29 protein-coding genes (2 of these 29 only partly in view) are annotated in these 57,671 nt (G+C 73.4%); 14 read left to right on the top strand and 15 right to left on the bottom strand.

Annotation, left to right across the window (positions count from 1 at the left end):
- From OUQ99_RS18295 to OUQ99_RS18260, 8 genes are all read right to left on the bottom strand, one after another.
- Positions 1-126, bottom strand: partial view of a condensation domain-containing protein gene (locus OUQ99_RS18295; protein ID WP_267944984.1) — the start only. Its footprint begins 2,556 nt before the window's first position; 126 of the gene's 2,682 nt are visible here — the first part of the coding sequence; its start codon is at positions 124-126; its stop codon lies off the left edge, out of view.
- Between the two features lies 1 nt (position 127).
- Positions 128-1,369, bottom strand: a complete 1,242-nt coding sequence (locus OUQ99_RS18290; RefSeq protein WP_267944983.1) for a hypothetical protein — start codon at positions 1,367-1,369, stop codon at positions 128-130.
- A 70-nt stretch (positions 1,370-1,439) separates the two neighbouring features.
- A complete protein-coding gene (locus tag OUQ99_RS18285; protein ID WP_267944982.1) occupies positions 1,440-1,691 on the bottom strand; it encodes an acyl carrier protein in 252 nt (83 codons plus the stop codon).
- A gap of 32 nt (positions 1,692-1,723) precedes the next feature.
- On the bottom strand, positions 1,724-2,575 hold the full coding sequence (locus OUQ99_RS18280) for a 3-hydroxyacyl-CoA dehydrogenase family protein (protein ID WP_267944981.1): 852 nt from the start codon (positions 2,573-2,575) through the stop codon (positions 1,724-1,726).
- A 46-nt stretch (positions 2,576-2,621) separates the two neighbouring features.
- Positions 2,622-8,039, bottom strand: coding sequence for a type I polyketide synthase (locus OUQ99_RS18275; protein WP_267944980.1), 5,418 nt, complete (start codon positions 8,037-8,039; stop codon positions 2,622-2,624).
- On the bottom strand, positions 8,039-12,667 hold the full coding sequence (locus tag OUQ99_RS18270; protein ID WP_267944979.1) for a type I polyketide synthase: 4,629 nt from the start codon (positions 12,665-12,667) through the stop codon (positions 8,039-8,041). Before OUQ99_RS18270 ends, OUQ99_RS18275 begins: the two co-directional genes overlap by 1 nt.
- Entirely contained in the window at positions 12,664-17,232 is a 4,569-nt protein-coding gene (locus OUQ99_RS18265; protein ID WP_267944978.1) for a type I polyketide synthase, read from the bottom strand. Before OUQ99_RS18265 ends, OUQ99_RS18270 begins: the two co-directional genes overlap by 4 nt.
- Positions 17,229-19,823: a non-ribosomal peptide synthetase gene (locus tag OUQ99_RS18260; protein WP_267944977.1), complete on the bottom strand. Its 2,595-nt coding sequence runs from the start codon at positions 19,821-19,823 to the stop codon at positions 17,229-17,231. Before OUQ99_RS18260 ends, OUQ99_RS18265 begins: the two co-directional genes overlap by 4 nt.
- A gap of 960 nt (positions 19,824-20,783) precedes the next feature.
- Between OUQ99_RS18260 and OUQ99_RS18255 the strand changes: the two genes are divergently transcribed.
- Genes OUQ99_RS18255 through OUQ99_RS18240 form a run of 4 tightly spaced genes read left to right on the top strand, consistent with a single transcriptional unit; the run spans position 20,784 to position 36,263 of the window.
- Positions 20,784-34,022 (top strand): non-ribosomal peptide synthetase, encoded by a 13,239-nt coding sequence (locus tag OUQ99_RS18255; protein ID WP_267944976.1) that lies wholly within the window; start codon positions 20,784-20,786, stop codon positions 34,020-34,022.
- Positions 34,019-34,294, top strand: a complete 276-nt coding sequence (locus OUQ99_RS18250) for an MbtH family protein (protein WP_431061428.1) — start codon at positions 34,019-34,021, stop codon at positions 34,292-34,294. Before OUQ99_RS18255 ends, OUQ99_RS18250 begins: the two co-directional genes overlap by 4 nt.
- 47 nt (positions 34,295-34,341) lie before the next feature.
- Positions 34,342-35,343 (top strand): 2,3-diaminopropionate biosynthesis protein SbnA, encoded by a 1,002-nt coding sequence (sbnA, locus tag OUQ99_RS18245; RefSeq protein ID WP_267944975.1) that lies wholly within the window; start codon positions 34,342-34,344, stop codon positions 35,341-35,343.
- A complete protein-coding gene (locus OUQ99_RS18240) occupies positions 35,340-36,263 on the top strand; it encodes a hypothetical protein (RefSeq protein WP_267944974.1) in 924 nt (307 codons plus the stop codon). Before sbnA ends, OUQ99_RS18240 begins: the two co-directional genes overlap by 4 nt.
- Before the next feature lie 37 nt (positions 36,264-36,300).
- Here OUQ99_RS18240 and OUQ99_RS18235 read toward each other — a convergent pair whose 3' ends face one another.
- Genes OUQ99_RS18235 through OUQ99_RS18225 form a run of 3 tightly spaced genes read right to left on the bottom strand, consistent with a single transcriptional unit; the run spans position 36,301 to position 37,990 of the window.
- Entirely contained in the window at positions 36,301-36,909 is a 609-nt protein-coding gene (locus OUQ99_RS18235; protein ID WP_267944973.1) for a class I SAM-dependent methyltransferase, read from the bottom strand.
- Positions 36,902-37,165 carry an acyl carrier protein gene (locus OUQ99_RS18230; protein ID WP_267944972.1) on the bottom strand — a complete coding sequence of 88 codons (264 nt, stop codon included), beginning with the start codon at positions 37,163-37,165 and terminating at the stop codon, positions 36,902-36,904. The genes OUQ99_RS18235 and OUQ99_RS18230 overlap by 8 nt, the downstream gene beginning before the upstream one ends.
- Positions 37,166-37,216: 51 nt before the next feature.
- On the bottom strand, positions 37,217-37,990 hold the full coding sequence (locus OUQ99_RS18225; protein WP_267944971.1) for a thioesterase II family protein: 774 nt from the start codon (positions 37,988-37,990) through the stop codon (positions 37,217-37,219).
- Between the two features lie 842 nt (positions 37,991-38,832).
- Here OUQ99_RS18225 and OUQ99_RS18220 point away from each other — a divergent pair.
- Together OUQ99_RS18220 and OUQ99_RS18215 are read left to right on the top strand one after the other, a co-directional pair.
- Positions 38,833-40,575 carry a carbamoyltransferase family protein gene (locus OUQ99_RS18220; protein WP_267944970.1) on the top strand — a complete coding sequence of 581 codons (1,743 nt, stop codon included), beginning with the start codon at positions 38,833-38,835 and terminating at the stop codon, positions 40,573-40,575.
- 122 nt (positions 40,576-40,697) lie between these two features.
- On the top strand, positions 40,698-41,312 hold the full coding sequence (locus OUQ99_RS18215) for an SMI1/KNR4 family protein (RefSeq protein ID WP_267944969.1): 615 nt from the start codon (positions 40,698-40,700) through the stop codon (positions 41,310-41,312).
- A 156-nt stretch (positions 41,313-41,468) separates the two neighbouring features.
- Here OUQ99_RS18215 and OUQ99_RS18210 read toward each other — a convergent pair whose 3' ends face one another.
- Together OUQ99_RS18210 and OUQ99_RS18205 are read right to left on the bottom strand one after the other, a co-directional pair.
- The gene (locus OUQ99_RS18210) at positions 41,469-43,214 is read right to left on the bottom strand and encodes an ABC transporter ATP-binding protein (protein ID WP_267944968.1); all 1,746 of its coding nucleotides are present in this window, start codon (positions 43,212-43,214) and stop codon (positions 41,469-41,471) included.
- A complete protein-coding gene (locus tag OUQ99_RS18205; RefSeq protein ID WP_267944967.1) occupies positions 43,211-44,926 on the bottom strand; it encodes an ABC transporter ATP-binding protein in 1,716 nt (571 codons plus the stop codon). The genes OUQ99_RS18210 and OUQ99_RS18205 overlap by 4 nt, the downstream gene beginning before the upstream one ends.
- Before the next feature lie 421 nt (positions 44,927-45,347).
- Here OUQ99_RS18205 and sbnB point away from each other — a divergent pair, with 421 nt between their 5' ends.
- The 8 genes from sbnB to OUQ99_RS18165 all read left to right on the top strand — a co-directional run bounded on the left by sbnB (position 45,348) and on the right by OUQ99_RS18165 (position 56,370).
- Complete coding sequence (gene sbnB, locus OUQ99_RS18200) at positions 45,348-46,421, top strand: 2,3-diaminopropionate biosynthesis protein SbnB (protein ID WP_267944966.1); 1,074 nt, start codon at positions 45,348-45,350, stop codon at positions 46,419-46,421.
- Complete coding sequence (locus OUQ99_RS18195) at positions 46,418-48,022, top strand: amino acid adenylation domain-containing protein (protein WP_267944965.1); 1,605 nt, start codon at positions 46,418-46,420, stop codon at positions 48,020-48,022. The genes sbnB and OUQ99_RS18195 overlap by 4 nt, the downstream gene beginning before the upstream one ends.
- Before the next feature lie 791 nt (positions 48,023-48,813).
- Positions 48,814-49,104 carry a hypothetical protein gene (locus OUQ99_RS18190; protein WP_267944964.1) on the top strand — a complete coding sequence of 97 codons (291 nt, stop codon included), beginning with the start codon at positions 48,814-48,816 and terminating at the stop codon, positions 49,102-49,104.
- Positions 49,105-50,345: 1,241 nt separating this feature from the next.
- On the top strand, positions 50,346-51,857 hold the full coding sequence (locus OUQ99_RS18185; protein ID WP_267944963.1) for an ABC transporter substrate-binding protein: 1,512 nt from the start codon (positions 50,346-50,348) through the stop codon (positions 51,855-51,857).
- Positions 51,857-52,855, top strand: a complete 999-nt coding sequence (locus OUQ99_RS18180) for an ABC transporter permease (RefSeq protein WP_267944962.1) — start codon at positions 51,857-51,859, stop codon at positions 52,853-52,855. Before OUQ99_RS18185 ends, OUQ99_RS18180 begins: the two co-directional genes overlap by 1 nt.
- The gene (locus tag OUQ99_RS18175) at positions 52,852-53,703 is read left to right on the top strand and encodes an ABC transporter permease (protein WP_267944961.1); all 852 of its coding nucleotides are present in this window, start codon (positions 52,852-52,854) and stop codon (positions 53,701-53,703) included. The genes OUQ99_RS18180 and OUQ99_RS18175 overlap by 4 nt, the downstream gene beginning before the upstream one ends.
- A complete protein-coding gene (locus OUQ99_RS18170) occupies positions 53,696-55,099 on the top strand; it encodes an ABC transporter ATP-binding protein (RefSeq protein WP_267944960.1) in 1,404 nt (467 codons plus the stop codon). The genes OUQ99_RS18175 and OUQ99_RS18170 overlap by 8 nt, the downstream gene beginning before the upstream one ends.
- 116 nt (positions 55,100-55,215) lie before the next feature.
- On the top strand, positions 55,216-56,370 hold the full coding sequence (locus tag OUQ99_RS18165; RefSeq protein ID WP_267944959.1) for a chorismate-binding protein: 1,155 nt from the start codon (positions 55,216-55,218) through the stop codon (positions 56,368-56,370).
- A gap of 83 nt (positions 56,371-56,453) precedes the next feature.
- On the opposite strand, the gene OUQ99_RS18160 is transcribed toward OUQ99_RS18165, so the two are convergent.
- Positions 56,454-57,311 (bottom strand): SAM-dependent methyltransferase, encoded by an 858-nt coding sequence (locus tag OUQ99_RS18160; protein ID WP_267944958.1) that lies wholly within the window; start codon positions 57,309-57,311, stop codon positions 56,454-56,456.
- A gap of 58 nt (positions 57,312-57,369) precedes the next feature.
- A protein-coding gene (locus OUQ99_RS18155; protein WP_267944957.1) for a salicylate synthase crosses the window boundary here: on the bottom strand, positions 57,370-57,671 show its 3' portion. It continues 1,021 nt past the right edge of the window; only the last 302 of its 1,323 coding nucleotides appear in the window; its start codon lies off the right edge, out of view; the stop codon is at positions 57,370-57,372.

The raw sequence follows: 57,671 nt of genomic DNA, 5'->3' as shown, positions 1-57,671 counted from the left end.
CAGGTCGAGGAAGGAGTCGTTCACGGAGACCGACTCCACCCCGAGGACCTGGGAGAACAGGGAGCAGAGGAGGTCCTGCACCCGGTCGCGGGGCGGTCGGGCACCGCCGGTGCCGGTGGCGCCCATCTCAGATCCCGCCCGCGGCGCGCACGCCCGTACGGACCGGGTCCGGCCAGTCCTGCTCATCGGTCCCGAACTGGCTCAGGAAGGCGAACACGAGCCGTTCCAGGCCGAACCCGACGCACCCGCTGTGGGCGGGCCCCTCCCCGCGGGTGATGTCGAACGCGCGGCCGAACAGGTCGTCGTGGAAGTTGAACGAGCCGACCGCGATGCTGCGGTCGGGGCCGACGGGGAGCCGCAGCTCGTACTTGAGCTCCTGCAGGCGCTGCGACCAGATCCGCGCGGAGGCGTCGGAGCCGCTGAAGAACGGGTCGTTGCCCACCTCGCACCAGCCGCTCAGGCCGAGCTCCTCGAGGAAGGCGAAGACCTTGCGCATGTAGCGCTCCCGCGCCCGGGCGACGTCCTCGCGCGACCCGAGGAAGACGATCTCCCGGATGGTGAAGTCCCAGAGCCGCTCCAGGGTGGTGGAGTAGCCCGCCTCGAACCGGAAGGACTTGCCGCGGGAGGTGACCACGTGCAGGCCCTCGCCCTCCAGCGCCCGCCCGCCGTACTGGGCGAAGGTGTGGTAGCACATGGTCGGCGGCAGGCAGTAGTCCACGTTCCCGCACGACTGCAGCACCGAGGGGCCGATGCCCGTCCGGGGGTAGGACTCCTGGAAGGACCGGTAGACGTCGATGTCGTTGTGCAGCCGCGTGACGAACATCAGGTGCTGGGGGAAGGACGTGAAGTACCCGGCCCTCTCCAGGGTCGAGGTCCTGATCAGCGTCGGGTACCGGAACTCGCGTGCGGAGTGGTCCTGCGCCAGGATCCCCAGGACCGCGCGGTCGAAGTAGGCGAACAGGGACAGCAGGGGTTCGCCGACGGCGACCTGGCCCTCGCCGACCTCGGCGACCGCTCCGGCCGCGGCCAGGCGCTCGAACGTGTCGCCGTCCGCGGCGCGCTCGTGCGGCGAGGTCCACACGGACTTGGGCCGGGTCGGCATCTGCGGGCGCACGTCGTTGTCGACCATCCGGTTGACCTTGGCCTCCAGCCCCTCCTCCTCGCAGGGCGCGCGGGTGGTCAGGTCCACCGCCGTCACCGTGTCGCCGTCCCCGACCAGCGCGAAACCGGAGATCCGCGGGGACACGAAGTACAGCCGCCTCTCGATCTCCGGCCCCAGCGCCCCGGGGACGGGGGTGTGCAGGGCGACGCGTGTGGGGCCGCCGCGGGCCGGGGCCGGCGGCTGGTCGTTGCGGTGCGTGTGGTTCACGGGGGTGCCTTACTCGCCGTTCGGAAGCGGGGAGGACGCGCGGGGGCGGGGGTACCGGTGCGCGTCGGAGTCAGCTCTGCGCGCTCGTCCTGGACGTGGCCAGGCGGACGAGCCCGTTCACCGTGCGGAAGTTGTCGAAGTCCATGTCGTCCGGGCCGAGCGTCAGCGCGAACTCCTTCTCGACGAAGGCGGCGAGCTGCATCGCGAACAGGGAGTTGACGTAGCCCAGGGCGAAGAAGTCGTCGGTGTCGGCCAGCGGCTGCCCGCCGGTGTGCTCGCGCAGGAACGTGTGGATGCGCTCTCGTGCGTTCTCGGTCGTCATGTCCGTGTCTCCTGTCGGGGGTCGGAAGGGGGTCAGTAGGTGTGGAAGCCCTGGCCGCTCTTGCGGCCGAGCAGGCCGGCGTCGACCATCTTCTGCAGGAGCGGGGCCGGGCGGTACTTGCTGTCGCGGAAGCTGTCGTGCAGGACGGTGATCGAGTTGAGGATCGTGTCGAGGCCGATGAGGTCGCCGGTCTCCAGCGGCCCCATCTTGTGGCCGAAGCAGCCGCGGAACATCTTGTCGACGTCCTCGGCCGAGGCGATCCCCTCCTGCACGCAGAAGATCGCCTCGTTGATCGTCAGCATCAGGACGCGGTTGGTGATGAAGCCGGGGGCGTCCTGGACGACGATCCCCTCCTTGCCGAGGTCCTTGAGCAGGCCCAGCGCCGTGTCCAGGGTCTGCTCGGAGGTGAAGTGCCCCTGGACGACCTCGACCGTGTCCATCAGCGGCACGGGGTTCATGAAGTGCAGTCCGAGGATCTCGGGAGCGCGTCCGGTCACCGACCCCACCCGGGTGATGGGCACGGCCGAGGTGTTGACGCCGAAGACCACGCCGGGGCGGCACAGGGAGTCGATCTCCTCGTAGACCCCGCGTTTGACGTCCCAGTCCTCCGTCACGTTCTCCACGACGAAGTCGGCCTCCGCCATCGGCGCGAGCCCGGTGCCGGTCCGGATGCGTGCCAGCACGTCCTCGGGGGGCTCCGACGGGGTCCGGCCGCTCAGCATGCCGTTGACGAGCAGGTCGCGCCCGATCTGGCTGATCGCGCTGTCGATCTGTGCCTGGGAGACGTCGACGAGGACCACGTCGAACGACGCCTCGGCGAAGGCCTGGGCCACGCCGCGCCCGATGGTGCCGGCGCCGATCACGCCCACGGTGCGCACACTCACGCGGTACCGCCTTTCCTGGTTCGGGATGGGGGAGCAGGGATGTGGTTCAGTCCTGGTCGTCCTCGCCGTCGAGGTGGGCGGCCAGGTCCGCGACCGTGGTGAAGCGGAACAGGTCGACCATCGACACCCTGACGTCGAGGGACTTCTGGATGCTCTGGGCGATCCGCAGCGCGGACAGCGAGTCGACGCCCAGGGCGAAGGAGCTGTCGTGGACGTTGACGTCGGTCAGGTCGAGCTCGCGCGCCCAGATGTCGCCGAGGGCCCGTTCGGTGTCGGTGTAGGCGCCGTCCTGCCTGCCGAACAGGGTGGCGCCCGCGGCGGGGGCCTGCGGCGCCCCCTCCCGGCGGGCGGCGCCGCGCGCCGCGGCCAGGGCGGTCCGCACGGGCGGGGAGAGCACGAAGGGCGCGCGCCGCAGCAGCTCGTCCAGGCCCCCCGCGCCGGGCCCGCCCAGGCGCGCGTAGTTGACCTCGCCCACGATGACGTTGCCGCGGGCGTGGGCCATGACCTCCTCGAAGCTGCTCAGCGCGTCGGCGGTGGTCAGGGACCGGAAGAAGCCCCGGTCCTCCTCGACCCCGTGGTCGAAGGCCATCCCGGTCTCGCTCCAGTCGCTCCAGTCGACCGTGACCGTGCGCAGGCCCCGCGCGGCGCGCTCCTCGGCGAAGTGGCCGAGGTAGCTGTTGGCGGCCGTGTAGTCGGACTGCCCGGCGGCTCCGAAGACCGACACCGTCGATCCGAAGAGCACCATGCACGCGGGCGGGTCGTCCCGGGTGACCAGGTCGAGCACCGCGGCGCCGAGCACCTTGGGGGCCAGGGTGCGCCGGAAGGTCCGCTCGTCCTTGCGGAAGAGGAAGCCGTCGCCCGCGATCCCCGCGGCGTGCAGCACGCAGGAGATCGGCCCCTGCTCCTGCCGGACGAGCCGCACGATCTCGGCCATCCGCTCCGGGTCGGCGACGTCGCCGCTGTAGCTGCGGACCCGGGCCCCGTGCTCCTCCAGCTCGCGCACGGCCCGGATCCGGTCCAGGAGCCGGGTGTCGTCGGCCGGGACGCCGTCCCACTCCTCGCGCGGGGGGAGCCCGGTGCGGTTGACCAGGGCCAGGCGCACCCCGGGCACGGTACGGCTCAGGTGGCGCGCGGTGGCCAGGCCCAGGCCGCCCAGGCCGCCGGTGATGACGTGGACCCCGTTCTCGGGGAGGGGGTCCTGCGCAGGGGTGTCGCGCAGGTCGACCGGGACGAGTTCGGCGACGTGGCGCACTCCCGCGCGCAGGGCGACGACGGTGGGGGTGCGCCGGGCGAGCAGGAGGTCGCAGACGGGCCCGGGGCCGGTGTCCCCGTCGGTGTCGACGCACAGGACCTCGGTCCCCTCGCTCTCCATGCCGATGACCTTCGCCAGGCCGAAGAGGGTCGCGTGCACGGGGGCGGTGGCCTCCTCCCGGCCGGTCACCCTGGCCACGCGGGGCGCCACGACGCTGAACCGGCCGGGGACGCCGCCGCGCTCCCACAGGCGGCGCACCAGGTGGAAGATGCTGTGCACGCCGTGGTCGAGGCGGTCCGCGAGCTCCGCGGGGCCGTCGCAGGGGCCGTCCGCCGGGGCGGCCACGTGCACGACCTCCTCCGGCGGCCTCTCCCGGAGGGCGTCCAGCAGCCTGTCGAACCCGTCGGGGGTCGGTTCGACTCCGTGGACGCCGCCGCCCGGGGCGCTCCGGGCGCCGGTGAGCTCCGCCTCGGACACGTGCACGCCCCGGGAGCGCAGTTCCGCGGCCAGGGCGCTGCCCCGGCCCGCGCGCTCGGAGACGACCAGGACCGAACCCGGTGCGTCGCGGGGCTCCAGGGCTTCGGTCGCGCGCCGCCAGCGCAGCGCGTGGTGGCGCGTGTGCGGGCGCAGCCGTGCGACGGTCCGCCGGGGGTCGGCCACGCGCTTGGCGGTGAAGCCGCGGATCTCCACGCAGGTGGTTCCGTCGTCGTCGCAGATCAGGACGTCGGCCCTGCGGACCTCGGCGTTGTCGGCCTCCGGGCGCGTGCGGACCAGGCTCAGGCCGGTGGCGGGGACGGGCGCGTGGACGAGCAGCTCGTCGTAGCCGACGGGGAGGAAGAAGTCCGCGGCCGGGTCCGGGCCGTCCTGCTGCCCGGCCCCGTCCCGCAGGGCGAGCCCGCTGAAACCCGTGGCCAGGTCGAGCAGTGCGGGGTGCAGGGCGTGGTCCCCGCACTCCGGCCGGTACCGCTCGGGCATGTCGAGGCGGCCCAGGGCGGCGCGGACGCCGACCCGCACGGTGCGCAGGCTGCCCGTCCACCGTTCGCCGAACTCCATGACCCGGTGCCCGTCCTGGCGGGCGCCGACGTCCACGGTCTCCAGGGAGCACAGCTCGTGCAGCGCGGCCGTGTCCTGGACGGGCGGTGCGTCGAGCGCGCGGACACCGACGGTCCCGCGGACGTGCTCGGTCCAGTGCCCGCCGTGCGGGGAGAGGCTGGCGACGGTGAACTCGGCCTCGTCCTGTCCGGTCTCCCGGACGGTGGTGTGGACCGTGCGGGGGGCATTCTCCTGGACGAGCAGTGGGACGAGGAACGTCACGTCCCGGATCCGCGTGACGGGGCGTCCCAGGTGGAGGGTGGCCGCCGCGCGGGCCATCTCCAGGTAGGTGGTGCCCGGGACGATCGCCTCGCCGGACATCATGTGCTCGGACAGCACCCAGTGCCGCTCCGTGGCGAACTCGGTGGCGAAGACCGACTGCCCCATCGAGCGCAGCAGCTCCCGGTCGAGCAGCGGGTGCGGGCCGCTGCCCCGCACCTCGGCCGCCTGGGGCTCCGCTTTCTCGAGCCAGTGCTTCCTGCGGTGGAAGGGGTGGGTGGGCAGGGGGATGCGGCGGGGGTTGCGGTCGGCGTGGTAGGCGTCCCAGTCGGGTGTGGTGCCGTGGAGCCAGAGCTGTCCGAGGGTCTGGTGCAGGGTCTGGACGGCGGTGCGGGGGTCGCGCTTGTGGGGCAGGCTGTTCAGGGTCGTCGCCGGGTGCTCGTGCCCGTTCAGGACGCGCCGGGCGAGGCTGCGCAGGGTCTGGCCGGGGCCGACCTCGAGCAGGGTGGTGTGGGGTGAGGCGGCTGCGGTGAGGACCCCGGCGGCGAACTCGACGGTGGCCAGGATGTGCCGTCCCCAGTAGCGGGGGTCCTGGGCCTGTTCGGGGGTGATCCAGTCGCCGGTGAGGTTGGAGACGAAGGGCAGGGCCGGGGGGCGCCGTTCGGCGGCGGCCACGGCCGCGGTGAACTCCTCGACCATCGGGGCCATGAGCTCGGAGTGGAAGGCGTGGGAGGTCGTCAGGGGCTGGGTGGGCCACCCGTGTTCGCGGGCGGTCTGCGCGAAGGCGTCGAGCGCCTCCCTCGGGCCGGAGACCACGCAGTCCCGGGGACCGTTGTGCGCGGCGAGGGAGAGCCCGGGGCCCAGGGCCTTCTCCACCTCGTCCCGGTCGGCCATGGTGTTGAGCATGGCTCCGGGGGCCTGGTCCTGCATGAGGCGTCCGCGCAGGGCGACCAGGCGCAGGGCGTCGGGCAGGGTGAAGACCCCGGCGAGGGTGGCGGCGGTCCATTCGCCGAGGCTGTGGCCGAGCATGCCGGTGGGGGCGGCGCCCCAGTGGAGCCAGAGCCGGGCCAGGGCGTACTCCAGGACGAACAGGGCGGGCTGGGTCCAGCGGGTCCGGTCCAGCTGTGCGGGGTCGGGGGTGGTGAGGAGGAGGTCGCGGATGTCGGCGTCGAGCAGGGGGTGCAGGATCCGGGCGCACTCGTCGACGGTGGCGCGGAAGTGCGGCTCCTCCCGGTAGAGGCCGTGGGCCATGCGCGGGTGCTGGGACCCCTGGCCGCTGAACAGGAAGACCAGCGGGGTGCTCCCGTGTGCGGTGTGGGCCGTGTGGGTGTGGGCCGGGTCGCGTGTCTCCAGGGCGGTGGCGATAGCACCGGTGTCGGGGCCGGTGACGGTGCGCCGGTGGGGGAACTCGCGGCGTCCGACCGCGAGGGTGTACCCGGCGTCGGTGAGGTCGGGATCATGTCGGCGCAGGTGGGCGGCCATGCGGTCGGTGAGGTCCTCCAGAGCCTCGGGGGTGCGCGCCGACAGGGTCAGCAGCGCGGTACCGCGCGGGGCCGCGCCGGCCGGTTCCCCGGGCTCCTCCGGGGGCGCCTCCTCGAGGACGAGGTGGGCGTTGGTGCCGCCGAAGCCGAACGCGCTGACGCCCGCCCGCCGGGGGTGCTCGCCGCGGGGCCAGGGCGTCAGCTCGGTGATGACCCGGAAGGGGGTGGAGGCGAAGTCGATGTCGGGGTTGGGCGTGCGGTGGTTGAGCGTGGGCGGCAGTTCCCCGTGCTCCAGGGCGAGCGTCGTCTTGAGCAGCCCGGCGATGCCGGCGGCGGCGTCCAGGTGGCCGACGTTGCCCTTGACCGTGCCCAGGCCGATGCGGCGGTCGGTGTCCAGCGCCCGCGCCAGCGCCTGCACCTCGATCGAGTCGCCGATCAGGGTCCCGCTGCCGTGCGCCTCCACGTAGCCGATGCTCCCGGGATCGGCGTCGGCCGCGGCCAGGGCCTCGGTGACCACCTCCGCCTGGCCGGACGCCGTCGGCGCCGTGAAGCTCGCCTTGACCGCCCCGTCGTTGTTGACCGCCGATCCGCGGATGACGGCGTGGACCGTGTCGCGGTCGGCGAGCGCGTCCTCCAGCCGTTTGAGCACCACCACGCCCACACCGGAGCCGAACACCGTGCCGCGGGCGTCGGCGTCGAAGGGGCGCACGTGCCCGTCCGGGGACAGGAACGACCCCTCCTGGTGCACGTAGCCGGTGTTCTCGGGGACCTTGTAGGAGACCGCGCCGGACAGGGCCATGTCGCACTCGAAGTTGAGCAGGCTCTGGCACGCGGTGTGCACCGCCACCAGCGCACTGGAGCAGGCGGTCTGGACGGGGAAGCTCGGGCCGCGCAGGCCCAGCTTGTAGGAGACCCGGCTGGTGAGGAAGGCCAGCTCGAAGGCGAGGCCGACGTTCTCCCCCTTGATCCTCTCGCCCTGCTCCAGGTTGCCCATGAGGTTGTCGAGGTAGGCCGTCGTGCTGGCGCCCCCGAAGACCCCGATCCGGCCGTCGTGGCGGGCCGCGTCGTAGCCCGCGTCCTCCAGCGCCTGCCAGGACGTCTCCAGGTACAGCCGGTGCTGCGGGTCCATCATCTTCGCCTCGCGGGCGGTGTAGCCGAAGAACTCCGCGTCGAACTCGCCGATCCCCTCGAAGCGCGGCGCGGCCCGCACGTAGTCGGTGCGCCCGAACACCGCGGGGTCCACCCCGGCGGCCTCCAGCTCCTCCTCGCTCAGTCGCCCGATCGACTCCACGCCCTCGCGCAGGTTCGACCAGAACGCGGACAGGTCCGCTGCCCCCGGGAAGCGCCCGGCCATCCCGACGATGGCGACACCCTCGTGCTCCGGGAGGTCCTCGGACCCCGGCTCGGCCGCGTCGGCCATCACTGCCCCCTTGCCTTGCGGCGCCGCTGCTGGTGCCGGCGCCGCTTCTGCGCGTTCTCTCTGCGTTCCCGTAGCGCGTCGTCCGTGCCGTCCTGCGGGCCGTCGCCGCCCCGGGCAGGCTCCGGCGGCGCGGCGACCCCGGCCAGGTGGGCGACGGTCAGCCCCTCGTAGAGGTCGCCCAGCGTCACCCTGCTGCCCAGCCGGGCGTTGACGGCGCCGACCAGCTGGATGGCGATCAGGGAGTCCCCGCCCAGGTCGAAGAAGCTGTCCTGGGCGCCGACCCGCTCGACGCCCAGCAGGTCCTGCCACACCTCGCGGATCACCGCCTCCGCGCCGGGCCCCGGAGCCGCCGGTCCGGCGGCGGCACCGCCCGGAACGGCCGCCGGGTCCCGGACCGGTGCGGTCGCGGGCCGCGCCGCCAGGGCCTCGGCGAACAGCGCCGACAGGTCGGCGGGCGAGACCACGACCTGCGGCTCGCCCGAGTGCGCGAGGACCGTGTCGAGCGCGCGCAGTCCTTCGAGTGCGCTCATGCCGAGCCGTTCCACGCGCAGGCGCCGGCTGTGTTCCACGGAGGAGGGCAGGGCCGTGGTGACGGACATGCCGACGTCCTTCCAGGCGCCCCAGTCGACGGCGACCACCCGGCTCCGCCGGCCGCGGTCCTGTGCGAAGGCGTCCAGGAAGCAGTTCGCGGCGCAGTAGTCCACCTGCCCGGCGCTGCCGATGTTGGCGCCGTTGGAGCCGAACAGCACCAGGTGGTCCAGGTCCTGGCCGGCCAGGACCTCCTCCAGGACGAGCGTGCCCCGGACCTTGGGCCGCAGGACCTCGGCGGCCTCGCGCAGGTCCTTGAGCTGGATGAGGCCCCCGCCCGCCAGCCCGGCGGCGTGGAAGACGGTGTGGACGCCGCCCCAGCGCCGGACGGCCTCGTCCACGACCGCGCGCATCGCGTCCCGGTCGGTGACGTCGGCGCGGACGACGAGCAGCTGCGCGCCGCGGTCCCGGAGCCGCTTGAGGCGGTGCACGATCTCGGTGGTCCGGCGGTCGCCCGTGCCCGCGTCGAGCCAGGCCCCCCACTCCTCGGCGGGCGGGAGGCCGGTACGCGAGGTCAGGACGATGCGGGCCCCGTCGGACGCCAGGTGCTCGGCCAGCGCCAGGCCCAGGCCGCCGGTGCCGCCCGTGATGAGGTGGACGCGGTCCCTGCGCGCGCCCGGAACCGTGCGGGCCGGGGGCAGGGGGTGGGGGAGGAAGTGCTGCGCCCAGCGGTGGGGGCCGCGGTGGGCGACGGTCTCCGTGCCGGGGGCGGGCTCGCTCGCCAGCTCCGCCGCCAGCCGGTCGACCAGCCGCGGGTCGGGCGCAGGCCCGCAGTCGATGTCGACGCTGCGGCAGGCCGTGTCCGGCAGCTCGCGGGACATGACCCGGCAGGGGCCGAGCAGGGCGGCCTTGGCCGGGTCGAGGACCTCGTCGCCGGTGACGCAGTGCAGCCCGTTGCTGAGCACCCAGAATCGGCGCGGCTCCCCGTCGGCGTGGCGGGACAGGGACGTGGTGAGGCGGACCAGGCTCTCGAAGCCGAGCCGCAGCGCCGTGTCCGGGTCGCTCCGGTCCGCACGCACGGGCGCGGTCACGCTCCAGCAGTGGACGATGCGGGTGGGCACGCCGTCCGGGCCGTCGGCGAGGGCGGCCAGGAGCCGGTCGTGGTCGGCGCCCGAGGCCGGATCGACGGTGAACCGGCCGTCGCCGTCGTCCGTCCAGGCGTCGGAGGCGGCCACCTCGGTGACCCTGGCGCCGCCCTCGCGCAGCCGTCGCGCGAGCGCCCCTCCCACGCCCAGGCCGTCGGTGAGCACCATCCAGTGCCGGCTGTGGTCGGGGGCGGTGCGCAGGGGCAGCGGGGCGCGCTGCCAGGACGGGACGTGGAACCAGTCCGCCGTGTTCTCGTGCCGGCGGGGGACGCCGTCCTCCGCCCCGTGCTCCTGCTGCGCGGCCGGCTCGACCTTGTCCAGCCAGTGCTTCCTGCGGTGGAAGGGGTGGGTGGGCAGGGGGATGCGGCCGGGGTCCCGGTCGTTGTAGTAGGCGTCCCAGTCGGGTGTGGTGCCGTGGAGCCAGAGCTGCCCGAGGGTCTGGTGCAGGGTCTGGAGGGCGGTGCGGGGGTCGCGCCTGTGCGGCAGCGAGTGGAGCGCGGCCGCGGGGGCCCCGGCGTCCGCCGTGATGCGCCGGGCGAGGCTGCGCAGGGTCTGGCCGGGGCCGACCTCCAGCAGGGTGGTGTGCGGGCCGTGTGCGGCGGTGAGGACCCCGGCGGCGAACTCGACGGTGGCCAGGATGTGCTGTCCCCAGTACCCGGGATCCTGGGCCTGCTCCGGGGTGATCCAGTCGCCGGTGACGTTGGAGACGAAGGGGATCACCGGGGGGCGCCGTTGGACGGCGGCCACGGCTGCGGTGAACTCCTCGACCATCGGCGCCATGAGCTCGGAGTGGAACGCGTGTGACGTGGCCACGTCCTGCGTGCTCCACCCGTGTTCGCGGGCGGTCCGCGCGAAGGCGTCGAGCGCCTCCTGCGGGCCGGAGACCACGCAGTCCCGGGGGCCGTTGTGCGCGGCCAGGGACAGTGAGGGCGGGAGGACCGCCTGCACGGCTTCGCGGTCGGCCATGGTGTTGAGCATGGCTCCGGGGGCCTGGTCCTGCATGAGGCGTCCCCGGAGGGCGACCAGGCGCAGGGCGTCGGGCAGGGTGAAGACGCCGGCGAGGGTGGCGGCGGTCCATTCGCCGAGGCTGTGGCCGAGCATCCCCGCGGGGGTGATGCCCCAGTGCTGCCAGAGCCGGGCCAGGGCGTACTCCAGGACGAACAGGGCGGGCTGGGTCCAGCGGGTCTGATCCAGCTGTGCGGGGTCGGGGGTGGTGAGGAGCAGGTCGCGGATGTCGGTGTCGAGCAGCGGTTGCAGGATGCGGGCGCACTCGTCGACGGTGGCGCGGAAGTGCGGTTCCGCCCGGTAGAGGTCGTGGGCCATGCGGGGGTGCTGGGACCCCTGGCCGCTGAACAGGAACACGACAGGGGGGCCGTCGCGGAGGACCCGCGCGCTGTGCGCGGACGCGGGGTCGCGTGTCTCCAGGGCGGCGGCGACGGCGTGTGCGTCGGGGCCGGTGACGGTGCGCCGGTGCGGGAACTCGCGGCGTCCGACGGCCAGGGTGTACCCGGTATCGGTGAGGTCGGGGTCGTGCATGCGCAGGTGGGCGGCCATGCGGTCGGTGAGGTCCTCCAGCGCCTCGGGGGTGCGCGCCGACAGGGTCAGCAGCGCGGTGCCGCGGGCACTCGTGGAGCGCGTGGGCGGCGCAGGGGCCTCCTCCAGGACCAGGTGGGCGTTGGTGCCGCCGAAGCCGAACGCGCTGACGCCCGCGCGCCGGGGGCGGTCCCCGCGCGGCCAGGGCGTCAGCTCGGTGACGACGTCGAACGGAGTGGCCGCGAAGTCGATGTCGGGGTTGGGCGTGCGGTGGTTGAGCGTGGGCGGCAGCTCCCCGTGCTCCAGCGCCAGCGTCGTCTTGAGCAGCCCGGCGATGCCGGCGGCGGCGTCCAGGTGGCCGACGTTGCCCTTGACCGTGCCCAGACGGACGCGCCGGTCGGTGGTGTAGGAGCGTGACAGCGCCTGCACCTCGATGGGGTCCCCCAGCGCCGTCCCGGTCCCGTGGGCCTCCACGTAGTCGACCCCGCCCGGGTCCAGGCCGGCGCGGGCCAGGGCCGCCGCGACCACCGCGGCCTGGCCGCTCACGCTGGGCGCGGTGAAGCCGACCTTGACCGCCCCGTCGTTGTTGACCGCCGATCCGCGGATGACGGCGTGGACCGTGTCGCGGTCGGCGAGCGCGTCCTCCAGCCGTTTGAGCACCACCACGCCCACACCCGTGCCGAAGACGGTGCCTCTGGCGTCGGCGTCGAAGGGGCGCACGTGCCCGTCCGGGGACAGGAACGACCCCTCCTGGTGCACGTAGCCGGTGTTGAGCCCCGGGTCCACGTGCACGCCGCCGGAGAGCGCCATGTCGCACTCGCCGTCGAGCAGGCTCCGGCAGGCGGTGTGCACCGCCACCAGCGCCGTCGAGCACGCGGTCCGCAGGGACAGGCTCGGCCCCTTCAGGTCCAGCTTGTAGGACACCCGTGTGGAGAGGAACCCCAGCTCGTTGCCGACGAGGACCTGCGTCCGGCCCAGGGTGTCCACGAGGCGCCGGTGCGAGTGCACGTGGGCCAGGTACCGGTTGGCCCCCGCACCGCCGAACACCCCGATCGCGCCGTCGTGGCGGGCCGCGTCGTAACCGGCGTCCTCCAGCGCCTGCCAGGACGTCTCCAGGAACAGCCGGTGCTGCGGGTCCATCACCTGCGCCTCGCGGGCGGTGTAGCCGAAGAACTCCGCGTCGAACTCGTCCGCGCCCTCGAACCTCGGCACGGCCCTGACGTAGTCCGGCTTGCCGGACTCCTCGCCGGGAACCCCGGCCGCCTCCAGCTCCTCCTCGCTCAGCCGCCCGATCGACTCCACGCCCTCGCGCAGGTTCGACCAGAACGCGGACAGGTCCGCTGCCCCCGGGAAGCGCCCGGCCATCCCGACGACGGCGACGCCCCCGCGCCGTCCACCCCCGCCCCCGCCCGCGGCCGTCACCGCTCCTCCCCGCGGCCGTCGACGAGCTCGCCGAGGGTGCGCACGGTGGGGCCCTCGTAGACGATGGTCAGCGGGACCGCCACGGCGAGCTCCTGGCGCAGCCGGTGCACGACCTGCAGGCCGAGGAGGGAGCTGCCGCCCAGCTCGAAGAAGTTGTCGTGCACGCCCACGGACTCGACGCCGAGGAGCTCCTGCCAGATCCGCGCGATCCGCTCCTCCGTGGCGCCGGCCGGGGCGACGTAGGGGTTGCGCAGCTGGGGCCGCTCGTGCAGGCGGACCGGGGCCGGCGCGTCGGCGACCGGGTCCGCCCACAGCCGCACGCGGGCGGCCAGGTCCCCGGTGGAGACGGCGACCTGGGGCAGGGGCGCGGAGCGCAGCAGCCGGTCGAAGACCCGGCGGCCCTCCTCCGGGGCCAGCGCCAGTTCGCGCACGGCGGCGCCGAGGTCGGTGCGCGCCCGCCCCTCCTCCCGGGAGAACAGCCAGGCCTCCCAGTTCACGCTGGTCCACGGCTGCTCCGGGCCGTGGTGCCGCTGGGCGAAGGCGTCCAGGGCGGCGTTGGCGGCGGCGTAGGCGGCGAAACCGAGCCCGCCCAGGATCGAGGCGACCGAGGAGCTGATGACCGCGAAGTCCAGGCGCCGTCCGGCGAACACCTCGTGCAGGACCCGGGCGCCGTGCAGCTTGGGGCCGAAGTGCCACGCGCACTCCTGCGGCCCCAGCTCCGTGATGGTGCGGTGCGCGTCCTGCCCGGTGGTCCCGGCGCAGTGCAGGATCCCGTTGACCGGACCCAGCTCACGGGACACCCGCTCCCGGACCGCGCGCACGGCCGCGAGGTCGCCGACGTCGGCGGCGACCACCGTCACCGTCGATCCGAGCTCCTCGATACCGCGCACCGCCCGGACGGCCGACGCGGTGGGCCCGGGCAGCGCCGGGTCGTCCCACTCCTCGCGGGGCGGCAGGCCCCTGCGCCCGAGCAGGACCAGGCGCACCCGCTCCTGTTCGGCGAGGGCCCCGGCCATGAGCAGTCCGATCTTCCCCAGGCCGCCGGTGACCAGGTAGACGCCGTCCCTCCGGACCGGTGGGGCCGTGCCGCCCCGGAGTTCGACCGGTTCGTAGCCCTGGGCCCACAGGTGCCTTCCGCGCAGCGCGAGGACGGGCTCCTGCGGGGGGTGGGCCAGGTGGTCCAGCAGGCGGCCGGCGAGCTCGGGCGGCCCGGCGGGGCCGTCCGTCCGCACGTCCAGGTGGACGCACTCCAACGACGGGTACTCCTGGACGGCCACCTTGCAGATGCCCTGGACCGCGGCCTTGGGCGGGCAGAGCGGTTCGTCGCCGAGCACCGGGTGGACCTCGCTGGAGACCACGTCCCAGCGCTGCGGCCCGGCCATGAGCTCGTCCGCGCACGCCTGCGTCCAGTGGACCAGGCTGGTGAAGGCGCGGTCGAGCAGGTCCTGGACCTGTGCGGGGTCGGCGGCCCGTCCGGCGTCGGCGCCGACGCTCCAGCAGTGGACCACCCGCTCGGGCACCGCCCCCTCGGCGCGCAGCGACTCGGCCAGCCGGGTGAAGTGCTCGGGCCGCGCGGGGTCCAGGACGTAGGAGTCCTCACGGTCGCGGCTCCACCCGTCGCCCGCCCGCACGGTGCGCACCGCGGCGCCCGTGTGCGCGAGCCGCTCGGCGAGCGCCGCGCCCAGTCCCGTGTCGTCGGCGAAGACCAGCCACCGCTGTGCGGCCAGGCGCCCGGCGTCCGCCGCGGGGGCGGGGGGCAGCCGCCGCCAGGAGGGGGCGTGGAACCAGTCGTCCGGCGATCCGACGCGCTCCTGCACCGACCTGTCGCGCAGGCCGTCCCGCCGACCCGGTTCCAGCCAGTAGCGGCGGCGCTCGAAGGGGTAGGCGGGCAGGGGCACACGCCTGGCGGACCCGCGCGGAGGGGAGGGGAGCTCGCGTCCGGCGAGCCAGAGCCGGCCCGCCGCTCCGAGCATCGCGGCCCGGTCGCTGCCGCCGAGGAAGGTGTTCGGCAGGGAGGGCACGACGACCCGGTCGGTGGCCGCCGCGGCGGGGTGCCGCAGGACGTCCGGGGTCAGGGTGGGGGCGGGGCCGAGCTCGGCGACCACGATGTCCGGCACGGACCACAGCGTCCGCAGCCCGTCCGAGAAGCGCACGGTCCGGCGCATGTGCCGTGCCCAGTAGTCCGGGTCGACCGCCTGCTCGCCGGTGATCCACGTCCCGGTCGTGTTGGACACGAAGGGCCGCTCGGGCGGGTGCAGCTCCACCGAGCGCACCAGCCGCGCGTACGGTTCGACCACCGCGTCCATCGCCGGAGAGTGGAAGGCGAAGCGTGTGTTCAGCCGGCGGCCGGGGGTGCCCGCCTGCTCCAGGTCGGCGGCGGCCTTCTCGATGCCCTCGACCGTGCCCGAGAGCACGCAGTTCCGCGGCCCGTTGACGGCCGCCAGCCCGACCTCGTCGCCGGTGTGGCGCTGGGCCGCCTCCTCGGAGAGGGGGACGGCGAGCATCGCGCCCTCGGGCTGCTGCTCGATCAGGCGTGCGCGCTCCACCACCAGGCGCAGCGCGTCGGGCAGGGAGAACACCCCGGCCGCGCAGGCCGCCACGTACTCGCCCAGGCTGTGGCCGATCATCGCCTCGGGGGCCACGCCCCAGGAGTCCCACAGCCGGACCAGCGCGTACTCGAGGGCGAACACGGCCGGGTACCCGAGGAGCGGCCGGTCGACGGGGGCCCGGCCGCGCGCGGGCTGCTCCAGCATGCGCCGGAAGTCCGGGGAGGGCGGGGCCGCGGCGTCGTCGCCGGCGAACATGTGCTCGCGCACGTCCTGGCCGAGCAGCGGCTCCAGCAGCGCCGCGCACTCGTCCACGGCTTCCCCGAACACGGCCTCCCGGGCGTACAGGCCCCGCGCCATGCCCGGGTACTGCGAGCCGAAGCCCGTGAACACGAACCCCACCGGCCGGTGGGCGGTCTCCGGGGCCAGGGCGGACAGCAGGCGCCCGTCGTCGCGGGCGTCGAGGGCGCCGAGCGCCTCCTCGGTGCTGGAGCACACCACCATGCGGCGGTGGGGGAAGGCCTTGCGCTGCCGGAGGGTGAACGCCATGTCGCGCAGGTCGGTGTCCGGGTGGGCGCGGAGGTGCTCCTGGAGCCGGTCGGTGGCGCTCTCGAGCGCCTCGGGGCTGCGGGCGGAGAGCACCAGCAGCTCCTCCCGGCCGGGTTCCGACGGCTCCTCGGGCCGGGGGCGGGGCGGGGCCTGTTCGAGGACGACGTGCGCGTTGGTGCCGCCCAGGCCGAAGGAGCTCACCCCGGCGCGCCGGGGCCCGTCCCCCTGGGGCCAGTCGCGCAGCCGCGTGTTGACGTAGAAGGGGCTCCCGTCCATGCCCAGCCGCGGGTTGGGCTCCTCGAAGTGCAGGCTGGGCGGGATCTGCCCGTGCTCCACCGCGAGCACCGTCTTGATCAGCCCGGCCACCCCGGCCGCGGAGTCCAGGTGCCCGATGTTGCTCTTGACCGAGCCCAGGGCGCACCCGTGCGCCGGGAGTCCGGCGAAGGCGGAGGTGAGCGCGGAGAACTCGATCGGGTCCCCGAGGTTGGTCGCGGTCCCGTGCAGCTCGACGTAGCCGATGCTGCCGGGGTCGACGTCCGCGTTGGCCAGCGCGGTGGCGATCACCTCGGCCTGGGTCGCCGCTCCGGGTGCGCTGAACCCGGCCCGGCGCGAGCCGTCGTTGTTGAGCGCCGTGCCCTTGATGACGGCGTGGATGTGGTCGTCGTCGGCGAGCGCGTCGCCCAGCCGCTTGAGGACGACCATGCCCGCGCCCTCGCCGCCGACGGTGCCCCGGGCCCGCGCGTCGAAGGTGCGGCAGTAGCCGTCGGGGGACAGGATGCCGTCCTGGCGGAAGAGGTAGCCGTCGCGGCGTGTGGCGTCGACGGCCACTCCGCCGGCCAGGGCCATGTCGCACTGGAAGGCCAGCAGCGACTGGCAGGCCTCGGCGACCGCGACCAGCGAGGTCGAGCAGGCCGACTGCACGTTGACGCTGGGGCCCCGCAGGCCGAGCTTGTAGGAGATCCGGCTGCTGACGAAGTCGGAGCGGTTGCCGATCACCGTCTGCTTGTCGCCCAGGAGCCGCTCGGCGTCGGGCTGGGTGGCGACGTTGAACAGCAGGTAGGTGTTGTTGCCCGCGCCCGCGTAGACGCCGATCGGTCCGTCGAAGCGGTCGGGGGCGTGCCCGGAGCTCTCCAGGGCCGACCAGGCGCACTCCAGCAGCACCCGGTGCTGCGGGTCCATGACCTCGGCCTCGCGGGGGGAGTAGCCGAAGAAGGCGGCGTCGAACCTCTCGGAGTCCTCCAGCAGGTAGCCGGCGGCGACGAAGTCCTCGTGGCCGCGCACGTCCGCGGGCACGCCCCGCGCGGCCAGCTCCTCGTCGGAGAAGCGGGTGTCCGAGCACACCCCGGCCTTGAGGTTGTTCCAGAACTCCCCGACGTCGCGGGCCCCCGGGAAGCGTCCGGCCATGCCGACGACCGCGATGTCGAGGCTGTCGTCGTGCTCGTCGCCCGTGTCGGGTCCCGGCTGGTTCATGCCCGGCCTCGCTTCGCTCGTAGCTGCTGTTGGCGGCGGCGCAGCAGCGCGTTCTGCTGCGCCCCCCGTGCCGCTTCCGGCGGGGGCGGCTGTTCCGGCTCCCCGGAGGCGAGGAACGCGGCCTGCGCGCGCACGGTCGTGTGCTGGAACAGGCCGAGGAGGTCGATGTCGCGGCCGGTCCCGGCCCGCAGGCGGTGCTGGAGCTCGACCAGGAGCAGCGAGTGCCCGCCCAGGTCGAAGAAGTTCTGTTCCATTCCCACCTCCTCCACCCCGAGCAGCTCCCGCCACGCGTCCGCGACCAGGCGTTCCAGCCCGTTCGACGGCGGCAGGGGGGCGGAGGCGGCCGTCGTCGGCGCGGGCACCGGGGGCAGGGCCGAGCGGGCGACCTTGCCGTGCTCGGACAGCGGCAGGCGCTCCATGGGCACCACCGCCTGCGGGACCATGTGCGGGGGGATCCGCTCCCCGAGGTGTCGTTCCAGGTCGGCCCGGTCGAACGAGGCGGGGGAGTGCGGTTCGACGTAGGCCACGATCCCGCGGCCGCCCGCGAGGTCGTCGCGGACGACGGTGGTGGCGTTGCGGACCTGGGGGTGGGACTTCAGGGCGGAGTCGATCTCGCCCAGTTCGACGCGGAAGCCGCGCACCTTGATCTGGTCGTCGCGGCGCCCGAGGAAGGCGATGGTGCCGTCGGGCAGGCGCCGCACGATGTCGCCGGTGCGGTAGAGCCGCTCGCCCGCCCGTGGGCCGAGGGTGTCGGGGACGAAAGCCTCCCGGGTGAGGTCGGCCCTGTCGTGGTAGCCCCGGGCGAGGTTGGCGCCGCCGATGAGGAGTTCGCCCGAGACGCCCGTGGGCACCTGCTGCCCGGCCGCGTCCACCACGTGGGCGCGGGTGTTGGGGAGGGGCACGCCGATGGGCGCGGTGTCCCACTCCGCCCGCAGGTGGTCGCCGACGGCGAGGGCGAGGACGCCGACGGTCGTCTCGGTGGGCCCGTAGTGGTTGTAGACGCGGCAGTGGGGGACCGAGCGCTGGATCCCGCGCAGCCACCGCCAGTCGGAGGGCTCTCCCCCCACGATGAGCAGGCGGCGCGGCAGGAGCTCCGCGAAGCGCGGGGAGGACTGCAGCGCCCGCAGGTGGGAGGGGGCGATCTTCAGGCAGTCCACGCCCCGGTCCCGGACCCAGTCCGCGAGCCGGTCCGCGTCCAGGGCGGTCTCCCGCGGGATCAGGTGCACCTGCCCGCCGGTGCACAGGGGAGGCACGAGGGCGGTGACGCTGGAGTCCACCGTCAGCGGCTGCACCATCGCGAAGCTGAGCGGTTCGCGCAGGCCGAACCTGTCGATGACGGCGAAGGTGTAGCTCAGCAGCTGGCGGTGCTCGATCACCACGCCCTTGGGCCTTCCGGTGGAACCGGACGTGTAGAGCAGGTACGCGGCCGTGTCGAGGCCGCAGGACCCCTCGGCGGGCCTGTCGTCGGGGCGGCCCCGGAGCACGGACCAGTCGCGGTCCAGCTCGACGACGCCGCGGCCCGGTCCGAAGGAGAGGGCGGGGTCGGTGGTCACCACGGTCCGCACCGCCGCGTCGGCGAGGATCGCGGCCCTGCGTTCGGCCGGGTCGGCGGGCTCCAGCGGAACGTAGGCGCCGCCGGCCTTGAGGATGCCCAGGACGGCCACCACCAGCCTGGCGCCCCGTTCCGAGCACAGCCCCACCGTCGTCTCGGCTTCCACGCCCTGTTCGCGCAGCAGGTGGGAGAGTTGGTTGGCGCGCCGGTCGAGCTCGCTGTAGGTGAGCGCGGCCTCGGGGGTGCGCACCGCGACCGCGTCGGGGGTGCGCCGGGCCTGGGCCTCGAACAGCTCGTGGAAGGGCTGTGCGGGGACGGCGGTCGCGGTGCTGTTGAGCGCGGCGGTGAGGCGCTCCTCCTCCGCGGTGAGCACGGGCAGGTCGCGGACGGCCCGGTCTGGTGAGCCGGTCACGCCCTCCAGGAGCCGGAGCAGGTGTCCGCAGGCCCGCCGCGCGGTCGCCTCGTCGAACACGTCCGCGGCGTAGACGACCCGGCCGGCCAACCGGTCGCCGTGGTCGGTCAGCCGCACGTCCAGGTCGCAGCGGGTCGTGCGGACCGGTTCGGGACTGCCGCCGGTCTCAGGGGGGCCGTCGGAGCGGGTGAGGCCGAAACCCGGCCAGGGCAGCGCGGTCGCGCCCTGCTGGTGGTGGCGGCCGTCCTCCTCCGCCCGGCGCAGGCTCTGCCCGGCGCGGTCGACCAGTTCGCGGAAGCTCTCCGCGCCGGTGACCCGGGTCCGTGTCAGCAGCGTGCCGCCGGAGGGGCCGGGGACGGCGACCACGAGGTCCCGCGGGCCGCCATAGCGGTGCAGCAGGACGAGGTAGAGGGCGAGGGCCGCGGCCTCGGGTCCGCCGCCGGCCTCTCCGGCCAGCGCCCGCAGCCCGGCGGCGTCCGGTGCGGGCACCTCGAACGCCACGGAGCCCGCTCTCAGCTCGCGCCGCGCGGGCGCGGGCCGGTCCCAGGGCAGCACGGCCGCGGGAAGCGGCTCGGTGGCGCCCGCGGTCTCGGGCGGACTGGTCGACGAGGCGGGGGGAAGCGTCATGGGGCCGCCTTGCGGACGTCGGGGGCTGGGCACGCGGATCACGTCGGCCGGGGGTGGGACAGGGGGTCCGTGCCCGGGGGCGGGGGTGTCTCCTTTTTCGCGTTCCAGGACACGGTTGCGGGGACCGCGCGGCCCGGGGAGGGGGTTCCTCCGTGGCGGAACCCTGTATCAGTCCGGATTCCCGCTCCTCGGGACCGCGGTATCCGCATTCCGGTGCGCCGTCGTCATCGCGCAGCCCGTTCTGTATTCGGGGAAACGGTTCCCGAGGGTAATCGGAAGCGTGGTCGGACTACGTGGAGAGCACTCACGAAACCCATCCCACTCCCCTCGCCGTGGCATTGTCGGCCCACTCGCAACCCGGGCGCAGCGAAACATCAGACCGTATGGAACGAGATACCAGAACGTCGTTGTGCGGCGCAATGGCACAACGGGTTCGAGGTTCTCGCGCACCACCGCGGACCGGTGATCCCTGGCGCATAGTAACGGTTTCCCTGGTGGAGCGGAAGCCTCTGTGAACAGCCGATTCATCGGCAGTCGGGGATTCCCGGCCGGTGTGCCGTGCGCTATCATCGCCGACGACGCAGGGCTTTTATCAGGTGGGGGTGCTTGTGCGTGCCGTGTTCGCGGGCCGATCCGACCGGCGGGAACCCGGTGGCATTACCGCGTCGGGAAGGTACAGGTCAACCCCGGGGAACCGATCCGTTTCACGCCTTCTCGCCGAGTCTTCCGGAGGGGGACCGGCCAGTGGTCGCGCCTTGCGTATTTTCGGGACGGCGGTCCGGAATCGGTGATTTTGCGAGTGTGTACTCGCGTGGTTGACCGGTGGTCGTTGAAACCGATATGTCGAAATCGTGACGGTTCGAAACAACAGGCACCCCCCTGACGTTCCGTGCCCCGCTGCGGGCGCGGCGCCGTGGGGAACGGCTGCGCCATCACGGTGCAGGACGGGAAGGACGGCCAGTGAACGACGTCAGCGGGGCCCGGCCCCTGACCTTCGGGCAGGAGCGCCTGTGGTGGCTCCAGCAGCTCGACCCGCACGACGTCAGCCACAACCTGGTCCTGCGCCTGGACTTCGACCCGGGTGTCGCGGAGAGCGCCCTGCGTGCGGCCCTGGACCGCCTCGTCGAGCGGCACGAGGTCCTGAGGACGGCCTACTCCGCCGACGCGGAGGGGGTCCCCCGGCAGCACGTCCTCACGGCGTTCACCCTGGAACCGGACCACGCGCGCGCCGACTCGGGCGAGGCCGTCCGGGACGCGGTCCGCGCAGCAGCCGCGCGGCCCTTCGACCTCCAGGGCGCCCCGCCGCTGCGGGCGCTGGTCGTCCGCCGCGCCGGCGGACCGGACACCTTCGCCCTGGTCGTCCACCACCTGGTGGTGGACGGGCGGTCCCTGGACATCCTGGAGCGCGACCTGCGGGCCCTCTACGGCGCGGCCCTGTCCGGAGGCGACGCGGGACTCGCGCCGGCGCCCGCCCGGTTCTCGGACGTGGCCGCGGCGCAGCGCACGCCCGACGCCGTCGCCGGGCTGTCCGAGCACGTGGACCACTGGCGCCGGGAACTCCAGGGCTTCGAACGCCTGGAGCTGCCGACCGACACGCCCCGTTCCGACGACTCCGCCCCCGAGGCGGACCGGGTGCGCTTCGAGCTGTCGCCGCAGGCCACCGCCGCACTGCACCGGTTCGCCCTGCGCATGCGGGCGGCCCCCTCCAGCGTCCTGGCGGCCGCGTTCCAGTTCCTCCTGGCCAGGCAGTCGGGGCAGACCGACGTCACCATCGGCACGGTCTTCACCGGCCGCACCGGCCCCGACCTCCAGGACGTCGTCGGCTTCCTCGTCAACACCACAGCCCTGCGCGCGGACCTGTCCGGGGTGCGGACCAGCGCCGAACTGGTACGCCTCGTGCAGGGCGGGCTGGCGCGGGCCCAGGCGCACCAGCACGCCCCGTTCGAGCGGGTGGCCGCGGCGGCGACGACCGCGCGCGACTCCCACCGCAACCCCGTCTTCGACGTGGTCTACGTCCACCACGGCGGTCCCGCCGATCCGGGCGGACCCGAGGGGGACCGGGGCGTCGCACGGGTTCCGTGGAACGGTTCGGCGGCCCAGTTCGACCTGGAGTTCAGCACGGCAGTGGCCGACGGCTGCCTCCGGGGAGTCCTGACGTACCGCACCGACCTGTGGCGGCGCCCGACCGTCGAGGCGATGGCCGAGCGCCTGCGCAGGTCGATCGAGCTGGTCATCTCCGGCCCCGACACCGCGATCTGGCAGTCCGACCTGCTGTCGGCCGAGGAGCGCCGTCAGTTGGTGGAGGGCTGGAACGGGCCCCGCGCGGAGGCTGCTTCGGCGTCCTTGGCCGGGCTGTTCGAGGCGCAGGTCGCGCGGTCCCCGGAGGCGCCCGCGATCGTCACCGACGAGGGGGTGACCACCTATGCCGAGCTCAACGCGCGGGTGAACCGGTTGGTCCACGAGCTGGTGGCCAGGGGTGTGCGGGGCGAGGACCGGGTGGCGGTCCTGTTGCCGCGCGGCGTGGAGATGGTGGTGTGCGCGCTGGCGGTGCTCAAGGCCGGTGCGGCCTATGTGCCGGTGGATCCGGAGTTCCCTCCCGAGCGCGTCCGCTTCATCTTGGAGGACGCCCGGCTCCGGGTGGTGCTGGACGAGGGGTTCCTGGCCTCGACCGACCTGTCCGGGCGGTCGGTGGAGAATCCGGCTGCCGCCGGGTGCCCTGCTGCGGGTGCGGTGCAGGTGCTCTACACCTCGGGTTCGACGGGTCGGCCCAAGGGGGTGACCGTCACCGGCGGCGCGCTGGTGAACCTGCTGTTGTCGGTGAAGCGACATCTGTCCTTCACCGAGCGCGACCGCTTCCTGGCCAGCACCACGTTCGGTTTCGACATCGCCGCCGTCGAGGTGTACCTGCCGCTGGTGTGCGGCGGCGCGACGGTCCTGGTGACGCGTGACGCGCTGCTGGACCCCCGCAAGCTGTCCGAGGCGGTCTCCACGCACGGTGTCACCCACATGCAGGCCACCCCCAGCTTGTGGAGGACCCTGCTCGAGGCGGGGGTCGACCTGTCCGGCGTGCATGTGGTGACGGCGGGGGAGCCCGTCACCCGGGAACTGGCCGACGCGCTGGCCTCCGCAGCCCGACGGGTGACCAACGGGTACGGGCCCACCGAGACCACGGTCTACTCCACGACCTGCCGCCTGCACGCCGACGCTCCCGTGACCATCGGCGTCCCGATCGACAACACCCGCGCCTACGTCCTGGACGGCAGCCTGAACCCCACCGTCCCCGGAGTGCCCGGCGAGCTCTATATCGCGGGTGCGGGGGTGGCGCGCGGCTATCACGAGCGCCCTGGCCTGACGGCCGGGCGGTTCGTCGCCGACCCTTATGGTGAGCCGGGTTCGCGGATGTACCGCACGGGTGACGTGGTCCGGTGGAGTTCCGAGGGCGCCCTGGAGTACGTGGGGCGCTCGGACTTCCAGGTGAAGATCCGCGGCTTCCGGGTCGAACCGGGGGAGGTCGAAGCGGTCCTGGCGGCGCATCCGGATGTCGCACGGGCGGTGGTGGTGCTGCGCGAGGACACCCCCGGGGAGAAGCGCCTGGTGGCCTACCACGTTCCCGTCGAGGGTGCGGAGGCCCCGGAGAACGGGGAACTGCGCCGCCTGGCGACCCGGGAACTGCCCGCCTACATGGTTCCGTCGGCGTTCGTGGCCCTGGAGGCGTTCCCGCTGACGCCGAACGGCAAGGTGGACCGGGCCGCACTGCCGGCCCCCGAGGCCGGGGACACGGTCGGACGGGGGCCGCGCACCGCGCGGGAGGAGATCCTGTGCGGGTTGTTCGCCGAGGTGCTGGGCCTGACCGACGTCGGGGTCGACGACGGGTTCTTCGATCTGGGCGGGCACTCGCTGTTGGCGACCCGGCTGATCAGTCGGGTGCGGTCGGTGCTCGGCGGTGAGGTGGGGGTGCGGGAGTTCTTCGACCGGCCGACGGTGGCCGGGGTCGCCCGCCTGCTGGAGCGCGAGGGCGGGAGTACACGTGCGGCGCTGGTGGCGGGGGAGCGTCCGGAGCGGGTGCCGTTGTCGTTCGCGCAGCGCCGGCTGTGGTTCCTGAACCAGATGGAGGAGCCGGGGACCTACAACGTCCCGGTGGCGTTGCGGCTGCGGGGCGCGGTGGACGTGGAAGCGCTGCGCGCGGCCCTGGGCGATGTGCTCGGCCGTCACGAGAGTCTGCGGACGGTCTTCGTGCAGGACCGGGACCAGGTCCGGCAGCACGTCGTCACCGCCGAACAGGCGGGCGTCCCCCTGGAAACGGTCGACTCCGACCCGGCCGGAATCCCGGCCGCGCTCGCGGAGTTCGCCGTGGGCGGGTTCGACCTCTCCACGCAGCTGCCGTTGCGGGCCCGGCTGTACCGGGTGTCGGACGAGGAGAGCGTGCTCTGTGTGGTGGTGCACCACATCGCGTGCGACGGGTGGTCGATGGCGCCGCTGCTGGGCGACCTGGGCCGGGCCTACGACGCCCGATCGCGTGGTGGGATCCCCGTGTGGGCTCCGCTGCCGGTGCAGTACGCAGACTTCAGCCTGTGGCAGCGCCGGGAGCTGGGCGAGCAGTCCGACCCCGGCAGCGTCATGCACACCCAGCTGGAGTACTGGCGCCGTGCCCTGGAGGGCGCGCCGCAGGAGTTGGCGCTGCCGACCGACCGGTCCCGGCCGGCGGTGGCGTCCTGGCGTGGCGGCACCGTCGACCTCGACATCCCCGCCGAGGTGCACGAGGGCCTGGTCGGCCTGGCCCGGGAGTGCGGCGGGACGCTGTTCATGGTGCTCCAGGCGGGCTGGGCGGCGCTGCTCGGCCGGCTGGGCGCCGGAACCGACATCCCCGTCGGAACCGTGGTGGCCGGAAGGCCGGACGAAGCCCTGGAGGACCTGGTCGGGTTCTTCGTCAACACCCTGGTGCTGCGGACCGACGTCTCCGGCGACCCCACGCTGCGAGAGCTCGTCACGCGCGTCCGCGAGGGCGGTCTGGACGCTTTCGCGCACCAGGACGTGCCGTTCGAGTGGCTGGTGGAGGTCCTCAACCCGGAGCGTTCGGCCTCTCGGCATCCGCTCTTCCAGACGCTGCTGGTGATGCAGAACAACCGGCGGACCTCGCTCGCTCTGGAGGGGTTGGAGGTCGAGGAGTACCCGGTCGATTTCCGGGTGGCCAAGTTCGACCTCTCCCTGAGCGTGTACGAGGAGTTCGGGGAGGACGGCGATCGGGCGGGTCTGGGCGGACACCTGGAGTTCGCCGAGGACCTGTTCGACCGTTCCACGGCCGAGCGGATCGTGCGCTGGTACGCGGCGGTGCTGGCCGAGATGGCCCGCGACGGCTCGGTCCGGGTCGGCCGGGTCGAGCTGCTCTCCCCCGGCGAGCGCGATCAGTTGGTGGAGGGGTGGAACGGGCCTCGTGTGGAAGCCGTTCCCGCGTCCTTGGCCGGGCTGTTCGAGGAGCAGGCCGCGCGGTCCCCGGAGGCTCCCGCGATCGTCACCGACGAGGGAGTGACCACCTACGCCGATCTCAACGCGCGGGTGAACCGGTTGGCCCACGAGCTGGTGGCCAGGGGTGTGCGGGGCGAGGACCGCGTCGCGGTCCTGCTGCCGCGCGGTGTGGACATGGTGGTGTGTGCCCTGGCGGTGCTCAAGGCCGGCGCTGCCTATGTGCCGGTGGACCCGGAGTTCCCCGCCGAGCGCATCCGGTACATCCTGGAGGACGCCCGGCCCCGCGTGGTCCTGGACGAGGACCTCGTGGGACGGATGGACCTCACCGCCCGCTCTGCCGCGAATCCCGAGTCCGTGGGATGCGCGGGGGCGGGCGCGGTGCAGGTGCTCTACACCTCCGGTTCGACGGGGCGGCCCAAGGGGGTCACCGTCACCGGCGGCGCGCTGGTGAACCTGCTGATGTCGGTGAAGCGGGACCTGCCCTTCACCGAGCACGACCGCTTCCTGGCCAGCACCACGTTCGGTTTCGACATCTCCTCCATCGAGATCTATCTGCCGCTGGTGTGCGGCGGCGCGACGGTCCTGGTGACGCGCGAGGACCTGTTGGACCCCCGGCGGCTCGCGGGCATGGTTTCCACGCACGGTGTCACCCACATGCAGGCCACCCCCAGCCTGTGGTCGACCCTGCTGGAGGCCGGCATCGACCTGTCCGGCGTGCACGTTGTCACGGGAGGAGAAGCGGCCACCCCGGAGCTGGTCCGTGCACTGGCCTCCGCGGCCCGGGGCGTGACCAACGGCTACGGGCCCACCGAGACCACGGTCTACTCCACGACCTGCCGCCTGTCCGAGGACGACCCGGTGACCATCGGCACCGCTATCGACAACACACGGGTGTATGTGCTGGACGACGCGTTGGCGCCTGTGCCGGTCGGTGTCGCGGGCGAGCTCTATATCGCGGGTGCCGGGGTCGTGCGCGGCTACCACGAGCGTCCCGGTCTGACCGCCGGGCGGTTCGTCGCCGACCCTTATGGTGAGCCGGGTGCGCGGATGTACCGCACCGGTGATCTGGTGCGGTGGAATTCCGAGGGCGCGCTGGAGTACGTGGGGCGCTCCGACTTCCAGGTGAAGATCCGCGGCTTCCGGGTCGAGCTGGGGGAGATCGAAGCGGTTCTGCGCGGCTGTCCGGGTGTGGAACAGGCTGTCGTCGTCGTGCACGAGGACGCGGGCGGTGAGCGGCGCCTGGTCGGGTACACCGTCCCTGCGGCGGGCCGGGTCCTGGACGCGGACGACATCCGGAGCCGGACGGAGTCGATGCTCCCCGGCTACATGGTCCCGCTCGTGGTGCTGCTCGACGCGTTCGCGTTGACGCCGAACGGCAAGGTGGACCGGGCGGCGCTGCCCGCCCCCGAGGCCGTGGCGGTGGCGAGTCGGGCTCCGCGTTCGGCGCGGGAGGAGATCCTGTGCGGGTTGTTCGCCGAGGTGCTGGGCCTGACCGACGTCGGGGTCGACGACGGGTTCTTCGATCTGGGCGGCCATTCGCTGTTGGCGACCCGGCTGATCAGTCGGGTGCGGTCGGTGCTCGGCGGTGAGGTGGGGGTGCGGGAGTTCTTCGACCGGCCGACGGTGGCCGGGGTCGCCCGGTTGTTGGGTGATGGGAAGAGTCGCTCTCGTGCGGAGTTGGTGGCGGGGGAGCGTCCGGAGCGGGTGCCGTTGTCGTTCGCGCAGCGCCGGCTGTGGTTCCTGAACCAGATGGAGGAGCCGGGGACCTACAACGTCCCGGTGGCGTTGCGGCTGCGGGGCGCGGTGGACGTGGAAGCGCTGCGCGCGGCCCTGGGCGATGTGCTCGGCCGTCACGAGAGTCTGCGGACGGTGTTCGTGCAGGACCGGGACCAGGTCTGGCAGCACGTGCTCCCACCAGGGCAGACGGAAGCCTTCTTCGACATCGTGGACCGTGCGCCCGGTTCCGGGGCCGCGGACGGCGCTTCGGAGGGGATCGCGTCGTCGTTGGCGGAGTTCGCCGTGGGCGGGTTCGACCTCTCCGCGCAGCTGCCGTTGCGGGCCCGGCTGTACCGGGTGTCGGACGGCGAGAGTGTTCTCTGTGTGGTGGTGCACCACATCGCGTGCGACGGGTGGTCATTGGCGCCGCTGCTGGGCGACCTGAGTCGGGCCTACGAAGCCCGCGTAGGCGGCCGGGTTCCCGGCTGGACTCCGCTGCCGGTGCAGTACGCCGACTTCAGCCTGTGGCAGCGTCGGGAACTGGGAGAGCAGGCCGATCCCGGCAGCGTCATGCACGCCCAGTCGGAGTACTGGCGTGGGGCTCTGCAGGGGGCGCCGCAGGAGTTGGCTCTGCCGACGGACCGGCCCCGCCCGGCGGTGGCGTCCTGGCGTGGCGACGCGGTCGGCCTCGACATCCCCGCGGAGGTGCACGAGGGCCTGGCCGGCCTGGCCCGGGAGTGCGGCGGGACGCTGTTCATGGTGCTCCAGGCGGGGTGGGCGGCGCTGCTCAGCAGGTTGGGCGCGGGCACCGACATTCCGGTGGGCACGGTGGTGGCGGGGCGTTCGGACGAAGCCCTGGAGGAGCTGGTCGGGTTCTTCGTCAACACCCTGGTGCTGCGGACCGACGTCTCCGGCGACCCCACGTTGCGGGAGCTGGTGGCCCGGGTGCGCGAGGGTGGATTGGACGCGTTCGCGCACCAGGACGTGCCGTTCGAGTGGCTGGTGGAGGCGCTCAACCCGGAGCGTTCGGCGTCCCGGCATCCGCTCTTCCAGACCCTGCTGGTGATGCAGAACAACCGGCGCTCCCCGCTGGAGCTCGCCGGGGTCGGGGTCGAGGAGTACCCGGTCGATTTCCGGGTGGCCAAGTTCGACCTCTCGCTGAACGTGTACGAGGAGTTCGGGCAGGACGGCGGCCGGGCGGGTCTGGTCGGACACCTGGAGTTCGCCGAGGACCTGTTCGACCGTTCCACGGCCGAGCGGCTGGCGCGCTGGTATACGGCGGTGCTGGCGGAGATGGCCCGGGACGGCTCGGTCCGGGTCGGCCAGGTCGAGCTGCTGTCGGCAGACGAGCGCCGTCAGCTGCTCCATACGTGGGGCCGGGGCGCACCGCACGCCGACGGGCAGAGCGCCACGGAGATCCTGCCCGAGCTGTTCGAGGCGCAGGTTGCCCGGACCCCCGAGGCGCCCGCGGTCGTCACCGACGAGGGGGTGACCACCTACGCCCAGCTCAACGCCCGGGTGAACCGGTTGGCCCGTGAACTCCTCGCGAGGGGGGTGGGGCCGGAGACACGGGTCGCCATCGCCCTGCCGCGATCCGTCGAGATGTTCGCCGCCGCGCTCGCCGTGCTCAAGGCGGGCGGAGCCTACGTCCCCGTCGACACCGACTACCCCCGTGAGCGCGTCGCGTTCATGCTCGCCGACGCGTCCCCCGCACTGGTGCTCACCACGGTCGCGGCCGACCCCGCGTCTCCCGCCGCACCTTCCCTGTGCCTGGACGACCCGCGGACCGCCGAGGCCGTGCGGAGCCGTGCGGAGCGGGACATCACCCAGGACGAACGCCCGGCCCCGCTCCGGCCCGAACACGCCGCCTACGTCATCTACACGTCCGGATCCACCGGAACCCCGAAGGGCGCGGTCAACCACCACGCCGGTGTGGCCAACATGGCCCGCGCCACCATCCGTGCCCTGGAACTGGGCCCCGGCGACGTCGTCGCGCAGGTGGCCTCGTTCAGCTTCGACGCCGCCTCCGCCGAGTGGTGCCACGCCCTGTTGAGCGGCGCCGCGCTCGCGGTGGCCGCAGCCGACACCGTCCTGGCGGGCCAGGACCTGGTCGACTTCCTCGACGGTCACCGGGCCACCCACGCCCTCATCACCCCAGCGGTCCTGGGTTCCCTGCCCGAGACCGCGCCCGCCGTGCTCACCGGACTCCGCTCGCTGGCCTCGGGCGGGGAGGCGTGCTCGACCGAGCTGGTGGAGCGCTGGGCCGAGGGCCGGCGCATGGTCAACGCCTACGGTCCGACCGAGGCCGCGGTCTGCTCCACCTTGAGCGACCCGCTCAAGGGAAGCCCCGGCCGTGTGCCCATCGGACGGCCCCTGTCCGGCACGCGGGTGTATGTGCTGGACGACGCGCTGGCGCCCGTGCCGGTCGGTGTCGCGGGCGAGCTCTATATCGCGGGTGCGGGGGTGGCGCGCGGCTACCACGAGCGTCCGGGGCTGACGGCCGGGCGGTTCGTCGCCGATCCGTTCGGTGAGCCGGGTTCGCGGATGTACCGCACGGGTGACGTGGTCCGGTGGAGTTCCGAGGGCGCCCTGGAGTACGTGGGGCGCTCGGACTTCCAGGTGAAGATCCGCGGCTTCCGGATCGAGCTGGGGGAGATCGAAGCGGCTCTGCACCGTTGTCCGGGTGTGGAGCAGGCCGTCGTCGTCGTACGTGAGGACACGGGCGGTGGGCGCCGTCTGGTCGGGTACGCCGTCCCGCCGGCGGGACACGGCTTGGACACGGACGGTATCCGGAGCCGACTGGCCGGGGAACTGCCCGCCTATATGGTTCCGTCGGCGTTCGTGGCACTGGAGGCGTTCCCGCTGACGCCGAACGGCAAGGTGGACCGGGCGGCGCTGCCCGCTCCCGAGGCTGTGGCGGTGGCAAGTCGGGCCCCGCGTACGGCGCGGGAGGAGATCCTGTGCGGGCTGTTCGCCGAGGTGCTGGACCGTCCCGACGTCGGGATCGACGACGGGTTCTTCGACCTGGGCGGCCACTCACTGCTCGCGACCCGGCTGATCAGCCGGATACGGACGGTGCTCGGCGGTGAGGTGGGGGTGCGGGAGTTCTTCGACCGGCCGACGGTGGCCGGGGTCGCCGGCTTGTTGGAGCGCGAGGGCGGTCGTGAGCGTGCGGCGCTGGTCGCGGGGGAGCGGCCGGAGCGGGTACCGCTGTCCTTCGCCCAGCGCCGGCTGTGGTTCCTGAACCAGATGGAGGAGCCGGGGACCTACAACATTCCCGTGGCGCTGCGGCTGCGCGGCGCGGTGGACGAGGAGGCCCTGCGCGCGGCGCTGGGCGACGTGCTCGGCCGTCACGAGAGTCTGCGGACGGTCTTCGTGCAGGACCGGGACCAGGTCTGGCAACACGTGCTCCCTGCAGAGCAGACCCCGGCGCCGCTGGAGATCGTCGACCGCGAGTCGGGGGAAGACGTCGCCGGACTGACGGGGTTCGTCGCGCGCGGTTTCGACCTGTCGGTGGAACCTCCCGTGCGTGCCCGGCTGTACCGGTTGTCGGACGAGGAGAGCGTGCTCTGCGTGGTGGTGCACCACATCGCGTGCGACGGGTGGTCACTGGCACCGCTGCTGGATGATCTGAGCCGGGCCTATCGGTCTCGCGCACGCGGCCGGGTCCCCGACTGGTCGCCGCTGCCGGTGCAGTACGCCGACTTCAGCCTGTGGCAGCGCCGGGATCTGGGTGATCAGTCCGACCCCGGCAGCGTCATGCACACCCGACTGGAGTACTGGCGCCGTGCCCTGGAAGGGGCGCCGCAGGAGTTGGCGCTGCCCACCGACCGGCCCCGCCCGGCGGTGGCGTCCTGGCGTGGCGGCACCGTCGATCTCGCCCTTCCCGCGGAGGTGCACGAGGGCCTGGCCGGCCTGGCCCGGGAGTGCGGCGGGACGCTGTTCATGGTGCTCCAGGCGGGCTGGGCGGCGCTGCTCAGCCGGCTGGGCGCGGGTACCGACATCCCCGTGGGGACGGTGGTGGCGGGGCGTTCGGACGAGGCGTTGGAGGACCTGGTCGGGTTCTTCGTCAACACCCTGGTGCTGCGGACCGACGTCTCCGGCGACCCCACGTTGCGCGAACTCGTCATGCGCGTCCGGGAAAGGGGTCTGGACGCGTTCGCGCACCAGGACGTGCCGTTCGAGTGGCTGGTGGAGGCGCTCAACCCCGAGCGTTCGGCGTCCCGGCACCCGCTCTTCCAGACCCTGCTGGTGATGCAGAACAACCGGCGGACCTCGCCGGCTCTGGAGGGGCTGGAGATCGAGGAGTACCCGGTCGATTTCCGGGTGGCCAAGTTCGACCTCTCCCTGAGCGCACACGAGGAGTTCGACGAACAGGGTGCGCGAGCGGGTCTGGTCGGCCGGTTGGAGTTCGCCGAGGACCTGTTCGACCGTTCCACCGCCGAGCGGCTGGCGCGCTGGTACGCGGCGGTGCTGGCGGAGATGGCCCGCGACGGCTCGGTCCGGGTCGGCCGGGTCGAGCTGTTGTCGGCCGACGAGCGCCGTCAGCTGCTGCACACGTGGGGTCGGGGCGCACCGCACGCCGACGGACCGACCTCCGCGGAGAGCCTGGCCGGGCTGTTCGAGGCGCAGGTCGCGCGGTCCCCGGAGGCGCCCGCGATCGTCACCGACGAGGGGGTGACCACCTATGCCGAGCTCAACGCGCGGGTGAACCGGTTGGTCCACGAGCTGGTGGCCAGGGGTGTGCGGGGCGAGGACCGGGTGGCGGTCCTGTTGCCGCGCGGCGTGGAGATGGTGGTGTGCGCGCTGGCGGTGCTCAAGGCCGGTGCGGCCTATGTGCCGGTGGATCCGGAGTTCCCTCCCGAGCGCGTCCGCTTCATCTTGGAGGACGCCCGGCTCCGGGTGGTGCTGGACGAGGGGTTCCTGGCCTCGACCGACCTGTCCGGGCGGTCGGTGGAGAATCCGGCTGCCGCCGGGTGCCCTGCTGCGGGTGCGGTGCAGGTGCTCTACACCTCGGGTTCGACGGGTCGGCCCAAGGGGGTGACCGTCACCGGCGGCGCGCTGGTGAACCTGCTGTTGTCGGTGAAGCGACATCTGTCCTTCACCGAGCGCGACCGCTTCCTGGCCAGCACCACGTTCGGTTTCGACATCGCCGCCGTCGAGGTGTACCTGCCGCTGGTGTGCGGCGGCGCGACGGTCCTGGTGTCCCGCGAGGACCTGTTGGACCCCCGGCGGCTCGCGGGCATGATCGACCGGCACGGTGTCACCCACATGCAGGCCACCCCCAGTCTGTGGAGGACCCTGCTGGAGGCCGGCATCGACCTGTCCGGCGTGCATGTGGTGACGGCGGGGGAGCCCGTCACCCGGGAACTGGCCGACGCGCTGGCCTCCGCAGCCCGACGGGTGACCAACGGGTACGGGCCCACCGAGACCACGGTCTACTCCACGACCTGCCGCCTGCACGCCGACGCTCCCGTGACCATCGGCGTCCCGATCGACAACACCCGCGCCTACGTCCTGGACGGCAGCCTGAACCCCACCGTCCCCGGAGTGCCCGGCGAGCTCTATATCGCGGGTGCGGGGGTGGCGCGCGGCTATCACGAGCGCCCTGGCCTGACGGCCGGGCGGTTCGTCGCCGACCCTTATGGTGAGCCGGGTTCGCGGATGTACCGCACGGGTGACGTGGTCCGGTGGAGTTCCGAGGGCGCCCTGGAGTACGTGGGGCGCTCGGACTTCCAGGTGAAGATCCGCGGCTTCCGGGTCGAACCGGGGGAGGTCGAAGCGGTCCTGGCGGCGCATCCGGATGTCGCACGGGCGGTGGTGGTGCTGCGCGAGGACACCCCCGGGGAGAAGCGCCTGGTGGCCTACCACGTTCCCGTCGAGGGCGCGGCGGCCCCGGAGAACGGGGAACTGCGCCGCCTGGCGACCCGGGAACTGCCCGCCTACATGGTTCCGTCGGCGTTCACGGCCCTGGAGGCGTTCCCGCTGACGCCGAACGGCAAGGTGGACCGGGCGGCGCTGCCCGCCCCCGAGGCCGAGATCGCGGTCGGGCGGGCTCCGCGCACCGCGCGGGAGGAGATCCTGTGCGGGCTGTTCGCCGAGGTGCTGGACCGTCCCGACGTCGGGATCGACGACGGGTTCTTCGACCTGGGCGGCCACTCACTGCTCGCGACCCGGCTGATCAGCCGGATACGGACGGTGCTCGGCGCGACCGTCGACCTGCCCGCCTTCTTCCGCTCCCCGACCGTCGCGGGCATCTCCGAGGCCGTCGCCGAGGAGGGCGGACGGCTCCGGCCGCACCGTCCCGGTTCCCAGGCGCCCCTGCTGGCCCTGCGCGGCGGCGGAACCCTGCCCCCGCTGTACTGCGTACACCCGGTGACCGGCCTGAGCTGGTGCTACGCCGCTCTCGCCGAAGGCCTGGGCGACCGTCCCGTGTACGGGATCCAGGCCGGGGGGACCGACGGCGCGGGCGGCGCCCCGCAGACGGCCGCCGACCTGGTCACCGACTACCTGGCCCAGATCCGCTCCGTCCAGCCGCACGGCCCCTACCACCTGCTCGGCTGGTCCCTGGGCGGGAACATCGCCCACGCGCTGGCCTGCGCCCTCCAGGAACAGGGGGAGGAGGTGGCGGTCCTGGCACTGCTGGACTCCTACCCGCACGAGGCCGAGGGCGTCGGCTGGCAGGACGGGATCGGGCCCCAGGAGGTCGCCCGCCTCATGGGCGCGACGGAGGCCGCGCCCGCGCTCGGGGAGGCGGACCTCGACGCCCTCACCCGCACCGCGAACCGGCTCCTGCGCATCGTGGCCGAGCGGCCCACCGCCCGCTTCGAGGGCGACATGCTGTTCTTCGCGGCGACCCGGGGGCGCGGCCGGGTCGCCCCGTCGACGCGGGCGTGGGACCCGCACGTCAGCGGCCGTGTGGAGCGTCACGACATCGACGCCGAGCACGCCCGGATGACCGACCGCGAACCCCTCGGCGCCGTCAGGAAGATCCTGGACGGCGTGCTCGCGGACCCGTGAGCCGTCCCGCGCAGGACGACCACCCGCACACGACCACACCCGTGGAGGAGAACGCGATGACCAACCCGTTCGACGCCGAGGACGGTACCTTCCTCGTGCTCAGGAACGCCGAGGGGCAGTACTCGCTGTGGCCCGGGCACATCGCGGTGCCCGCCGGCTGGGAGAGCGTGTTCGGTCCGGCCGGCCGGGAGGAGTGCACCCGGCACATCGACAGCGAGTGGACCGACATGCGGCCCGCGAGCCTGGTCCGGCAGGCGGAAGCCGGCGCCTGAGCGCCCGCCGCGCCGCCCCGGCCCCGTACCGAGAACAGGAGCACGGGATGCCCATCGTTTCCGCGCCGCACGAACTGCTGGAGTCCGACGTCTACGTCGACCTCACGTCCGTGACCGGCCGCGAGATCTACCTGAAGTGCGAGGGCTTCAACTTCGGAGGCTCCGTCAAGCTCCGCACGGCCGCGGCCATGGTGGCGGCCGCCGAGAAGGACGGGCTCCTGCGCCCGGACACGGTCCTGGTGGAGTCCTCCTCCGGCAACCTCGGCGTGGCTCTCAGCGTGGTCGCCGCCAGCAAGGGCCTGGTGTTCACGTGCGTGACCGACCGGCGCTGCAACCCCCACACGCTGCGGCTGATGAGGGCCCTGGGCACCGACGTCGTGGTGGTCGACGTCCCCGACCCCGTCGGCGGCCTCCTGGGCGCCAGGAAGGAGAGGGTCCGGCAGATGTGCCGCGGCGACGACCGGTACCTGTGGCTCAACCAGTACGAGAACCCGGCGAACTGGACGGCGCACTACGAGACGACCGCCGTCGAGATCGCCGGGCGCTTCCCCGATCTCGACGTCCTCTTCGTCGGCGCCGGGACCGGGGGCACCCTCGTTGGCTGCGCGCGGTACTTCCGCGAGCACGCGTCCCGTGTGCGGGTGGTGGCCGTCGACGCCCAGGGGTCGGCGAACTTCGGCGGCGAGCCCGGGCCGCGCCTCATCCCCGGACTCGGGTCGAGCACCCCGGCGCCGGCCCTGGAGCTGGCCTCCGTCGACGACGTGGTCCACGTGCCCGAACGGGAGGCCATCAGGACCTGCCGGGCCCTGTCCGCGCGCGGGTTCCTGTTCGGCGGGTCCACGGGAACGGTGGTGGGCGGGGCCCTGGACTGGCTCGACCGCCACGACCCGGAGCACCGCCTCAGGTCGGTGGCCGTGGCCCCCGACCTGGGGGACCGGTACCTCGAGACCGTCTACAGCGACCAGTGGGTCGACAAGAACTTCGGGGACGAGACCCTCCGGCCCTCCGCCGGGGGTTCCACGACGCCGCACGGCAAGGAGAGCCAGTGAACCCGCAGGGCCCGGACGTGTACGCCCTCCCTCTCACGTCCAGACTCGGTACGCCCGTCCACGTCCGGGACCTGGACGACCCCAGGGTCCGCGAGAACCTCGGCGCGCTGGAGGAGCAGGGCATCCGGGAGGTGCGCGTGTCCTCGGACTCCACCCTGGAGATGGCGGTCGCGGTCACCCCGGGAGCCCCGGGGGCCGAGCAGCCGGACGTGTCCTACGAGGCGGTGGTGGTCTGCAACGACACGGACGAGGGGACGACCCCCAGCGAGTGGGCCCAGGAGTTCCGCGCCGCGGCGAAGCTGCCCTCGACCCCGGTCCTCGTCGTCAGCGGCGACGCCTGCTCGAACTTCTCCTCGGGGACCGACGTGGCCAGGGGCCTGATCGCGTCGGGGCAGGCCGTGTCGGTCCTGCTGGTGACGGTCGACCGGATCGTCTCGGGAACCCGGCATCCTCCGATCAGCATGACGGTCTTCAGCGACGGGGCCGCCTCCTGCCTCATCACGCGGGAACCCGGTCCGGAGGCGTCCTTCCAGCTCCTGGGATCGGCGACCGAGCGCTGGCTGCCCCGGAAGGAGTGGTCGGGCCTGGCCGACGCGAGGGTGACCCTGACGGCCATGCGCACCGCCACGCGTCGGGTGGCAGGGCACGCGGAAGAGGGCTTCCGCTACCTGGTGACCCCGAACTTCGGCAGCGCGACCCGCACCATGCTGTCGATGGCCGCCGCGATGCCGCACACGGAGCCCTATCCCGGGCTCGTCTCGACGGTGGGGCACTGCTTCTCGTCCGACGTGCCGATCAACCTGGCCGACCTCGCGGAGTCCGGCCGGATCGACGACGGTGACGCGGTCCTGGCCTGCGCCTCGAGCAGGGGCTCCCTGGCGGCCATGGCCCTGCGCTTCCGCGGGCCCTCCGGCCGCTGACCCGTCCCGGCCCCGCCGTGTGCGGGGCCGGGACGGATCAGCGTTTCGTGCACAGGTAGATGCGGGAGCGGCGGGGCCCGTGGCGCAGGTCGGCGGTCTCCACCTCCCGCGAGAGCCGGTGCAGCAGCTCCTCGAAGGGGCCCGGGTCGTAGCGGTTCAGCCAGATGTAGCCCTCGTCGGTCTCGCGCCGCAGCAGCGCCTCGGGCGCCCTGGGCACCTGGAAGAAGCCGATGATCACGTGGGTGCGGGCCACCCGGAACATCTCCCGGACCGCCGTCTCGTAGTAGGGCAGGCACTCCAGCAGGTGGCGGGAGTTCACGACGTCGAAGGAGCCCTCGCCGAAGGCGAGGTCGGTGACGCTCATCTCCAGCCACCGCGCGCCCGGGTGCTCGGTCCGGCACGCGTCGAGGACCCGGGGGGAGACGTCGATGCCGGTGTAGTCCACGGGCAGGCCCGCGTCCCGCAGACCGGCGTAGGTCACGCCGGACATCACGCCGCAGTCCAGCAGTGTGCAGGAGGTGCCTGGGTAGAGCGCGCCGAGGCGCTCGGCGGTCCAGGCGTGGCCGGGGTCCTCGTCCCGCCCGTCCCTGCGCATGTGGTCGACGTCGGCGGTCCGGAGCCACAGGGGCGAGGGGACGTCACCCACGGCTCTCCTCCTCCTCGCGCAGGGCGTAGCTCCTGGCCAGGTCGGCCAGGTCGCCCACGGTCTGTGCCTGGAGGACGTCGACGATGTCGATGGAGGTGCCCAGCCTGTCCTCGATCGCGGCGACGATGCGCAGCAGCAGGACCGAGTTCACCTGGAGGTCGGCGAACGCGTCCTCGGGGGCGACCGACCGGGTCTCGAGTGCGTCGGCGACGATGCCGCCGACGAGGGCCTGGTAGTTCGTGTCGTCTGCGGACATGCTCCTCTTTCCGTGGAGGTGGGGACCGGTGCGTGCCCGGGCCGCGTCGGGTCAGAAGCCGTCGCCGGACAGTGCCCAGCCGATGCTGCGCAGCATCCGTTCGCGCTCCTGGAGCAGGAACAGGTGGCCGCCGGGGAACATCTCCACCCGGGCCGGTCCGTCGGTCAGCGCGGCCCAGCCGTGGAGGTGCTCCTCGGCCACCCGCGGGTCCCGCGTGCCGCCGAACACCGAGACGGGACAGCTCAGCGGCGGTCCGGGCCGGTAGCTGTATCCGGCGAAGAGGGACAGGTCGGCGCGGAAGGTGGGCAGCAGGAACGCGGTGAACTCCGGGTTGCGCAGCAGCTCCTCGGGGGTGGCGCCGAGCGCGCGCAGCTCCTCGACCAGCCCTTCGTCCGACAGGTCGGCCTCCGCCGGGGTGCGCGACCGGTGCAGGTGCAGGGCGCGGCAGCCCGACACGAACACGCGGACCGGCTCGAGGCCGTGCGTCAGCCGCAGCCTGCGGCACAGCTCCCAGCAGACGATGGCGCCCATGCTGTGGCCGAAGAACGCGAAGGGCCTGTCGAGCAGCGGCAGCAGCCCGGGGGTGAGGGCGTCCAGCAGGTCGTCGAGCCCGGGGACGGGCCGTTCGTGGAAGCGGTCCTCGCGTCCGGGCAGCTGGACGGCGAAGCCCTCGGCGCCCTCGGGAAGGCCGGCCCCCCAGCTCCGGTAGGCGGAGGCGCCCGCCCCCGCGTACGGGAAGAAGAAGAGGCGCAGCCCGCCGGGGGCGGTCGCCCCGGCCAGGGGGCGGACCCATTTCTGCGCGGTCCGGTGGGGAGTGGAGTGCATGGAGGGGCGGGGGTCCGTTCTGTGGGCGGGGGGCGGAGCGGCAGACCCGGTCTGCGGGGCGTCCTCGGATCACCGCGGCGGACCGGTGCTTCGAATGCGTGCTCTCCGGTGCGTTCCCGGCGCCGGAAACAATGGCGGCGGCCCCTGCTCCTGGGCCGGTATTCGCACCACGGGCTGTCGCATCATAGTGGGCTCTCTCCGTTCGCGCCAGGGGTTGGATCGGGATTCCTCCGGTGCCGCAGCAGGGGATCGTTTTCCTTTCCGGGACAGGCCGCATGGAAACGGAACCGGGGCGCGCAGTCCTCGGATCACCCTGGTCCAGGAAAGCTTCGAAAGCCGCGAATCAGGATCATTCGGATAGGGGGACGGATTCGGAGGACGCGCAGGGGGAGATCGGCGGAGTGGAACCGGGAACCATATTCGTCAGGGTGCTCGAAACCGGAAAGACCCCGGCCGCGTGCGCGCGTTACACACGAACGGAGCACAAGCGCGAACCGGGTACGGGGGGCGAAAGACATCCGCGCTCCGGCAAACGGATTCTCTATTCCCATACCGTTCGGCCCGTCCTATACTCATGCCGTTCGACGAAGGGCCCGCACGCCAGGGGCCCCGCGGTGGAGTGTCCGGAAAGAGGGGGAGGTGCCCGATGACGGCGAAGCGTCGCGGAGTCTGCTCCGGCTTCTGACCCCCTGTCTCCCGGCAGCCGGTCCCGCCGACCGGGAGGAAGCGCTCACGCGGTCGGCGCGGGCGGCCGCGCAGGCTCCCCCGGGGCGTGAACCGACCCGCCCCGCCCGCACCCCCGGGTGTGAGGCGGAGAACGCCGAGCCCACACAAGGAGAACGGTGATCGTACTCGGCCTCAGCGGCCTCCCCCACTCCCAGCCGCACCACCTCCGGAGCAGGCCGGGGATCGCGGAGGTCGACAGCAGGATCTGCCAGGGCATGGACAGTGCCGCCTGCCTCGTGGTCGACGGGAACATCGTCGCCGCGGCCGCCGAGGAGCGCTTCACCGGGGACAAGGCGACCGGGGCCTTCCCGGAGAAGGCCATCGCCTACTGCCTCGACCACGCCGGGATCACCGGCGACGACGTCGACCTCATCGCCCACGGTTTCAACTACGACCGGTTCCGCCGCTTCTTCCACCGGACCCCCGAGTACTTCGACGAGGTGCTCAGCGGCCGGACCGTGGTCGAGGAACTCGCGCGCACGGGGTGGAGGAATCCGGGCGACCGGTTCCGCCCGGTGGACCACCACGTCGCCCACGCCGCCTCCGCCTACCACCTGAGCGGTTACGAGGACGCCCTGTCCGTGGTCTCCGACGGCATGGGCGAGACCGTTGCCCTCACCGTGCACCGGTTCACCCGGGGCCGCATGGAGGAGCTGTACAGCCAGGGAATCGACTCCTCCCTGGGCATCCTCTACTCGATCCTGACCCGCTATCTCGGGTACACCTTCAACTCCGACGAGTACAAGGTCATGGGCCTGTCCGCGTACGGCGACCCCCGCCGCTACGCCGAATTCTTCGCCCGCTTCATGGGCGCCGACGAGGGCAGGGCCGCCATCGGCTGGCCCCAGGGCGCGCTCGGACGCGCGGGGGAGGGCTACCCGGACGCCCTGGCCTTCCTGGAGGAGTCGCTCGGCGTCGCACCGCGCGAGCCCGGCGCCGAGGTCCCCGACGAGTACGCCGACATCGCCGCCGCCTTCCAGGCGCGCTTCTCCGAGGTCCTGACGGACCTGGTCCGCCACTGGCTGCGGCACACGGGCCAGGACTCGCTGTGCCTCTCGGGCGGGACCTTCCTGAACTGCCTGGCCAACCAGTCCATCTCGGAGCTGCCCGAGGTGTCGCGCATGTTCGTCCCGCCGGCCGCGGGCGACGACGGCACCGCGATGGGGGCCGCACTGCACGTGGCCGGGGGCTTCTCCGGCACCTTCAGCGCCTACACCGGTCCCGGCTACGGCGCCGACGACGTGCGCTCGGCGCTGAAGGCGTTCGAGCGGCCCGGAGGCGGATCCCCGGTCTGGGAGTACCACGGGTTCACCGACGAGTACATGGATTTGGCCGCCCGCGACCTCGCGGAGGACAGGGTCGTCGCCTGGTTCGCCGGACGCATGGAGTTCGGCCCCAGGGCGCTGGGGAACAGGTCCATCCTGGCGCTCCCGAACGGGGACGACATCAAGGGGCGGCTCAACGCCATCGTCAAGATGCGGGAGGGGTTCCGGCCCTTCGCCCCGGCGATCCTCGACTCCGACTACGAGGAGGTCTTCGAGGGCCGGGCCCTGTCGCCGAGCAGGTACATGCTCAGCACCGCCCGCACCCGGCCCGAACGGATCCCGAGGATCCGGGGCGCCGTGCACGTGGACGGCACCGCCCGGGTCCAGATCGTCACCAAGGAGGACAACGAGGTCTTCTGGCGGCTCCTGCACAAGGTCAAGGAGCACACCGGCCTGGGCTGCGTGATCAACACGTCGTTCAACGTCAAGAACCAGCCGATCATCGCCTCGCCGGACCTGGCCCTGGAGGCGCTGGAGAGGATGTCGCTGGGCCGCCTCTACATCGAGGGGTTCCGCGTGGGCCTGGGCGGCTGAACGGCCGGGACCGCCCTGTCGTCCCGGGGTCGGGGGAGGGCTGCCCCCGGCCCCGCCCGCCGGGACCGCCGTGCGGTCGGCAGCCGTCGGCGTTGTCGTGACCGCCTGGCACCCTGGGCGGCATGAGCGAGACGACTGGACCCGAAGAGAAGGCGGCTGCCGCCGCTCCGACCACGCCGGCGGAGTGGCGGGGCTACCTGAAGCGGTACGGCGATGCGTACCTGAGGAACGAGGCCGACGGCGAAGAGCTGGTCGATCTGCTGGACGAGGATCAGCTGGAGGTCCTGGACGGCGGGGGGCGTGTCGACCTGTGGCTGGGTGAGGCACCGGCCCGGGAAGAGGCCCTGGTGGAGTCCGAGGAGCGGCTCGGGGTGCGGTTCCCACCGAGCCTCAGGGGGTTCTACCTGGCCAGCGACGGGTGGACGAGGGTCGGGGGCGCCTGGGTGGGAGAAGGCGTCCATCCGTGCGGCCGCGTCTCGTGGATGCGGGACGGCGATGCCGGCAGCCGCGTGACCGCGATCTACGACTCGATACCCGGCAACGAGGATCTCGTGCAGCTGTTCAGCCGGTCCCTCGAGGTCGCCCGGGGCGAGGACTTCTGGCTGCTCGATCCGGCCGACGTCGGGCCGGACGGCGAGTGGGCCGCCTACGAGTTCGCGCCGAAGTACGGCGACCCGACGAAGTACCCCCGCTTCTCCGCGCTGTTCGACTCCGGGTACACGAGCATGGGCGGATAGGAGGACACGGCCTCGAGGCGGCCGTCCGGCCGCTCCCGTCCCCGCGGCGACCCGGGCGGCGGCGACCGGACGGACCCCCGCGCTCCGCATCCGACAGTCCACGGCGACGTCTCACGACACCGTGATCCACCAGCGGTGACCGTGTGGAGTCACGGTCTAGTCCCCGTGCCAGGACCTCCACAGGTTCGCGTACGTCCCGCCCCGGGCGAGGAGCTCGCCGTGGCTGCCGAGCTCGATGATCCGGCCCTCGTCCATCACGGCGATGCGCTCCGCGTCGTGCGCGGTCTGCAGCCGGTGGGCGATCGCGATGACCGAGCGCCCCTCGAGGACCGCCGCGAGCGCCCGTTCGGTGTTGCGCGCCGTGGCGGGGTCCAGCAGGGCGGTGGCCTCGTCCAGGATCAGGGTGTGGGGGTCGGCGAGCACCACCCGTGCGAGGGAGAGCTGCTGCGCCTGGCCCCCGTTGAGCTTGTGCGTGTCGGGGCTGAGCACGGTGTCCAGCCCCTCGGGCAGCTCCCGGGCCCAGTCGGCCGAGACCGTGTCCAGGGCGGCGTGCAGCTCCGCGTCGGTCGCCCCGGCCCTGGCCAGGAGCAGGTTGTGCCGCAGCGTGTCCCGGAAGACGTGGTGGTCCTGGGTCAGCAGCACCACCTGGCGGCGCAGCAGCTCCGGCGCCAGGTCCGCCACGGGGACGCCTCCCACGGTGACCTCCCCCGTCCGCGGCCTGTCCAGCCCCGCCAGGAGCCTGCCCAGCGTGGACTTCCCGGCGCCCGAGGGGCCGACCACGGCGAGCCGTTCCCCCGGCTGCACCGTCAGGTCCAGCCCGTGCAGCACGTCCCCGCGGTGGTCGTAGGCGTAGCGGACGTCCCTGACCAGGATGCGGTCGTCGGCCGGTTCGGCGGAGGTGGGCCGCTCGGCCGCGGGCGCCGCGGCCAGCCCCTCCACGCGGGCGAAGGAGGCGCCGCTCGCCTGCAGCTCCTCGACCCACAGCATGATCGTGTCCAGCGGCACGGAGAGCTGGCGCAGGTACAGGGCCGCGGTCACGACCGTCCCCAGGGAGACCGACCCGTTCTGGTAGAACACGCCGCCGATCAGCAGCACGCCCACCAGGGGCAGGACGGCGGAGACGTCCACGGACGGGAAGAGGACGGTGCGCAGCCACAGGGTGCGCAGCCGCGCCCCGCGGGCCGTCTCGATCGCGGTCTCCGCCGCGGCGATCCGGCGTTCCTGCAGGCGCAGGGCCTCCACGGTCCTGGCGCCGCTCGCGGTGCTGGTGAGGACCTCGGCGAGGTCCGAACCGGAGGCGCCCTCGGCGAGGTAGGCCGTCCGCGCCCGGCGCAGGTACCAGCGCAGGGCGACCACGATGGTGACCAGGGTGGCCAGTCCGCAGGCCCCCAGCACCGGGTCGATGAACAGCACCGCGCCGATGAGGAACAGCCCCTGCGTCAGGGCGACGAACACCTCCGGGATCGCGTTGCGCAGGGCCGATGCGACCCTGGTGACGTCCGAGGTGCCGCGCGCGGCCAGGTCGCCGGTGGCCGTGTGCTCGACCGTGGCGGCCGGCAGGGCCAGCGTGCGCTCCAGGAAGCGCTCGCGGATGCGTGCGGCGGCGCCCTCGCCGAACCTGTAGCCGACGTAGAGGGAGTAGCGCGCCAGCAGGATGTGCACGACCGTCACGACGACGATCGCCAGCGCCGTGCGGTCCACGGAGGCCACCGCGGCCGGACCGGGGGACCGCTGGACGGTGTCCACGATCAGCCCCACGAGCCAGGGGGCGATGAGCGCGGCGAGGGCGGCCAGCACGTTGAGCGCCAGCATCAGGGCGAACGTCCACCGGTCGGCGCGGATCTCGCGCACGGCGGCGCGGCGCACGTGCGCTCGGCCCGCGACGGGCAGCACTGCGGTCATCGGAGCGGCTCCCACTCTGCGTCGCGCGAAACCAGGGCCCGGTATCCGGGTTCGGTGCGCAGTAGTCCGTGGTGTGTGCCCGTGGCCGCCGCCCGCCCGTCGACGAGGTAGACCACCGCGTCCGCCTGGTCCAGGACGAGCGGCGAGGTGGTGGAGACGACCGTGGTCGTGCCCGCGCGGGCCTGTCGCAGGCGCGCCGCCATCGCGGCCTCGGTGAGGGAGTCCACGGCCGAGGTGGGCTCGACCGCGAGCAGGACCTCGGGCTCGGTGTACAGGGCCCGGGCCAGCCGCAGGCGCTGGAGCTGGCCCCCCGAGAGGTTGTGGCCCCGCGCGTTCACCACCGAGTCGAGGCCGTCGGCCATGGCGTCGACGATGTCGGTGGCCACGGCCGTGTGCAGCACCGCACGGACGGCCTCGTCGTCGGGCTCCCCGGCCCCGGCGACGACGTCGCGGATGCTCCCGGAGAAGAAGTCGGCGTCGTTGTCCGCCAGGAGGATGCGCTCGCGCACCGCGTCCAGGGGCGCCTCGCGCAACGGGGCCCCGCCCCATTCGGCGTCGGAGGCGGTGAACCGGCCGAGGCGGTCCATGATCTCCTCGGCGTCCGACGGCCGGGCGCCGGCCAGCGCGGTCAGGACCCCCGGGCCGACGCGCACGCCCGACGCGGGGTCGTACAGCTCCGCTCCCGGCGCCGGCGGCCGCGCTGTGGCGCCGTCGTCCGCGTGCTCCGGTTCGAGGTTGAGGAACCGGATCACCCTGCGCGCGCAGACCAGGGCCCGTGTGATGTCCGTGCCGCCCTCGATGAAGAACGCGACGGGGACCACCAGGACGGCGACGTACCCGTACACGGCGACGAGGTCGCCGATGCTGATGGCGCCGCTCGCCGCCATCCTGGCCGCGAGCCAGGTGACGACGGCCAGGAACAGGGCGGGCAGGCCCACGCCCAGGGCGCCCACCCAGCTGGTGACGCCGCCGATCCGGTACCCCTTGTCCCGCAGCTCCCGGGACTCGCGGTGGAAGTGGCGCGCGAACGCGTCCTTGCCGCCGAGCCCGTTGAGGACGCGCAGGCCGGTCACCACGTCCACCAGGCGTGCGGTGAGGGCGCCCTGCATCTCCCGGTAGGCGGAGCCGATCCCCAGGAGCCGGTGGAGCAGGGGGCCGACCGTGATCGCGAGCATCGGCACACCGGCGAGGACGACGACGGCGAGCAGCGGGGAGATCGACAGCAGGAGCGCGGCGATGACGATGTAGGCCACCACGGCGCCGAACCCGGGGCCGGTCACGGTCAGGGACTGGGCGATGACCTGGACGTCGGCGATCCCGATGGAGGCGACCTCGCCGCTGGAGACCCGGCGCGGCAGCGTCGCGCCCAGGCGGGTGGAGTGGCGGACCGTGGCGCGAACGGTCCGGAACGAGGCGTCCATGCGGATCTTGGTCATCGTCCGGTGCCGCGCGATCCCCAGCGCGGCGTTGAGCACGCCGACGCCGAACAGGACGGCCACCCAGAGCGACAGGGCCCCCGTGTCGCCCGCGCTCAGCCCGTCGTCGATCGCCCGGGAGAGCACGTAGGGGGGCAGGGTCAGACCCAGCATCCACAGGCTTCCGAGGGTGGCGCCCGCGGCGATCCGGGATTTCTGGCTGAGGACCAGCCACAGCAGATACCGGACAGGGGTGGCTGTGTTCCCGGGGGAGGGAGGGGTAAATGTGTCGACCACCGGGCCACCTTACTGCGTTTGCCCCGGCAGGGATAGTTTCCTGCCTGGTATTGACGCGCATTTACCCGTATGGTAAAAGCGTTTGCCGTAATGGTCTCCGGAGGGGCGGTTGTATCCGCCGCACTCCGGTACCGGGTGCCACAATGGCCCGTTCCGCCGCCGTTCACCGGGTGCCCGACCTGGTTTTCCGCCAACGGAGCCACCGAGAACAGGCAGTCTGTTTTGTGCAAAGGGAAAACCCCCGGAGGAAGGTCGCCCACGGTACACTCCGCCCTTGGTAAGCACTTTCTTCCCTTCAGACCACAAGGGTTTCGAAGTCCGCAGCGGTGATCCGGGCCGAGCACGGCGTGACCCCGGAACCGCCGCGGACGAACTCCGTTTCCCCTCGCGTCGTACAAACGGACAGGTACCGGGAGCAGCCATGGGAACACAGTCGATTCCACCGTTCACCGTCATATCGGGGGCCACCGTCCACGATGTCCTCGCGGGACGGCAACAGGAGCTGACCGACCTCGTGGAGCAGGCCTACCTGCTGCACGGCTCAGGCGAGACCACGAACCCGCCCTCGTACTTCCTGAGGTTCCCGGACAAGCCGTCCTCGCGGATCATCGCCCTGCCGGCGGCGGTCAGGGGGGACGTGCGCGTCGACGGCATCAAGTGGGTGTCCAGCTACCCGGAGAACATCGAACACGGCATCCCCCGGGCCTCGGCCGTCCTGCTGCTCAACGACGCCGCGACCGGCTACCCCTACGCCTGCCTCGAAGGCTCGATCATCAGCGCCGTGCGCACCGCCGCCTCCGCGGCGGTCGCGGTGCGCCACCTGGCACGCGGGCGCGCGCCCCTGACCAACGTGGGCTTCTTCGGCGCCGGCCTGATCGCGCGCTACCTCCACGAGTACCTGGCCGCTCTCGGCCCGGCCTTCGACCGGATCGGCGTCCACGACCTCTCCGAGGACTACGCGCGAGGATTCGCCGACCACGTGGAGCAGACCTCGCCCGGCAGCAGCGTGCGGGTGCACGGGTCGGCCCGGGACCTGGTCTCCTCCTACGACATGGTCGTGTTCGCCACGACCGCCGCCTCGCCGCACGTCACCGACCCCTCGTGGTTCTCCCACAACCCCCTGGTCCTGCACGTCTCCCTGCGCGACCTCTCCCCGGAGGTCGTCCTCGCGAGCACCAACGTCGTGGACGACGTCGAGCACGTGCTCAAGGCGGACACCTCGGTGCACCTGGCCGAGCAGCGCACCGGCCGGCGCGACTTCGTCCACGCGACGCTCCCCGAGGTGATCAGCGGCCGGTTCCGGCCCGAGCCCGGGCGCCCGGTGGTCTTCTCCCCCTTCGGCCTCGGGGTCCTGGACCTGGTGGTCGGCGACTACGTCCACAGGAGGGCCGCCGAGGACGGCGGGGCGACGACGGTCGAGGACTTCTTCTACGACACCGACCGGCACCGGCGCCCGGACCGGGTGCGCGCCGCCCGGAACGGGGGTGCGCTGTGACCGCGTCCCCCCGGCCGCCGCACCTGGCCGACCTCCCCTACGCGGGACGGGGGCCGGCGCCCGCACTGGCCAACCCCGTCGACGCCGACACCACCGGCACCGTGCTCGACCGCGTGAACGCGTGGGCGCGCAAGAGCCCCGACCGGCGGGCCGTCGTCGGCGCCGGGGCCGAGATCGGCTACGCGGACCTGGTCCGGCGCGTGGAGCGGATGCGCGCCCGCCTGGAGGCGTCGGGGTGCGGGGCGGGAGACGTCGTCGCCTGCCTGGGCCCCCGGTCCGCGCGGACCATCGTGCTGTTCCTGGCACTGGAGAGCCTGGGCGCGGTCTACCTCCCCGTCGACCCGGGGTGGCCCCGGGCGCGCATCGACGAGGTGCTGCGGCTGAGCTCCAGCGCCCTGGCCGTGGAGTACACGGCCGGGGACGAGCAGCCCCCGGTGGTCGAGAGGACCGCCGGCGGGGGAGGAGGCCCGCTGGAGGCCCCGGCGGGGGAGGAGCCCCGCTACGTCATCTACACCTCGGGGACGACGGGCCGGCCCAAGGGCGCGGTGGTCGCCCGGCCGGGCATGCTCAACCACCTGTGGGCCAAGGTCGCGGACCTGGACATCACCGAGGACAGCCGGGTCGTGTTCACCGCGCCGCTGGTCTTCGACATCTCGATCTGGCAGATGCTGGCCCCGCTCATGGTCGGGGCCACGGTCGTGGTCGCCTCCGACAACGACGTCCTCTACCCGCCCCGGCTGCACCGGCTGCTCCTGCGGCACGAGGCGACCCTCGTGGAACTGGTGCCCACCGCCATCGGGACCCTGCTCGACGACATCGCGCGCAAGGGGGGCGGTGAGGTGCTCCCCGCCCTGCGCTGGCTCATCTCCACCGGCGAGGAGCTCAAGCCCAGCCTGGCGGAGCGCGCCCTGGCCGCCCTTCCGCACGCCGGGCTGCTCAACGCCTACGGGCCCACCGAGTGCTCGGACGATGTGACCCACCACGTGGTGTCGCCGCAGGACACGGCCGGGGCTCGCCTGCCCGTCGGCCGCCCCATCGGCAACGCGAAGATCTACTGCCTCGTCCACGACAGCGAGGAGGGCACCTGGTCCGCGGCCGGCCCCGGACAGGCCGGCGAGCTCTTCGTCGGAGGCGTCCCGGTCGGACTGGGCTACCTCGGCGACCGCGACGCGACCCTCTCCGCGTTCTTCCGCGACGTGTTCGACCCGGACTCCCCGACGGGCCGCCTGTACCGCACCGGCGACCTGGGGAGGATCGACGGCGACGGAGTCCACTACCTGGGCCGCGTCGACCGCCAGGTGAAGGTCGCGGGCGTGCGCATGGAGCTCGACGAGATCGAGGCGGTGCTCAGCCGGCACGGCTCGGTGAAGCTCTGCGCGGTCACGCTGAGGCAGGAGGAGGGGAGGCAGCCGGTCCTCACCGCGCACTACGTGCCCGGCACCGAGGTCGAGGCCGGTGAGCTGGAGGCGTTCCTGCGCTCGGCGCTGCCCGCGAGCCTGGTCCCGCGGAGCTGGGACCGGCTGGAGGAGATGCCGCTGACCCCCAACGGGAAGGTGGACCACCGGGCGCTCGCGCGCAGGGAGCCCCCGGGCGAGGGCTGATCCGGCCCGGGGCCGGGGAGGACCGCGCGGGACCCGCCGCCCGCCCCTCCCCGGCCCCTTCGCGCGGGGGAGGGGCGCCCCGTGCCGGTCCCCGGTCGCCGGGGGCGGGGTCCCGGGAGGCGGACCCCGTAGTGCGCGCAGCTGGCGGGGGCGGTCCGGTCCACATCGGGGGCGTCCTCCTCGGCGGCCGTCACCACGCTCGTCCGGAACGGTCATGGCGGCACCACCTTTGCAGCAGTTCACCGGCGAGTCGGCGGATGGCCGGTTCGGCCTCGTCGGGACTGCTGGGGTGGAAGAGGCGAGCCCGGATTCTCCGTACCGGCTCGGAGCGACCTTCGTCGACCGGCCGTCACGCCCAGTGCCGAGAATGGGGCTAGGTGTCAGCTGAAACGGTGCGGCTGTCGTGAGCCCCGGATCTCATGTCGGCAACAGGGCATGGAAATTCGCCGTGAGGCCTTGTGGGGACATTCTCACCTCCTGCTACTTTCATCCTTGATCGGTTGTGTTGGAACTGCGTTCCGGGTCTGCGGGCTCCGGGGGCGGTCGGCCGTTCCGGCCGGTCGGCATTCCTTCTTCCTCGGCCCCGCCGATGGGTTTGAGCCGGTCGGGCGCACGGGTGTTCCCTGCGTTGGGGTGAGATGGTTTGAGTAAAGATCACTTCGAAGAGATGAGTCGGATGCTCGGGGTGTCGAGTGCTCAGGTGATGTTTCGATCCGGAGCCGCTGGAGCGAGTTCTCGGAAGAGCGCTTCCCCGTGACTGCGTTGCCCTGATGCAGGCTTATGGCGGTGTGGTGTCCACCATCGAGGACGCCTGTCTTCTGATTACTGTCGATTGTTTCGGGAGGCAGGACCCCAGGAGGGCGATAGAAGAGGGGAACTATCCTGTCTACTATCTCGCCGATGATGCGCCGTATTTCCGTTTCGTGGATGATTCTCGCAAGGTCGATATCTCATGGATACTGTGCCGGGAACCGTACAATGTGTTCCTGGTGGGCGAAGTAATCGGAGAGAGCCTTTATTTTTTCTTCGACCCCGATGTCGCGGACTGGACGGTGGTGCTGGGGAATGGTGACCTCTGGTGACAGTTCCGTGGCGGTATCTGTGGGCTGTTGGTCAAAATGGTGGAGGGAGAGATCGTCCTTCCTTATGCCGAAGAAGGATACTTTGTTGGGTCTTCCTTCCTGCAGTATCCCCGTTTGACGGAATGAAGTCGATTCGGCATTGATGTGCATGTGGCCCTGGGGCCCGTGCTGATCGTCCAGGGCCCGCCGGGCCGAGTTCCACGGAGCCGAGGCCTCTGCCCCCCGAGTTCGGAGTCGTCGGCTGCGGACGCCGACCACCCGGCCGTCCTGGGCGCGCGTCAGCGCGCTTCGGAAGGGGAGTCCTCCCGCCCAGACGCTGCCGGGGGTCGCTTCGCTCGTGCTACCTGCGGTGCTGTTCGAGGTGGACGCATTCGCGGTCCACCGACCCGGCCGGGTGTGCTGCCCCCGAAGGCCGCCCCCCACCCCGTTCGACCGGGTCGGCGGCCTGCCCCCCAGGGCCCCGCCGCGTGCGGGCCGGTTGGCCGGTGCGATGCGCGTCGGAGGTTCCCTTCCCGAGCCCCTGGGGCCGCGGGGGCGATCATCGCCCCGCGGCCCCAGGGACTCGGCCCGTTGCGAGTGGGGCGGGTGCGATTCGGGCAAAGCGGACTCGTGCGTGCTACGGTACTGATAATCATTTTCATTCACGCGACTCGCGCTCCCCCAGGAGTCCTCCCCGTGTACGTAGGGCGAAGCCGATGCGGCGCTCACCTCCCGCCCCTGGCGATCCCCGGCCGGGCAGCCGACCGGCATGCCCAGGAAGCCCGGATGCGCCATGGCCGCGTTCAAGGCCCTCGGCGGCGGCGCCCGCTCCCTGCGCTGCCGGGACATCCTTCATGACCTGGATCGTCCGTGCGCCGCCACCTCTCCTGCCGGGGCTGCGGTGAGGCGCAGGAGAGCACGGGGAGCGCCGAACCCGCCGGGGCCGTGAGGAGGATCCGCCACACGAGCGGTGACGGGCGGACCGACCGGCCCGCCGGCGCCCGTCCGCGTTGTCCGTGACACCCCGCCGAGGCTCGCGCGCCGGGGGAGGAGAGGCCCGCCCCCACGGACGCCCCCGCCCACCGCGCTGCATCCGCCCGCGCACCGGACGTTCGCTCGGACGCACCGGTGTCCGCGCCCCCGCGACCGGCCCGTCGGCGCCCCTCAGCCGCCGTGACCACCCACGAACCCTCCCGGCCCCGTGCCGGGAGCCACCTACTGGGGCCGTGCCGACCGCGGCCCATCCCGAGAAAGGCCGAACGATGAGACGACGATTCCTGCCCGCGGGCGCCCTCGCGGTGCTCCTGGCGGCCACCGCCTGCGGTGGAGGCGAGGAAGAGCAGGCCGCCGCCGAGGGCCCCACCCTGCGCTACGCGGCGGTCGGAGCCCCGGCGGCGACGACCCACGACCCGCACGGGCGCGTCGGCAACGAGTCCGAGTACCTGCGCTTCGCCATGCTCTACGACGTGCTGACCGTGACCGACGAGGACGGCGTGGTCCAGCCGCGCCTGGCACTGTCCTGGGAGCCGGCGGGGGAGGACCTCGACCTGTGGACCGTCGCCCTGCGCGATGACGCCGTCTTCTCCGACGGAGAGCCCGTGACCGCCCATGACGTCCTGTTCTCCCTGAACCGGATCCAGGGCAAGGGCGCCGAGAACAACGGACGCCTGTCGGTGTTCGACCTGGAGGCCTCCTCGGTGGTGGACGAGCACACCCTGGAACTGGCCACCCACCAGCCCTACGCGGAGGTCGGCATCGCCCTGGCCTCCCTGACCTTCGTGGTCCCCGAGGGCAGCGACGACATCACCGAGCCCGTCGTCGGCTCCGGACCGTTCCAGCTGGAGGAACACGACGACACCACCGCGGTCCTGACCCGCAACGACGACTGGTGGGGCGGTGCCGCCGACTTCGAGACCCTCCAGATCAGCGCCATGCCCGACCCGGCCGCGCGTGCCGAGGCGGTGGCCTCCGGACAGGCGGACGTCGCGGGCAGCGTGTCCCCCGCCAGTGCGCAGCAGTACGAGTCGGACGACGCGGTCCAGGTGAGCACCCGGCCCGCCGGTGTGAACTACCCGCTGGTCATGGACCTCGACACCGAGCCCTTCGACGACCCGGGCGTCCGTGAGGCCGTCAAGCTCGCCTTGGACCGCGAGCAGCTCGTCGAGACGGTCTTCCTCGGCTACGGGGAGACCGGCGCGGACATCCTGAACTCCCAGGAGCCCTTCGCCCCCGACGCCGCACCGGTGGAGCGCGACCTGGACCGGGCCCGCGAACTGCTGGAGGAGGCGGGCCACGCGGACGGCGTCGAGCTCACCCTGCACGCCACCAACTCCTACCCCGGTATGGAGGAGACCGCGACCCTGGCCGCCGAACAGCTCGCCGAGGCGGGCATCGAGGTCCAGATCGAGGTGGGCGCGCCCGACACCTACTGGGCCGAGGTGTGGAACGTCGAACCCTTCTACCTCAACAGCCTGGGCGGGAACGGGTTCGTGGACTACGCCCGGATGGCCCTGCTCTCCGACGGCCCCACCAACGAGACGGGCTGGGACGTCCCCGAGTGGGACGCCGACTTCGCCGAGGCCCTGGCCACCGAGGACGAGGGCGACCGCCACGCGATGCTCGCCGACCTGCAGCAGCGCGTCGCCGACGACGGCGGCTACGTGGTCTGGGGCACCGGGGACGGCATCGACCTGGCGGGTTCCGGTGTGAGCGGCCTGCCGACCGGGCCCGGTTTCCACCGCCTGTTCATCGAGCGGGTCGAGGTCTCCGGCTGATGTCCCGCCCCGTGACCGCCCCCGCGGCCCCCCGCCCCCGCACCGCGGGGGCGGTCACGGGGGTTCCGCTCCTGTTCGCCCTGGTGCGGACCGTGCTCCTGCTGGCCCTGGTCTCGGTGGCGGTGTTCACCGCCACCGAACTCCTGCCCGGTGACGCCGTGGACCTGCGTGTCACCCCCGGCGCCGACGAGGAGGAGGTCCGGGAGCTGCGTGAGGAGCTGGGCCTGGACGCCGCGCCCTGGCGGCGCTACCTCGACTGGGCGGGGTCCCTGCTCACCGGCGACCTCGGCACGTCCCTGGTCAACGGCCGCCCGGTCGCCGACGCCCTCGCCCAGCGGCTGCCCGCCACCCTCGCGGTGGTGGGCGGGGCGCTGGCGGTGGCGACCCCCGCCTCCCTGGCGTTGGCCTGGTGGGCCGGGGGTTCCCGGCGGGCGCGCCGGCTGTCCACCGCGGTCCTCACCGGAGGCGCCGCACTGCCCACCGCGGTCACCGCCGCCGCCCTGGCGGCCGTGTTCTCCGGCGCCCTGGGCCTGGTGCCCCCGGTATCCCTGCTCCCGCCCGGAGCCTCGCCCTGGCAGCATCCGGAACTGCTGTTCCTCCCGGTGGCCTCCCTGGCCCTGCCCACCGCGTTCTTCGGCGCGAGCCTGCTGGCCGGTGCGGTGGCCGACACCGTACGCCTGCCCCACGTGGCCGACGCCCGCCGGCGGGGGGTCCCCCCGTGGCGGATCGCCTCGACCGACGTGCTCCCCTTCCTCCTGGCCCCCTTCACCCGGGTCACGGCGAACACCGCGGGAGGGCTGATCGCCGCCGCAGCGCTGGTGGAGACCCTTTTCGGCTATCCGGGCATCGGATCGCTGCTCGTCTCCTCCCTGGCCTCCCGGGACCTGCCCGTCGTCCAGGCCACCGCGGTGGTCGCCGCCGCGGTCGTGCTGGTGGGACTGCTGGTCGGAGACCTGGTCGCCGCCCTGACCGAACCACGCCGGAGGCCGGTCCGGTGAACCGTCGCCTCGCTCCGGTCCTCGCGTCGCTGTCCGTCCCCCTGTTGTCGGCCGCGGTCCTGGCCGTCGCCCTGTTCGGCGGATGGTGGGCGCCGCACAGCCCCACCTCCTCGACGGGCGCGCCCTGGCAGCTGCCCGACCCCGTTCACCTCCTGGGAACGGACGCCCTGGGCCGCGACGTCCTGTCCCGTGTCCTGGCCGGCGGAAGGGGGCTGCTCGGCGTCTCCGTCGCGGCCGCCGTGTGCGCCTGTGCCGTCGGGACCGCCGGCGGGCTGGCCGCCGGGTGGTTCGGCGGGCCGGCCTCGCGGCTCCTCACCGCCGTGGCCGACCTGCTGCTAGCCCTGCCCTCCCTGCTCCTGGCCCTGCTTGCCGCGATCGCCCTGCCCTGGCACACGGCGGTGGTTGTCGCGACGGTGTGCGGAGGGGCCCCGCTCACCCTGCGCGTGGTCAAGGACGCCGTCCGCGCGGCCCGCACCTCCGGGTACGTGGAGGCCGCGCTCCTGCGCGGGGAGGGCACCGCCTCGATCCTGCTGAGGGAGGTCCTCCCCGCCGTTCGGGGGCTGGTCGTCGCCGACCTCGGGCTGCGCCTGGTGGTCGCGCTCCAGGTGGCCTCCGCACTGAGCGTCCTGGGGCTGGGGGCCGCCCCGCCCGCCCCCGACTGGGCCCTCATGCTCAGGGAGAACATGACCGGCGTGGCGATCAACCCCTGGGCCGTGGCGGCACCGGCCGTGGCGCTGGGGGCCACCACCGTCCTGCTCGCCCTCCTGGCACAGCTGTACCTCTCCGACGACCGCACGCCCGGGAGCCGCGACCGCGGACCCGCACGGAAGGAGCCCGCGGATGGCTGAAGGACTGCATGCGGAGGCGGTGCTGGTCGAGACCGACCGCGGGGCCGCCGTGGTCGGTCCGGTGGACCTGCGCGTGCCGGACGGCGGGGTGCTCGCGGTCATGGGCCCGTCGGGGAGCGGCAAGACCAGCGCCGTCCTGGCCGTGCTGGACGCGCTGCCGCCCGGCCTGGTGCGCAGGGACGGCCGGGTGCGCTGGCGGGGGGCGCCGGTGCCCGCGGGACGCGCGGCGCGCCGATGGCGCCGGGCCGCCACGGGCGTGCTCGGCCAGGACCCCGCCTCGGACCTGCACCCCCTGCGGCCGGTCTGCGCCCTGGTCGCCGAAGCCCTGCCGGGCGGCCTGCGGCGCGCGAACGCCGGGGCCGTCCGGGCGGTGCTCACCTCGCTGGGACTGGACGCCGACGCCCTGTGGCGCCGGCGCCCGCACGAGCTCTCCGGGGGCCAGGCCCAGCGTGTGGCGCTGGCCCGGGCGGTCGTCGCCGATCCCGGGGTGCTCGTGCTGGACGAGCCCACGAGCGGCCTGGACCCCGCCACGGTGGAACTCGTGCTCGACGTCCTCGAACAGCGGAGGGGGCGCCCGGGGAGGGTCACCGTCGTGGTCACCCACGACCGGGGGTTCGCCGACCGTGTGGCCGACCTCCGCCTCGACATCGGCGGGCCCGAACCGGTCCGCGGAGCCGCGTCCACGACCGTGGGTCCCCGGTCCCCGGGGGGCGCTCCGGTCCTCGGCCTGCGGGAGGTGCGCCTCACGGCCCCGGGCGGGCGGGAACTGCTCGGCGGAGTGGACCTGGCCGTCGGTCCGGGGGAGGCGGTCGCCGTCCTGGGTCCTTCCGGATGCGGTAAGTCCACCCTGCTCAGGAGCCTGGCGGGGCTCCATCCTCCCGCGGCGGGTTCCTTCTCGCTCGGTGGCAGGCCCCTGCCGGCCGGCCACACGGACCGTTCCCGGGAGGCGCTGCGGGCCGTCCAGCTGGTTCCCCAGGACCCGGCCGGAACCCTGAACCCGGCTCAGCGGGTCGCGACGGCGCTCGCACGCCCGGCCATGGTGCTGCGGGGGCTGACCCGCGGCCGGGCCGCCGCGGAGGTCCCCGGGCTCCTGGAACGGGTCGGGCTGCCGCCGGACGTCGGACGCGCGCTGCCGGCCCGCCTCTCCGGCGGCCAGCGCCAGCGCGTGGCCATCGCCCGGGCCCTGGCCGCACGCCCCCGGGTCCTGCTGGCCGACGAGGTGTCCTCCGCCCTGGACGCCGCGAGCGCCCGCACGGTCCTGGACGTCCTGGACGCCCTCCGCGCCGAGGAGGGCCTGGCCGTCGTCATGGTGACCCACGACCGGCACGTCGCCGACCGCATGGACCGGGTCCTGACGCTGGCCCCGGAGAGCCGCTCCCTGGTGCCGGGTCCGTAGTGCTGCCCCCGGCAGCGGACCCACCGCGGCGCGGTCGTGCCCGGCGCCGGGGAGCCTGCGCGGCCGGGCGGCAGTTCCATCGGAGACCACTCCCACCCCTGTAGAGGATTCGACACATGCCTGAACAGAGAACGCCGGCGCCGGCGCCGTCCGTCGCCGAGCTCCTGGCCTCCTACCGGTCGGGGGACGTGTTCTTCTCCACCGGTGCCGGCGCACTGCACGGGACCGGGGTCCTGGGGGTCGCGGAAGAGGTGCACGAGGTCGACTCCCTGCTCGGGAGCGCGGGGCCCGAGGGCGTGGTGATGGGCGCCATCCCCTTCGACGGGCGGCGGTCGGCCCGGTTCCTGCTCCCCCGAACGGTGCGCCACGCACCCGCGCCGCCCCGGGGCCGGGCGCCGGGCCTGCGCCGGCGGCCGCTGCCGGGGGAGTGGGGGTCCACGCCCGTGCCCGCCCCCGACGAGCACAGGGCGTCGATCGAGCGGGCGATCGCGCTGACGGCCGGGGACGGCGGGCCGGACAGGGTGGTGTCGGCCAGGGGCCTGCGTCTGCACAGCACGTCGGCGGTCGATCCGTCCACGGCGTTGAACAACCTCCTCTGGCGCGATCCGGGCGAACCCGTCTTCGCGATCGACGTGCCCGGCCCCGGGGCGGAGGACCGCACCCTTCTGGGGACGGGCCCGGAACTGCTGGTCTCCAAGCGCGGGAGCCGGGTGGCCTCCCAGCCGCTGTCCGGCTCCGTCCCCCGCAGCGCCGATCCGACCAAGGACTACCGCAACCGCGAGAGACTGCGTGCCTCGGCCGGGGACAGGCGTGAGCACGCCGTCGTGGTCGACGCGGTGGCGGAGTCGCTGGAGCCCTACTGCCGGACCCTGGCCGTGCCGAAGCGGCCCGAGCTGGTCGGAACCGCCACGATGTGGCACCTGTCCACCCGCCTGGAGGGGACGCTGCTGGACGCGGATGTGCCGGCGCACCTCCTGGCGGCGGCCCTGCGTCCCGCCCCGGCCGTGTGCGGCTCCCCCTCGCGGCCCGCGTCCGGGGTGGTCGGCGCGCCGGAGCACTTCGACCGGGGTTTCCACTCCGGAGCCGTCGGCTACAGCACGGCCCGGGGCGACGGCGAGTGGGTCGTCGCCGCCCGCTGTGCCGAGGTGTTCCACAGCAGGGTGGACGCCTTCGTCGGCGGTGGCGTCATGTCCGGTTCCGACCCCGGGGCCGTCCTGTCGGAGACCACCGACAGGATGCGCGCGCTCCTGTTCGCCCTGGGCGTGCGCTGAGCGCTTCCGGGGCCGCCGCGGGCGGTGGGCCCCGCGCGAAGCCGGCCGGCCCCCGGGGGACGGGGGCCGGCCGGTCGCCCGTCTCAGTCCGAGGGGCGCCGCCCCACGGCGAGCAGGGTCGGGTGGACCATGTAGTAGCCCGCGGTGTCGACGATGTAGTCCGGGTGACCCGGGGTCAGGAGCCGTTCGGCCTCGGCGACCTCGTCACTGCTCAGACCCGCGTCGGCGCCGCGTTTGACCAGCGATTCGCGCAGTTCCGGCCAGACGGCGTTCTCCAGGTAGGGGCGCACGGTCGGGTCGGCGTCCACGGGCGAGCCCACCCGCGGGAAGACGTTCACGTGCACGTCGAGCAGCCCCGCGGCCTCCATCCAGACCGTGTGGAGCTCGTAGTGGGCGGGTCCCCCGGAGGGGATCCCCCAGTTGAGCTCGGAGGCGGTGCGCGCCGCCCGCTCCAGCCGCGAGTGACCGGGCAGGAACATGGCCTGGTAGTAGTTGCTGGTGAACAGGCCCAGCACGCCGCCGGGGGCCAGGGCGCGCGCGGCGCGTGCCACCAGGGCCCGGGGGTCGTCGAAGTTGCCGGGCCAGACCACGTCCGAGGCCCAGATCGCGTCGAACCCGTCGCCGGAGCCGGCGGCCTCGTCGAGCACGTCGACCAGGTCGGCGGCGCGCACCTGGACCCGGTCCGAGACCCCCTCGGCCCGTGCGTGCTCACGGGCCAGGTCCAGCACGTCGGCGTTGCGGTCGACGGCCAGGACGCGGGCCCCCGGGCCGGCCGCCCGGGCCAGCGCCACCAGCCCGCCCCCGGCTCCGGTTCCCGCGTCGAGCAGGCGTGTGCGCCCGGACAGGTTCATCGCCCCGACGGCCTGTTCGACGGCCGGGGCGACGAAGGCCCGGTTGGCGAGCAGGTAGGGGACCAGCCCGTTCTTCTGGATGTCTGTCATGGTGTGACTGCCTCGGCTCTCTCACAGCGGGGACGGTGGTGCTCGTTCGTCGGCGCGGTCACGGTCGCGCCGCGGGCACGAGGTGGGGCAGTACGCTGGCCAGCTTCTCGCCGGTCTCCTCGAATTCGCGTTCGGGGCGGGAACCGGACACGATGCCGGCGCCCGCGCGGAGCCAGGCCCGGCCCTGCTCCTCGTAGACGGCGCGCAGGACCAGCGCGGCGTCGAGCTCGCCCCGGGACGTGGCGGTGACCACGGCCCCGGAGTACAGTCCGCGCCCCTCCTCCAGGCGGGTGATCGCCTCGATCGCCTGCGGCTTGGGGATCCCCGACGCCGTGATCGCCGGGAACAGCGCCTCGAAGG

Source organism: Streptomonospora nanhaiensis, from assembly GCF_026642255.1.
Taxonomy (GTDB): Bacteria; Actinomycetota; Actinomycetes; order Streptosporangiales; family Streptosporangiaceae; genus Nocardiopsis; species Nocardiopsis tropica.
The sequence above is the reverse complement of the archived record's forward strand: the minus strand, read 5'-3'. Positions and strand labels throughout refer to the sequence as shown.

Bases quoted from the DNA above. Each gene is read 5' to 3' on its own strand.
- OUQ99_RS18285 (WP_267944982.1), bottom strand. From the start codon at position 1,691: ATGACGACCGAGAACGCACGAGAGCGCATCCACACGTTCCTGCGCGAG.
- OUQ99_RS18215 (WP_267944969.1), top strand. From the start codon at position 40,698: ATGAGCGAGACGACTGGACCCGAAGAGAAGGCGGCTGCCGCCGCTCCG.
- sbnA (WP_267944975.1), top strand. From the start codon at position 34,342: ATGCCCATCGTTTCCGCGCCGCACGAACTGCTGGAGTCCGACGTCTAC.
- OUQ99_RS18180 (WP_267944962.1), top strand. From the start codon at position 51,857: ATGTCCCGCCCCGTGACCGCCCCCGCGGCCCCCCGCCCCCGCACCGCG.
- OUQ99_RS18185 (WP_267944963.1), top strand. From the start codon at position 50,346: ATGAGACGACGATTCCTGCCCGCGGGCGCCCTCGCGGTGCTCCTGGCG.
- OUQ99_RS18260 (WP_267944977.1), bottom strand. From the start codon at position 19,823: ATGACGCTTCCCCCCGCCTCGTCGACCAGTCCGCCCGAGACCGCGGGC.
- OUQ99_RS18265 (WP_267944978.1), bottom strand. From the start codon at position 17,232: ATGAACCAGCCGGGACCCGACACGGGCGACGAGCACGACGACAGCCTC.
- OUQ99_RS18230 (WP_267944972.1), bottom strand. From the start codon at position 37,165: ATGTCCGCAGACGACACGAACTACCAGGCCCTCGTCGGCGGCATCGTC.
- OUQ99_RS18210 (WP_267944968.1), bottom strand. From the start codon at position 43,214: ATGACCGCAGTGCTGCCCGTCGCGGGCCGAGCGCACGTGCGCCGCGCC.
- OUQ99_RS18170 (WP_267944960.1), top strand. From the start codon at position 53,696: ATGGCTGAAGGACTGCATGCGGAGGCGGTGCTGGTCGAGACCGACCGC.
- OUQ99_RS18165 (WP_267944959.1), top strand. From the start codon at position 55,216: ATGCCTGAACAGAGAACGCCGGCGCCGGCGCCGTCCGTCGCCGAGCTC.
- sbnB (WP_267944966.1), top strand. From the start codon at position 45,348: ATGGGAACACAGTCGATTCCACCGTTCACCGTCATATCGGGGGCCACC.
- OUQ99_RS18160 (WP_267944958.1), bottom strand. From the start codon at position 57,311: ATGACAGACATCCAGAAGAACGGGCTGGTCCCCTACCTGCTCGCCAAC.
- OUQ99_RS18275 (WP_267944980.1), bottom strand. From the start codon at position 8,039: ATGGCCGACGCGGCCGAGCCGGGGTCCGAGGACCTCCCGGAGCACGAG.
- OUQ99_RS18225 (WP_267944971.1), bottom strand. From the start codon at position 37,990: ATGCACTCCACTCCCCACCGGACCGCGCAGAAATGGGTCCGCCCCCTG.